Here is a 56,985-nt window from a genome sequence, read left to right on the forward strand (position 1 = left end):
ACGCCGGACGTCATCCTGATTGCCACCGGTTCGGAAGTGGGCATCACCGTGGACGCGGCAGACCAGCTGACCGCAGCCGGCCGTAAGGTGCGCGTGGTCTCCATGCCGTCCACCGACGCGTTCGACAAGCAGGACGCGGCGTACCGTGAATCCGTGCTGCCGGCCGCAGTGACTGCGCGCGTGGCGGTAGAAGCGGGTATTGCGGACTACTGGTACAAGTACGTGGGCCTGAACGGCGCTATCGTGGGCATGACCACCTTTGGTGAGTCGGCGCCGGCAGAACAGCTGTTCAAAGAGTTCGGTTTCACCGTGGAAAACGTGGTGGCCAAGGCGCAGGCACTGCTGAAATAAGCCCTGCCCTGTCGCGTTACCCTAAGCCCGGCACATTGCCGGGCTTTTTCTTGCCCAAAAATCGTCCAACCTCACAAAACACGAAGATAAAAAATCAACGGCGTTGCTTAAGAACACTTATTAACTATATGTTAATTTTTGGTTTATTAAATGTAACCAGGAGTTGATCATGTTAACAAGAATCAGCATGTCGGTCGTAGCGATGGCTGTGCTGGGCGCAGTGCCTGCTTACGCTGAGTTCCCGGCAGGCTATCCCGCTGACTATCAAAAAATCGTGGACGGTGCGAAGAAAGAGGGCAAGGTCGTGGTGTATTCCACCACAGATACCAAAGCTGCCGGGCCGCTGATCCAGGGATTCGAAGCGTTGTACCCGGGCGTTAAAGTCGAATACAACGATATGAACAGCACCGAATTGTACAACCGCTATATCAGCGAGCAGGCTGCAGGTGGCACCAGCGGCGACGTGGTATGGAGCTCGTCGATGGATACGGCGCTGAAACTGGCCACTGACTACGCGCAAGAATATGCCTCGCCAGAGCAGGGCCAACTGCCCAAGTGGGCGGTATGGAAAGAGAAAGCCTACGGCACAACCTATGAGCCGGTGGTCTTCATCTATAACAAACGACTCATCCCGCAGGGTGATGTGCCGGACTCACATGCTGCACTGGCAAAACTGATCGCCAGCCAAACCGACAAGTTCAAAAAGAAAGTCACGACCTATGACATTGAAAAGTCGGGGCTGGGGTTCATGCTGTCGGTACAGGACTTTAAGGCAGATCCCCATTATTTCGCCACGTTGGCAGACATTGCTAAAGGGGGGCTGGCGGTTCAGTCGTCTACCGGGACCATGATGGAAAGGGTGTCATCCGGTGAGAATCTGATTGGTTTCAATATCCTGGGTTCATACGCTGAAGCTCGCGCCAAAACCGACCCTTCACTCGGTATCTCTTATCCGAAGGACTATACCCTGGTGCTGTCGCGCGTGTCCTTTATCAGTAAAGAGGCGACCAACGCGAATGCAGCAAAACTGTGGCTTAACTTTGTGCTGTCGGAAAAGGGCCAGAGCATTCTCGCCAATCAGGCGGATATTCCCTCCATCCGTAATGACATTGAAGGCAAAAACGATATCGATGGCATGACCAAAATGCTCGGTAATGCGCTGAAGCCGATTCCGGTGGATGAAAGCCTGCTGGAGTATCTGCAACCGGCCAAACGTCTGGATTACATTAAACAGTGGCGTGCCGCCGCGGCCAAATAAGTTCAATATCCGGACGCGTGTCTGCCACCGTGGCGCGCGTCCTTTGGTGGTTTATGACCAGGGATAAATTATGAATGCATGGCGCAGAAAGTGGCAGAGCCTGCCGCGCAGCTTGGTGGTGGTGATAACCGCACTGGTTATTTATGTGCCACTGTCATTTATCGTGATTCAAAGTTTCCTCTCCGCTCCCTTTTTCTCTCCCTCCAAGGTTTTTAGCCTTGAGGCGTTCCAATTTATTTTCACCGATCCGGACTTTTACAAGGCGCTGAAAAGCGGGTTTATCCTGGCTTTCGGCCTGGTGGTGATCGCGATTCCGCTGGGGGGGATCCTGGCCTTTTTAATGGTCAGAACCGATTTGCCCGGCCGCCGATTTATTGAACCGCTGATCCTGGTGCCAATCTTTGTCTCGCCGATGGTCTTGGGCTTTGGCTATGTGGTGGCCGCCGGGCCGGTCGGCTTCTTTTCACTGTGGGCGGAATCGCTACTGGGGTTTGTGCCCTGGAATATCTATTCGATGGCCAGCATCGTGGTGATCGCCGGGTTGACGCACGTACCGCACGCCTATCTCTATATCTCCTCGGCGTTGCGCAGCGTGGGTTCTGACGTAGAAGAAGCCGCCCGAACGGCGGGTGCTTCACCTTTGCAGGTAATGACTGCCGTTAGCTTGCCGATGGTGCGGCCTTCGATTCTGTACGCCGGGGTTTTGCTGTTCTTCCTCGGGCTGGAAGTGTTCGGCCTGATGCTGGTACTGGGGGATCCAGAGGGCAATCTGGTACTGGCAACCTACCTGTATCAATTGACCAACAAGCTGGGGACACCGTCTTACCATTTGATGGCGGCGGTAGCGGTGGTGCTGATCTGTATCACCATTCCATTGGTCATGTTGCAGCGCCGCCTGATGCGTACCGCCAACCGTTTTGTCACGGTTAAGGGTAAGGCCTCGCAGGCGCGGGCGCTGCCGCTGGGAAAATGGCGCTGGGTGGCCGGTGCGGTGGTGGTGTTTTGGCTGACGGTGACTATCGGTGTGCCACTGGTGGGTGTGGTGCTGCGTGCCTTTATTTCTAATTGGGGGGTGGGCGTTTCAATCTGGGATGAGCTGTCGCTCAACACTTTCCGCACTATCTGGCAGCAGCCGAACTTGCTGCGAGCCATCGTCAACTCGATGGCGATTGGGGTACTCGGTGGCGCGCTGGCGGTGGTCTGTTACTTGTTCATCGGCATTGCCATGCATCGCAAACCTGACGGGGCTACCCGTTTTCTTGATTACAGCGTGCTGGTGCCGCGTGCGGTACCTGGCCTGTTGGCGGGGTTAGCCCTCTTGTGGGTCTTCCTGTTCTTGCCAATGTGGCTGGATAAGTCGCTGAAAGAGGGCTGGCTTTCGGTGCTACCGATGGCTGAATGGCTGCGGGAAAACCTGATCGTCTGGCTACGTTCCTTACGCAGCACCATCTTCAGTGTCTGGCTGGCGTACACCGTCGTTTGGATGGCGTACGGCCTACGGCTGATCTCGTCGACGTTGTTGCAAGTCGGCCCTGAGCTGGAAGAAGCGGCGCGCAGCGCTGGGGCATCCCGTGGCCAGATCACCCGCCACGTCACCATTCCGCTGTCGCGTTATGGCTTGATTGGCTCGTGGTTGCTGATGTTCCTGATTTTCGAGCGTGAGTATTCCACCGGGGTCTATCTGTTGTCTCCGGGCACTGAAACCATAGGTTCGATGCTGGTGTCTCTGTGGGCGGCGGGTGCCATTGATATTGTCGCTGCACTTTCCTTCATTAACATCCTGTTGGTGGTGTTAGGTTTGGGTATTGCCCTGCGCTTTGGAGTGAAATTACATGATTGAACTTTCGGTAGAGGATCTGCATTTAACTTATGGTGACAACCCGGTACTGAAGGGCGTCTCAATGCAGCTAAAGCGTGGCGAAGTGGTTTCGTTGCTGGGGCCGTCGGGCAGTGGTAAAACCACGTTGCTGCGTGCGGTCGCCGGGCTGGAAAAACCGACTCAGGGCCGCATTATCATTGGCAACAATACCGTTTACGACGGTACCTCGCGCAGCGAGATCCCGGCGGAAGAGCGCAACCTGGGGCTGGTATTCCAGTCCTACGCCCTGTGGCCACATAAAACGGTGTTTGAGAATGTTGCCTACCCGCTGAAATTACGTAAAGTGGCTTCGGCGGAAATGACCCAGCGGGTACAAGGTGTGCTTGATCAACTGGGGCTGGGGCATTTGGGTAAGCGCCATCCGCATCAGTTGTCCGGTGGCCAGCAGCAACGCGTGGCAATTGGCCGGGCGCTGGTGTACAACCCGCCGGTCATTCTGCTGGATGAGCCTTTGTCGAACCTTGACGCCAAGCTGCGCGAAGAGGCGCGGGTTTTCCTGCGTGAGCTGATCATCAAGCTGGGGCTTTCGGCGCTGATGGTGACGCACGATCAGAACGAGGCGATGGCGATTTCCGATCGCATTTTGCTGCTTAACAACGGAAAAATCGAGCAGCAGGGCACGCCGCAGGAGATGTACGGTTCGCCGTCGACCCTGTTTACCGCCGAGTTTATGGGCAGCAATAATCGCCTGAACGGCAAGGTCACCGAGGTGGTTGACGGCAAAGCGCGCATTGAAGGCAAAGACTGGGCGTTGTGGGGCATGGCGGGGGCAGGGGTAAAAGCCGGCGAAGAGGCCACGGCGGTGATCCGCGTGGAGCGCGTACGCCTGGGGGATGACCCGCAGGGTAACCAGCTTGAGTTGCCGCTGCTGACCAGCATGTATCTGGGCGATCGTTGGGAGTACCTGTTCCGCACCGTGGCTGAGGATTTTGTCGTGCGGGCCTATGGCACTGAAGTGCGCGGTCAGACGCTGTGCCGGCTTTCCCTGCCGGCCGAGCATCTGTGGATATTCCCGAAAGCCTAGCGGTTCACCCTCCATCGTTACCAAGATATCTGGCGTATCACAGCGGATTGAGATTGAAAAAGTGTGCGCTAGATCATCTTATTCTCGCAAAGTGCCGTTCGGTTGTCAGGCAGGCTGTCGCATCTGTTCCTTTTGGCAAAACTTTGGTTTATGCTCAGCTGAAGCGTTTCAGTTGAGGCTGTATTCAACAGAAACGTCAGAGTGAAGGTAATGAGTGAAGGCTGGACCGAAGGAATAATGCGACGCGACGATTCACAGCAGGTGGTGCGCTAAAGTACTCTATGCGGGTTATCTAGATGACCCAGTCAGCGCCCTCTCAATAACGGTGAACGCGCCCGGGGAGAGAAGGCCCTTTTTCAGGAGCAGCATGACAATCCGCATAGCGATAAACGGTTTTGGCCGCATAGGCCGCAGCGTTTTACGCGCACTGTACGAATCGGGACAACGAGCGGAAATTTCCGTGGTGGCAATTAACGAATTGGCAAACGCCGAGGGGATGGCCCATCTACTGAAATACGACTCCAGCCATGGCCGCTTTGCCTGGGATGTGCGTCAGGAATGCGACATGCTGACCGTCGGGGACGACCGCATTCGCTTGCTGCATCAGCCCGCGCTGGAACAGCTTCCCTGGGGTGAGCTTGGTGTAGATGTGGTGCTGGACTGTAGCGGTGTCTACGGCAGCCGAGCCGATGGCGAGGCCCATCTGGCTGCGGGGGCGAAGAAAGTGTTGTTCGCCCACCCTGGCGGTAACGATCTGGATGCCACCATCGTGTTTGGCGTCAATCATCAGACGCTGCTGCAGGAACACCGCATCGTTTCCAATGCGTCATGCACCACCAACTGCATTATTCCGGTCATTAAGCTGCTGGACGATGCCTTCAGCATCGAATCCGGCACGGTAACGACCATTCACTCTTCGATGAACGATCAGCCGGTGATAGATGCCTATCATCAGGATTTACGGCGTACTCGTGCGGCGAGCCAGTCGATTATTCCGGTCGACACCAAATTGGCTGCCGGAATTACCCGTATTTTCCCGCAGTTTTGCGATCGTTTCGAAGCGATTTCCGTACGCGTGCCGACCATCAACGTGACGGCGATAGATCTCAGCGTCAGCGTCAGTTCGGCGGTGAAAGTGGCAGAGGTCAACCAGTTGTTGCAAATGGCCGCACGGGGATCTTTTCGTGGTATAGTTGACTATACAGAACTACCATTAGTCTCGATCGATTTTAACCATGACCCGCATAGCGCTATCGTCGACGGTACGCAGACCCGGGTCAGCGGTCAGCACCTCATCAAGACCTTGGTCTGGTGTGATAATGAATGGGGCTTTGCCAATAGGATGTTGGATACAACACGGGCAATGGCCGCAAGCGGTTTCTAGTACGGCGGCATCGGCATTGGTCGATGCGCCGCTCAGGCAACTTTATAGTTTCTAGAGAATCAACCAAGAGGGTTCACCATGTCTGTAATTAACATGTCCGATCTGGATCTGGCAGGTAAACGCGTTCTGATCCGCTCCGATCTGAACGTTCCAGTGAAAGACGGTAAAGTGACTTCCGATGCACGTATCCGTGCCTCCCTGCCGACTATTGAAGCTGCGCTGAAACAAGGCGCCCGCGTGATGGTAACGTCCCACCTGGGCCGTCCTACCGAAGGCGAGTACAACGAAGAATTCTCCCTGCTGCCAGTTGTTAACTATCTGAAAGATCATCTGAAAACCCCGGTTCGTCTGGCGAAAGATTACCTGGATGGCGTTGACGTTGCAGAAGGTGAACTGGTTGTGCTGGAAAACGTCCGTTTCAACAAGGGCGAGAAAAAAGACGACGAAACCCTGTCCAAGAAATATGCGGCGCTGTGCGACGTGTATGTGATGGATGCTTTCGGTACTGCACACCGTGCGCAGGCGTCTACCCACGGTGTAGGTAAGTTTGCACCTGTAGCTTGTGCGGGTCCGCTGCTGTCCGCAGAACTGGAAGCACTGGGTAAAGCGTTGAAAACCCCAGCTCGTCCGATGGTTGCCGTGGTTGGCGGTTCTAAAGTTTCGACTAAATTCGATGTGCTGAACTCGCTGGTGAAAATCGCCGATACGGTGATTGTGGGCGGCGGTATCGCTAACACCTTCGTGGCTATCGATAATAACGTCGGCAAATCCCTGTACGAACCTGACTTCGTCGAGGCAGCGAGAAAACTGCGTGACGAGTTCAAAATCCCGGTTCCTACCGATTCTCGCGTAGGGACGGAGTTTTCTGAAACTGCACCTGCTACCTTGAAAAAAGTCAGTGAAGTCAACGATGATGAAGAGATCATGGACTTCGGTGACGAAACTGCGCTGGCTATGGCTAAGTTGTTGAAAGAAGCCAAAACCATTCTGTGGAATGGTCCGGTTGGCGTATTCGAGTTCCCTAACTTCCGTAAGGGCACCGAAATTGTCGCAAAAGCTATCGCAGACAGCGAAGCCTTCTCAATTGCCGGCGGCGGCGACACTCTGGCAGCCATCGATCTGTTCGGGATCGAGGATAAGATTTCCTACATCTCAACCGGCGGCGGCGCCTTCCTGGAATTCGTGGAAGGTAAAGCGTTGCCAGCGGTAGTGATGCTGGAAGAGCGCGCTAAGCAGTAATTCAGACAACGGGAGGCGAAAGCCGCCCGTTTGTTTTATACCGCGCGGCATACTGCGGCGCGGCATGAAAAAATCGATTTACATCCATCTACGGCCGACGAAACAGGACAAAGTAACATGTCTAAAATTTTTGATTTCGTAAAACCGGGTGTCATCACTGGTGATGACGTTCAGAAAGTATTCGCAGTAGCTAAAGAGAACAACTTTGCGCTGCCAGCAGTTAACTGTGTAGGTACCGACTCTATCAACGCCGTGCTGGAAACAGCAGCGAAGGTACGTGCTCCGGTTATCGTACAGTTCTCTAACGGCGGTGCTGCGTTCATCGCCGGTAAAGGCGTGAAGACTGACGTTCCTCAGGGTGCAGCAATTCTGGGCGCAATCTCTGGTGCACATCATGTTCACCAGTTGGCTGAGCATTACGGCGTGCCGGTTATTCTGCACACCGACCACTGTGCCAAGAAACTGCTGCCATGGCTGGACGGCCTGTTGGACGCTGGCGAAAAACACTTCGCAGCGACGGGCAAGCCACTGTTCTCTTCTCACATGATCGACCTGTCTGAAGAGTCCCTGGAAGAAAACATCGAAATTTGCAGCAAATACCTGACTCGCATGGCGAAGATCGGTATGACCCTGGAAATCGAACTGGGCTGCACCGGCGGTGAAGAAGATGGCGTGGACAACAGCCACATGGACGCATCTGCACTGTACACCCAACCAGAAGACGTTGCTTACGCGTACGAAAAACTGAACGCGATCAGCCCACGCTTCACCATCGCAGCGTCCTTCGGTAACGTGCACGGCGTTTATAAGCCAGGCAACGTTAAACTGACGCCGACCATTCTGCGTGATTCTCAGGACTACGTGTCCAAGAAATTCAATCTGCCACACAACAGCCTGAACTTCGTGTTCCACGGCGGTTCCGGTTCTACCGACGCAGAGATCAAAGAATCCGTAGGTTACGGCGTGATCAAAATGAACATCGATACCGATACCCAATGGGCAACCTGGGACGGTATCCTGCAGTACTACAAAGCGAACGAAGCTTACCTGCAGGGCCAGTTGGGCAACCCGAAAGGCGCCGACCAGCCGAACAAGAAATACTATGACCCACGCGTATGGCTGCGTTCAGCTCAGACTTCCATGATTACTCGTCTGGAACAGGCTTTCAAAGATTTGAACGCAGTTGACGTTCTGTAATCTTGCCTAGCTGTTAGCCATAAAGGCTCCCTTCGGGGAGCCTTTTTTGTTTCTAGCTCAGCAGGCTGGCGCCGACGTTGATCGACAGCCCCAGGATCACCAGGTTGAAGACAAAGGAAATGACCGACTGTAGCAGGGCGACTTTGCGTACTTCTGCTGCGCCAACCGCGACGTCGGCGGTTTGCGAAGCGACTGCAATGGTAAAAGAGAAATAGGCGAAGTCCCAATAGGTCGGCTCTTGAAGGTTACCGGGGAACAGCAGCGGTAGAGGATCCTGCGGTGCGCCCTGGCGGTAAAACTGGTGCGCATAGTGCATGGTAAATGCCGTCGGTAGCAGTAGCCATGACACCACAAGCGTGGTGCCGGTTAACACCAGGTGCAGTGTTTTCAGTGAGTCGCTGACCTGCTTGGCCGTACTCAGTTCAAACAGAATGGCCAAAATGCTCACCAGACAGCCGATGCTGACCAACGCCAAAACCATGCTGGCGCTTTCGTCCTGCGCGCGGGCACGTTGCCGAATGTGCTTGGGAGTGCTAACCAGCATCAGCCGCCAGAGAAACAACAGATAGAGCCAGGCCAGCACGTTCCAGCCGAGCATCAGCCGTTGCAGTTGAGACAGCTGGGCGGGGAGTAACAGATAGCACAGAATACCTGCGCCAACAGAAAGTAACAGCCGCGGACGGACCTGCCAGTAGTGCCTGAGCGGGGAAAGTATACGCATTGCGGGACAGGTTCCTTGTCTTAAAAAAGTGAGGGTGCTGTGTTCAGCATAGAAGAAGTCGAGCCACCGTTTTGGCTATTTTTAGCGCTTACGCTTGGCATGCTGCGTGAATGTTGGTTAACCTATGGCGGTGGTTTCCTACTGACATCTGATGTCGGTGTATTTTTGAGAGTTTACCCCTTTAGGGGCTGAGTTAGGACGACACGAATGAAAGATCTGAACGTAGTAGACGGCATTAATGGTGCCGGTAACTGGCTGGTGCAGAACCAGGATTTATTGATTCAGTATGCAGTGAACATCGTTGCGGCGATCGTTATCTTCATCATCGGTTCGATCATTGCTCGTGTGGTCAGCAATGCGGTAAATCGGGTAATGAAGCTGCGCGGTATCGACGCCACAGTCGCTGATTTCCTGTCGGCAATGGCGCGTTACGGTATTCTGGCCTTCACCTTTATCGCTGTGCTGGGGCGCGTTGGCGTACAGACCACCTCAGTGATTGCGGTGCTGGGTGCTGCGGGTTTGGCTGTGGGTCTGGCGTTGCAAGGTTCGCTGTCCAACTTCGCCGCAGGCGTGTTGCTGGTGGCCTTCCGCCCGTTGCGTGCCGGTGAGTATGTCGACTTGGGCGGTGTGGCCGGTACTGTCGACCAGGTGCAGATTTTCTCTACCACGCTGCGTACGGCAGACAACAAGACCATCGTGGTGCCGAACGGTAAAATTATCGCCGGTAACATCATCAACTATTCCCGCGAGCCAAATCGTCGCGTAGATATCGTGGTTGGCGTGGCGTATAACGCTGATATTGATGTAGTGAAAAAGGTACTTGGCGATGTGATCGCGGCCGACAAGCGCATCATGCACGCCAAAGGCGTGACTGTGCGCCTGACCGAGATGGCACCGTCCTCACTGAACTTTGTGACCCGTTCCTGGACCACCAATGCAGAATACTGGAACGTGTACTTTGATCTGATGGAAAACTTCAAGCGTGCGCTGGATGCCAACAACATCGGCATTCCGTTCCCGCAGATGGATGTTCATCTGTATCGCAACGATGCGACCACAGCGAAAGCAGAATAAGTGAGAAGGGGCCACGGCCCCTTTTTTACTGCCGGCCGAGGCGAGATCCCAGGGATGTCGCCTCGGCTTTTTTGTTGGATCAGTGTGGCAAAGCGGACGCTGACGTGGGTACGCGGCGGTGCGAGCTGAGCCGGTAGAGCAGGAATATGGCGGCAGAACCCACCAACACCGGCATCGCCAGCCAGATAAAGAACACCTCAGACGAACCCGCAGTGACAATCATCCAGGCACCGAGCATGGATCCCACGATTGAACCGAAGCGCCCGCTCGCCATCGCCCAGCTGACCCCCGTGACGCGGGCCGCGGTGGGATAGATCGTGGCGGACACCAGGTTCAGGCCGTTCTGTGCACCAGCCACGCCGAAACCGATCAGGAACACCGTAGTCGCCAGCGTGTAGACATCCCCCATCAGGTAACCGGTGGCGCCGACAACCAGCGCTGCACCCAGGTAGGACAGAGCAAGTACCCGGTATGGCCCGACGCGGTCCATCAGCAGCGCCATAAGGATAGCTCCGAGCGTCCCGCCCAGTGGCACCATTGCCCCAATGCGCGACGCGTGAACGATATCGTAACCGGCATCTTTGAGAATGCTCGGCAGCCAACTGGTGAGCTGGTAAAACACGAACAGCGAACAGAAGAACGCCACCCACAGCAACAGGGTGCGCACCGCACGGCCTTCGATAAACAGGTGCGATATCGGCGAGCTGGCCTGTACTGGACGTTCGTCATCGACAATCGTTACGCCTGCCCAGTTTTTGCCGGTGATGCGTTCGACCACGTGGCGCAGGCGATCGGCATGTTTTGAGCTGGCAGTCATAAAGCGTACTGATTCGGGCATTTGCCAGGCCAGCAGCGGCAGCAACAGCAGCGGGGCAATGCCGCCGAACATCAACAGGCCACGCCAACCGAACGCAGGGATAATTTGCCCGGCGAGCAGGCCACCCAGCGCCAAACCGGCGGTAAAGCCGCTCCAACTCAGTGTGACCATGATCATACGGCGACGCGCCGGCGAGTACTCCGAACTGAGGGTGATGCAGGTGGGCATCGCACCGCCTAAACCGATGCCGGTGATTAACCGCAGCAGAGTCAGCGACTCGATTGAATGGGTATAGGCAGAGGCCAGAGTGCCGCCGCCAAAGATCAGTATCGAAACGAGCAGTACGCGTTTGCGGCCGATGGCATCGGCGACCGGGCCGAAGACTAAACTGCCAATCAACAGGCCGAACAACCCGGCACCGAATGCGGGAGATAACTGCGCAGGCAGCAGGCCCCACTCTTCACGCAAGGCCGGGGCGATATAGCCGATGATGGCCGTGTCAAAACCGTCCAGCAAGACGATCAGAAAACACAGCGTGAGGATCAGAATCTGATAGGGCGAGATCTTGGCGCTGTCGATGATCTCGCTGATACGAGCGGTGTTTTGGCTCATGATAGTTCCACTTTATTCGTCTGGTGTGGAGCTGGCTGGAGGGCAGAGTAGGCGTCAGGCTCCTTCTGAAACGGGCCTGATCCAAAGCCGCTTTGGCTGGCGTGGTATAGAAATACGAGTATACCTCAGAGAGGAGACATTGAGAGAGGGGCGTGGGGGAGATGATGCGGGTGAGCTTGCAGTGACTGGCAATTACTCTGACACGTAACCAACCCGGCAGCCTCAAATCCTAGCGTCAGCTCAGTGCCAGAAACAGATGTTGCATGTCCCCTAGAACGCGATTAAACAGATTGCGGTGCGGCTTATTCCTGCCTCTCATGAAAAATGGCACTAACTGAAAGATGCCAGTCCATCGCCTCATGTATATCTACATCCACACATAGTCATTATGAAAGGATGGATGGAGATGCTGAGAGGTAAAAGAGCTGTGATTACCGGTGGCGGCGCGGGATTTGGGCAAGCGCTGTGCGTGTGGTTGGCGCGAGAAGGCGTCGAGGTGCATTTTTCCGCGAGGCGTGCTGATGATATTCAAAAAACTTGCAGCATTATCACGGCTGAAGGTGGGATTGCAAAAGGGTATATCTGTGATTTAACCCAGCCTGAATCCATTTCTCGGTTTTCTTCACAGCTGTTATTTTCCGACAAGCCCATAGACATTTTAATTCTCAATGCCGCTCAGTGGCTGTCAGGCACGTTAGACGATCAACCCGATACAGAAATCATCAATACCGTCAGTTCAGGCCTGACAGGTTCAATTCTACTGACTCAGGCTTTGCTATCTGGATTAAGACGTTCTGAAAGCGCGGATATCGTCTCAATTATATCTTCATGTGGGATCCCGAATTTTACAGATTCAATTGCGCACCCCGCTTTTTTTGCTAGCAAACACGGGCTTAGCGGCTTTACAACTAAACTTTCTAACCAGTTGTCTGAAGAGAATATACGTGTGACCGGGCTGTATCCCCCGGATTTTGAACTAACCGGATTAGATACATTTGTCGATAGCCAGCCCAGAATGGGGGAACGTCTAATGAATGGGCGCTCGATCTGGGAAACAATTCGTTTTGTGCTGGCTCAACCGCGTAGTTGCCATATCAGTAGCATCTACTTTGAAGGTCCAACTCGCGAAAAACTGAATGTTTGAGGCTGAGTTTGGCGATGTTGAACAGAGCACTCAACGTCCACTTCTCGCTATAGCTGACCGCCGGTATCATGCTTTTTTGGGTGTCATCAGGCTTTCATTGTGTGGCAGGCGGTCATTTCCAGTCATGGCCGCCAGTATGTAAGGTGTCGGCGATGAGGGTGGCAGGTCAATCTTTAAAAAGTTGCTGTTGTCCAAGATGTGGCTATCATCTTTTCTTTAAACTGCCCTGAAAGGATTGCCTGCCGCTATGCCCGTGAATTTTGATCTGAACGATCTCTATGCTTTCCGTGCGTTGGTTGAATACGGTAATTTTCGGCTTGCCGCAGAGTCCATCTGCCTTTCACAGTCAGCATTGAGCCGCAGGATAGAGAAGCTGGAATCTGCGCTGGGTATTAAGTTGTTCGACAGAACAACCAGGCGCGTTACGCTGACACTTTATGGGCAGACCTTCGCCGAGCGCTCAGATCAGCTACTGATGAATGTTGAGCTGGTTCTGGCTGATATCAATAAGGTCAGTCAGGATCGCGTTGGGCTGGTAACGGTCGCGACCGTGCCCTCGGCGGCCTACTATTTTATGCCTGACGTGATTCGCAGTTTCCAGGCCCGCTATCCTCGGGTACGGGTTAAGCTTATCGATAGCAGTGCAGGTAACGTCATTGAAGCCGTTGCCAGTGGGCAGGCTGATTTCGGTATCTGTTTTGCCAGAACCCTGCAATCCAATATCGAGTTTCTGCCGTTGGTCGCGGATGTTTATGTGGCTGCCTGCAGGCGCGATCACCCCATCGCCGGTAAAAAAAGTCTGACCTGGCGCGAGTTTTATCAGCAAGACTATGTAGGGCTGGATAAGACGTCAGGTAATCGCAATTTGCTCGATCAGATGCTGGAGCACATCATTCCTGAGCGCCCCAGCATCTGCGAAACCCGGCATGTCACGACCATGCTGGGTATGGTTGAAGCGGGGATAGGCATTGCTGCGGTACCCGCCATGTCGATACCTGCCTCAGAGCATTCGGTACTGACACACCTGCCACTGACAGATCCGGTAGTGAAGCGCACGGTTGGCCTGATCAGGCGCAGCGGGCGTATGCAATCCTATGTTGCCGCCGAGTTGGAAAAGCTAATCACTGAACAGTATCACTCTGCTTAACGGGTGGCGCAGTCTTCACCGTTCTCATCCCGGTGGCGCGAATAATGTCTTGCGCCTGGGCGGAAGACAGGAAGTCCAATAGCGCTTTGCCTTCCTGGCGATGTTCTGCCTTGAGGATGACCGCGCCGGCAAAGCGGGTGATGTACTGGACATTTTCAGGCAATTCACCAATAAAGGTGACGCCCGGAACAGGGAGCAACTCACTGACTTGCTGGAAGCCTATCGCATATTTCCCTTTTGCTACCTCGCTGGCCACCGGAATGCGTTCAACCTTATGTGCTTTTTCTTTCACCTTGTCTTCAATACCCAGCTTTTTGAATAGCTGGTTGCTGATATACAGGCCGCTGGCACTGTCAGAATAGGCAATGGACTTAGCCTGTAGCAGGGTTTTGCGCAGATCCGCATCTTGTTTGATATTGGGTTTAGGATCGCCTTGTTTAACCACCATACCAATCGGTGAATCGGCCAGTTCCACGCGCGAACCCGGTTGGATCCAGTTATCCTTTTCCAAATTCGTTAGTGCATCACCCACCATAATCACTACATCGGCTTTTTCTCCGCGAGCCAGGCGCGCGGGGATCGCCTGGGGCGTCTTGCCCATAGAGGGACCGGACACCAAGATGATTTTGTCGCCACTCTTTGCTTCAAATTGCGGAGTCAGTTTTTCCAGTGCGGCTTTAAAGCCGCCTGACATCATGACGGTCACCTCTTTGGCCATCGCACCCGTGCTGACAGAGAGGAGCACCAGGGTGGCGAAGAGTGGGCGATAAATTTTTTGCATGACGAAATCCCTGATTTAACGTGCGGTTTGTAGTGATAACGTGCGACGACGGTACAAATACAACGTCGCCAGTAAGGCACACAGAGCAGCAAAACTCATCCAGTAGCCGGGGGAGGCTTTATCGCCGGTGTACTCGATCAGTGCGGTAGAGATAACAGGCGTAAATCCGCCAAAGACAGCGGTTGCCAGACTGTAGGCCAGCGAGAAACCGGCAACCCGGACCTCTGTAGGCATGATCTCTGTTAACGCCGGGATCATGGCACCGTTGTAGAGCCCATAGATGAAGGACAGCCACAGCAATACGCTGAGCATCATGGAAAAACTGGGGGCTTCAGCAAGCAGGCTAAGGGCCGGATACGCAGTGAACAGCGCCAGCAACGCCATGGTAATCAACACCGACTTACGGCCAAAACGGTCTGACAGCGCACCCCCTACCGGCAGCCAGAAGAAGTTAGATACCGCGACCAGCAGGGTCACCAGCAGGCTGTCAGAGGCGCTGAGCATCAACACTTTTTTACCGAAGGTGGGTGCATACACGGTAATCAGATAAAACGCGGTGGTGGTCATGGCGACCATCAGCATGCCGGCAATAACCACCTGCCAGTTTGCCAAGAGGGTCTTAAACACATCGTGCATCGCCAGATGCTTGCGACGGGCGTTAAATTCTTGGGTCTCTTCCAGATTACGGCGTAGGAAAAAAATGAAAGGCACAATCAAGCAGCCGAACAGGAAAGGCAGACGCCAGCCCCATTCGCGAATGACGCTTTCTTCCATGGCTGCATTCAGTGCGAACCCCATAGCCGCGGCCACCATAATGGCCACTTGCTGACTACCTGACTGCCAGCTGGTGTAAAATCCTTTACGGCCTGGTGTGGCAATCTCAGCCAGGTAAACGGATACGCCGCCCAGCTCAGCCCCCGCTGAGAAGCCTTGCAATAAACGGCCGCCCAGTACCAGCAGTGGTGCCCACAGGCCGATGGTCTGATAGGACGGGATGAGGACAATCAGAAAGGTCCCAGCAGCCATGATCGACAGGGTTACAATCAGCCCTTTACGTCTGCCGACTTTATCAATGTACGCCCCCAGTACGATGGCACCGATAGGACGCATCAGAAAACCCGCGCCAAAGACCGCGAAGGTCATCATCAGCGAGGCAAACTCACTGCTGGCTGGAAAGAATGTATGAGCGATGTAGGTGGCATAAAATCCGAACAGAAAAAAATCAAATTGCTCCAGAAAGTTGCCAGAGGTAACGCGCAGTATCGCGCTGGTTCTTGCCCGAGTCGTCATTGGTGCGTTAGGGGGATGCATCTTTATCTCCAGTTTGTCATTGACGCTTTTACTGCGCCTGTTACTGCAGACTGGATCAGGAAAATGAAGTAAATAAGCGCATTAAACTCATAAACTGATGCGTGTAACGCATGAATTGATATTAACAATTGCGCGCGACAAGCTGTAACGTGCCATTAACACACGTACCTTGTTTTACTTTGCTGGTAGCACGCTAAAAACTGCGTGCGTGTTTTGTGATAAGGATCATACGAGGGGTTGAGGTTGAAAGATGCTAAGAGGGCGAGAAAGAGGAGGGCGTCCCCCCGGTTTTGAAGAACCGGCCGCAATTCTCGCGCTTTGATATGTCTGGCAGACGCCTGGCGGCGTCTGCCACGAAGGATATTTATGAAAAGGGTTGCCTGTGAGTGGGGCTAATCCGACTTACTGTCCGTAATAAGCATTTTTACCGTGCTTACGCAGGTAATGTTTATCCAGCAGCGCCGGTTGCATGCTGTGAATACCGGGCGTCAGCTGACGTGAAAAAATCCCCATATAGGCAATCTCTTCCAGCACCACGGCGTTATGCACCGCGCTGTGTGCGTCCTTGCTCCAGGCAAAGGGCCCGTGTGAATTGACCAATACCGCCGGAATGGCATTTGGATCGATACCGCGGCGGCGGAAGGTGTCGATAATCACCTTGCCGGTTTCCAGTTCGTATTCATGCTCTATTTCGTCTTCGGTCATTAGGCGGGTGCAGGGAATCGCGCCGTAGAAGTAGTCGGCATGAGTGGTGCCCCAGGCGGGGATGTCCAACCCGGCCTGGGCCCAGATGGTGGCGTGGCGTGAGTGGGTGTGAACGATGCCGCCAATGTCGGCAAACTCACGGTAAAGCGCCAGATGGGTGGCGGTGTCGGAAGAGGGCTTTTTGGTGCCTTCCCGGGTTTGGCCACTGGCGAGATCGACCACGACCATGTCCTCGGCGGTCATGTGTTCATACTCCACGCCGGAGGGTTTGATCACCACGAGCCCGCGCTCGCGATCGACGGCGCTGACGTTGCCCCAGGTGAAGGTCACCAGGTTGTGGCGCGGCAGGTCGAGGTTAGCTTCCAGCACCTGTTGTTTAAGCTGTGGCAGCGTTAGCATGTCATACCTCCTTGTTGCATTTTTTGTTCGATCCACCGGCGTGCCTGGACAATCTCGGCCACCGGTTCTTCGGCTTTTTCGGTCCACATTTCGATCAGGAAAGCGCCGCGATAGTTAAGCTGTTTCAAGGTGCTGAAGACGGCGACAAAGTCGACGCAGCCTTCACCAAAGGGCACGTCGCGGAACTGCCCCGGTGAGTTTTCAGTGACCGGATAGGTGTCTTTCAAATGGATGGCCGCGATGCGGTCAATGCCCAGCGCCAGCTCCTGCCCTACGTCATTGCCCCAGGCGCTGAGGTTGCCAACGTCCGGATAGACCGTGAACCACGGCGATGCCAGGCAGGCGTCCCAGGCCTTCCACTTGCTGATCGAGTTCATAAAGGCGGTGTCCATAATCTCCACCGCCAACATCACCTGGGCGGCGGCAGCGCGTTCGACGGCCCACTGCATGCCTTCGGTGAAGCGGGCGAGGGTGCTTTCGTCCTGCTGTTCGTAATAGACGTCATAACCGGCCAGCTGAATGGTGCGGATACCGACGTCCTTCGCCAGTTGGATCGCCTGTTCCATTACCTCGAAGGCGCGTTGGCGCAGTGCATCGTCATGGCTGCCGAACGGAAAGCGGCGGTGGCCGGACAGACACATCGACGGGATACTGATGCCGGTTTCCAGCATGGCGCTGACCAGCGACAGCCGCTGTTCTTTGCTCCAGCTCAGGCGTGCCAGCCGTTCATCGCTTTCATCCACCGACATTTCGACAAAATCAAAGCCGCAGGCTTTAGCCAATGCCAGCCGCTCGGGCCAGGTCAGGTGCTTCGGCAAGGCTTTTTCATAAATTCCCAATGGGTGCTGACGCATATCAACTTCTCCAGATGTCATCAATGGCGGCGCGGAACTGACCGGCGGCGGCCAGCGGATCGGCAGCCACCGCCAACGCTCTGCCGACGATAAAAGCGGTAACGGCGATGTCTTTAAACAGCGGTAAATCGCGCGGCGTGATCCCCCCGGTAACCGACAGTTCAATGCCCAGATCCGACAAGGCTTTCATCAGATCCAAATCTTGTTTGCCCCAGGTTTGTCCACTGGCCTGCGCGTCGCGGCCACGGTGATAAATCGCCTGACGGATGCCGAGCGCACGCCACTGTTTGGCATCCTCCAACGTCCAGCGGCCAAACAGCTCAATCTGGATATCCCCCTGGTGCTGTTGCGCCACGTCCAGTGCGCTGGCCATGGTGGCCAGCGGGGCGGCACAGATGACGGTCATCCAATTGGCTCCGTGACCGAAGGCCTGCTGTGCCAGCGTGCCACCGGCATCGGCGACTTTCAGATCGGCCACCAACGTATGTTGCGGGCAGCGTTCGCGCAGTGCGCTTACTGCCTGAATACCGGCGCTGATGCATAAAATGGTGCCGGCCTCGATGATGTCGACGTGCGGCTGCAGACGCTCTGCCGTCTGCAGGGCGGCGCCCAGCTGGGTGTGATCGAGCGCCAGTTGCAAGCGGGGTTTATTGCTCATAGGGCCTCCTTTTGGGGGGATTGCAGCGTGTGTAACGTCGCCACCAGTGCCTGATAACGGCGATATTTTTTACCGTAAGCCTCGGCGGCGGTGGCGTCAGGCAGCACCTGTTCGATGCGCGGTGCCAGCGCCCGCTGGGCGGCGGTGAAATCGCTGAATGCGCCGCTGCCGACCATCGCTGCCATGGCGGCGCCCAGACAGCCGGTTTCTTCCACCTGCGGCAGTTCCACCGGCAGGCCGCTAACGTCGGCGAACATCTGCATCCAGGGGGCAGACTTGGCCGGGCCACCGGTAACGCGCAGGGCGGTGGCCGCAGGGAAGCGTTGCCGCATGCGGTTGAGGTGGGTCATATGACAGAACACCACGCCTTCGTAGATTGCCTGCACCAGATGTTCACGCTGGTGGAAGGCCTGCATGCCATGGAAGCTGGCGCTCAATCCAAGCCCGGCGTTGGATCCGTACAGGAAGGGAACAAACAGTAGGCTGCTGTCGGCCTTCGGCAGCGTTGCCACCCAGTCGTTGAGCTGGGCGTAATCGTCTAGCCCCCATTGGCGGCAGAACCACTCCAGGTTGGCGGCAGAGGTGGGGCTCGCTTCGTGCACAATGTATTTGCCAGCCTCGGCGTGGCGACCATAAACAAAGGGGTGTTCGAACCCTTCGGTAATGCTGTCGGTGATGCCGCTGGTGACTGACCAGGTCCCCATCACGGCATTGAGCCGCGTCTCGTCGTGCAACCCGGCGCACAGCGCGGTGGACACTACGTCGAACAGCCCGCCGACCACTGGCGTACCCACCAACAGCCCGGTGGCTGCCGCGGCGGTAGCGTTGACCTGCCCGGCGATCTCGGCTGAGCCGACGATGGGCGGCAGTGCGGGCATGATGTCGCCGATGCCCAGCAACTGCGCCAGCGCCGTGTCATAGCGCCCGTCCGCCATGTGGTAAAGATTGGATTCGGAGATATTGGTTTCTTCACAGGCCAACTCGCCGGTCAGGCAATAGCGCAGATAATCGTGCGCCATCAATACGCTGCCAATTTGGCGGTAGCGTTCAGGCTGGTGTTGCCGTACCCAGCGCAACAGCGATACCGGGTGACCGGTCCACAGGGTTTGTCGGGTCTGCGGATAGAGCGTCTGCGGCATGCCCTGCTTCTGCCATTCTTGCACCAGCGTCAGTGCGCGCTGGTCAGAAGACAACATGGCATTGCCCAGCGGCTGCCCTTGCTTGTTCAGCAGAAAGGCACCTTTGCCCTGCGCCGAGATGCCGACGGCCTGAATATCACCGGCGGCGATGTTGTTACGGGTCAGCACGTCGCGGATCACCTCGGCAGCGGTGTGCCACAGTGCGGGCATATCCCGTTCCGCCCAGCCGGGCTGCGGTGCGATAATCTCCAGATTGCGGCGTGCAATGCCCAACTCTGTGCCCCGACGGTCATACAGCCCGGCTTTGATAAAGGTGCCGCCGCAGTCCAACCCCAGCCAATATTCCATTATTCGGCTCCCGCTTTTTGGTCGCATTTATTCGGCAGCGTCAGCGCCAGTACCGAAGCGATAGCCAGTGACACCGCCAGGCTGTAAACGCCGACGTCCTTGCTGAACAGACTGATGAGCACGCCGACCATATAAGGGCCGCAGAAGCCGCCGAGGTTGCCGAGCGCGTTGATGACGCCGCGTGCACCGCCGGCCACTTCGGCGTTAAACAGTTTGGGAGGAATGGTCCAGAACACCCCGGCGGCGGCCTGGATAAATACACCGCAGCCGACCAGCGCCGCATACGACCACCAGATGTGCTCCTTTAGCAGCACCGACAGCGCCATACAGATGGCGAAGCAGGCCAGCGGCAGCGCGACGAACACTTTGCGTTTGCCGGTGCGGTCGGAAAGGGTGGAGATAATCAGCATGCCGAAGATGGCACCGATATAGGGCAGGATAGCCAGCATGCCGACCTGCTCCATATTGCCGTTGGTCAGCCCTTTGAGAATGGTCGGCAGCCACAGGGTGTAGCCGTAGATCCCGGTCTGGTAGAAGAAGTTCACCATGATCAACTGCCACATGATCCTGTCGCCCAGCACCCGGCGCAGTGAGGCGTTACGCACCGTTTTGCCTTTGATCAGCAGTTGTTCGTCGTGCAGGGTTTTTATCAGATAGTCTTTTTCCGCCTGCGAAATCCATTTGGCTTCCTGCGGGCGGTTGCTGATGGTGAAATACCACAGCACCATCACGACCAGCGACAGCGCACCTTCCACCAGGAACAGCATGCGCCAGTCCCAGGCGGTGATGATCCAACCGGACAGCGGCGCGGTGAGGATGCCGGCGATCGGCACGAACATGATGACGATGGCGTTGGCGCGGCCACGTTCTTTGTCCGGGAACCAGTTGCTGATCATGGTCAGCACCACCGGCAACATGCCGCCTTCCGAAACACCCAGCGCGAAGCGCAGGAACAGCAGTTGATACTGGTTGCTGACCAACCCGGTCAGTACCGATATCACCGCCCAGGCCAACAGCGACCAGCCGATGAATTTTTTACCGTTACCGTACACCGCCAGCTTGCCGCCGGGCACTTGCAGGAACAGATAGCCAATAAAGAAGATGCCGCCGGCCAGACCGGCCATAGAGGCGGTGATACCGAGCTCGTCATCCATGCCACCGGGCATGGCGAAGGCGATATTTACCCGGTCCATATAGGAAATAATGCAGGTAATAAGAATAGGCGGCACTATTCTCAACCAGCGTAATTTGGGTATTGCCTGGCTTTGGCTAACGGAAACAGAGGCTGTATTCATATATACACCTTTCAATATTCTGTAGGGTCGGACTTTATTGTTTTGGTTTGTTTTGGGCACAAGGGCCCCGCACCGGCCCAGGGACCGGTGTTTTTTACAGGTTATGTTTTGCCGCTAATTAGACGCTAAACAACGCCAGCGGTATTTTCACCACCACTTTGCGAATAGCGCCGGGTTGCTGATTAATACAGGCCGGGCGATGAACATCCTGCGGGAAAAATACCGCAAAATTACCGGGCTGCATGGTTAACCAGGATTCATCCGCGACGTCCTGATAAAAAATAATGTCGCGTTCTGCCAATAAATCCTGGTGGATCGCGTTATCGCCCCGGTCTGCCGCCACGCCGATCAATTCGGTACCACTGACCAGAAACTGCACGTCGACATTTTGGCGGTGTACTTCAGGCCGGAGATCGCTCGGTTGATGGGTGTGCAGATCCAGCACCTGTACTACGTAGCCGTTGGCAGGATCCTGATAGCGTCCGGCGGGCAGGGCGCGGAAATCGGTGTTTTGCAGATAGGCGATGGCGTTGGCCACCGGTACCGGGTACTGCTCTGGTGAGGTATGGGCGATATGGCCGAAGATCATGGTTATTCTCCTGTTACAGCGCCTGAATACGCGCCCAGATACGATCATCCACAGGGATGCCGTCACGCATGTTTTCCGCGTGAATACGTGGGAATTTATGGCCCGGCAGGCGAATGGCTATCTCCGGGTTATCGCGTTCGGCGCTGGTGATGTAGTCCATGATGCGCTGCAGCTTGGCATCGCGGGTGGCGCCGTCGATCAAGCGTTCGATCTCAATGGCGATGAAGACTTGCGACACGCCATACTCTTCGCGGTTGTCTTCGGTCACTTCCGCCACTGACGATCCGCCGGAGAGCAGGGTGGCGATCATATCCAGCACGATCGACAGTGCCGATCCCTTCCAGTAGCCCATCGGCAAAATGCGTCGGTTTTCTTCAATGGTGGCCGGATCGCGTGTTAGCTGACCGTCATTATCGAAACCGCCGTCCACCGGCAGGGTCTTACCCGCCAGCCGGTTCAGCTCCAGCGCGCCATAGGAGAACATCGACATCGACATATCTACCATGGTGATCGGATTGCCCGGCACCGCGACGATTAACGGGTTGGTACCGATACGGCATTCTTTGGCACCCCAGGGCGGCATGACAGCAATAGAGTTGGTCCAGCAGATGCCGATATAGCCTTTCTCCGCCGCTTGCCAACCATAACCGCCGCCGCGCATCCAGTGGTTGGCATTACGCAGTGCCACCAGGCCGATACCGTGGTTGTCGGCTAATTGCATGGCGCGATCCATCATCTTGCGTGCGGTGAGGTTACCAATACCCTGATGTGCGTCCCACTGCTCAATAGCCCCCAGCGACAGCAGCTTACTGGGCTCGGCGTTCGGCACGATATCGCCTGCGTCCAACTGCTGAATAAAGCGTGGGAAACGGTTAACGCCGTGGGAATAAACGCCGCTGGCGGAGGTGTCGGCGAACATGCCGGCACAGTCGTCGGCAGTGGCTTCCGCCACGCCTCGCGCCAGTAACACGCGTTTGAATTGCTGTTTCAGATCGGTGTAACTCACTCTCATGCTGGTTCTCCGCTACGGCGCATTTGTTTGTTTTATGCTCTTTAGATTTCATTATGTGAAATCACATTTCAAATAAATGCTATACCTGCGATTAAACGAAGTCAAAGCGGTGAATGAGAAAATTATTTATATAAAACAATTGGTTAAATTAATCTGATGATTTTGTGATCGGCGGCACGTTTTCGGCCTTTGCCGTGCTTCAGGCGTGGCAAAGCAGAGCGGTTTGGGGCCGCTCTGCCTTCGCCTTTTTGACTCGCTAACCTCGGGTATTCAGCACCTTGCGGTATAGCGATGTGGTGGCGGTAATGTACAACTCATTGCCGTCAGGTCCACCGAACGTGCAATTGGAGACCCGTTCCGGCACCTCTATCTTACCGAGCTGCTTTCCCTGGCTGTCGAAGATCAGTACGCCGTCGGCACAGCTGCAAAACAGATTGCCGGCTTTATCGACACAGAAACCGTCCGGGAAGCCGGGGGCTACGGTGACGAAGCGTCGTCCGGCGTTCAGTTCACGTCCGTCGACCTCATACACACGTAGCTCTCTGCGGCCCAGGGTCGGGAAATCGACTATCGACATATCAGCCACGTACAGCAGCGACTCATCCGGTGAGAACGCCAGGCCGTTTGGCCGTTGCAGGTCACTGGCGGCAATGTTCAGCGAGCCGTCGCGCGGATCAAAGCAGTAGAGGTAGCAGCCGATCACCTGGCTTTCAGATTTGTAGCCTTCTTCGTCACCGGTAATGCCATAGGGCGGATCGGTAAACCAGATTGTGCCGTCGGAACGTACCGCCAGGTCGTTAGGCGAGTTGAAACGCTTGCCGTCAACCCGATCGACCAGCATTTGCACCTCACCGTCGTTTTCGGTTCGGCTGATGCCGCGTCGCCCGTGTTCGCAACTGATCACGCGTCCTTCGGCATCTCGTGCATTGCCGTTGGCATAGTGCGAAGGGGAACGCCATAGGCTCAGCTCCCCCTGTCGCGACCAGCGGAACATGCAGTTGCCCTTCACGTCGCTGAACACCACCGCATCCTGCTGCGGCAGCCACACGGGGCCTTCGGCCCATATCGCCGGTGCGCACAGGCGTTCAAGCTGAGGGTCTGCCATCAGTTCGTTCATGCTGACCTCCGTTTACTTCACGCCCCAGATGGCTTTGTAGTGGCCCTGATAATCATTCTGTGGGTCATACAGGTTGTTGGCACCGCCGTCGGCAGCGATATTGTCGCGAGTCACGAGGTGCGCCGGGGTCACGTAGCCGGAAGGTGGCTGCTTGGCGAAGGCGCGGTTGAACTCATCCAGCAGTTGCCAGCCGTGCAGTTTGAGTGGTTCCGGCACCGTGGCCGACTGGCTGCCGCCGGAGCGAATACGCTGGTAGGCAGAAATAGAGCCGTCACCGGCAGAAATGCTGTAGGGGGCGTGAGTGCCACCTTTACCGGCAGTTTTCAGGGCCGGAGCCATAAAATCAAAATACAGATCGTTAATGGCCAGTGCGTACTGGAACTGGTCACCGTATTTTTGCAGCAGGCTGAAGGTCATGGCCGGCATGCGGTTGGCGGTATCCGCCAGCGGCGTATCGATAAACTCCACCACTTTGCAGCCACTGCATTTGCCGATTTCCTCTTTCATCACGTTGGCCTTATCCAGCGCAATCTGGTACAGCGAATCGGTAAAGATCAGCACATTGGCCTTGCCGCCGGACTGCACTACCGCATATTGCGCGGCAATGCGTGCCACGTCGTTGGAGTCAGAGGTGACGTTATAAAACACGTCGTATTTGGCGATCGGCCCCGGCTCTGGCACCGCGTGCCAGGCGGTGAGCACAATGCCTTGCTGGATGGCCTTTTTCAGCGGGATTTTGGCCACGTTGGGGTTCCAACCGCCGATCACGATGCCATCCGGTTTCTGGGCAATTGCCTGATTCAGTGAGGCGAGCTGATCTTTCACCGAGCCGCCGCCATCGAGCGTTTCCAGCTTCCATCCGGCGGCTTTCGCCGCCTCGCTCAGCCCTTCCTGTACGCCTTGCACGCCGCCGTTTTTCATGTCCGACGCGATAAAGATGATTTTCTTGTTGGCCTGCAATTTGGGCCCGCTGGTGGGGCCGTCCCACTGGGTCACGCTGGCGGTGGCTTTGGCGACAGCCGCCGTAGCCTGATCGAGATAGGCATCGGCCCAGACCGGGGAGGCGGCGCTGGTCAACAGCAGGGCAGTGGGTAATATCCAAAGACGTTTCATTCTGTGAGCTCCTGGTTAAGGATTGATCGCTTTTTGGTTATTTTTATCAGCCGGGGTGGCTGCAGTGCGTTGTACCGCTTTTTGGTTGAGCAACCGGCGGCGCTGGGCATAGCCCGCCAGAGTGATGGACAGCAACAGCGTTGCGCCGTTGAACAGCGGTTCGACCCAGAATTCCCCGCCGAACTGCTGGATACCGGCAATGCCGATGGCAAGAATGGCGATACCGACCACGGTACCCCAGACGTTGACCCGACCGGGGCGAATGGTGGTACTGCCGAGGAAAGCGCCGACTAATGCAGGTAGCAGGTAGTCCATGCCGACGCTGGCCTGGCCAACGCCCTGCTCGGCGGCGATCAGTACACCGCTAAAACCGGTTAGGACGCTGGAGGCAATAAAGGCGCCGATAGTAAAGCGATTGACCGAAATACCGTTCAGGCGTGCGGCTGCCGGGTTGCCGCCGACGGCGTACATACAGCGGCCCAGCGGGGTGTGTTCGGTGATCAGCCACAGCACCACTGCGACGATCAACACGTAGAACGCGACGATCGGGATCCCGCCGATCTCGGTGTGGTGCAGGGCGATGAAGGCGTCTGGCAGATCGCCGACGATCTGCCGGCCGCCGGAGTGCCACAGGGCAATGGCATACAGCACGGTGCCGGAGCCGAGAGTCGCAACGAAGCTGTCAATGTCTGCCAGCGCCACCAGAATGCCGTTCAATAAGCCGTACAGGGCGGAGATCGCGAGAACGGTGAGCACCGCCATCTGCCAAGAAAAACCGTATTCAACCTGTAACGTGATGGCCAGGATATGCCACAGCACGATGCCAAAACCGACGTTAAGGTCGATTTTCCCGACGATCATCGGGATGGTGGCTGCCAGCGCCAACAGCGCGATCTTGGCTTTGCTGGAGAGGATCGCTTGCAGCGTTAGCATCGACGCGAACGAAGGGGTGATCAGTGAAAACAGGATCACCAACCCAATGCACAGCAGCAGTAGGCCGTAGCGTGTGAGCACCTGCATCAGCCACGGGCCGGCACCGTCTTGCGACAGGCTGACTCTTTGCTCCAGTGCCGTTGATTTAACAGATGTTTTAGACATGACCCACCTCAGATTCTAACGTTGTCACGGGCGTTTCCCCGGCGCTGGCAGAAGCCAGTTCCAATAAATTGGCGAATGACACCTGCTGATTTTTCAATTCGCCGACCACTTTCCCCCGGTTGAACACCAGCGCGCGATTGCAGATATGGGCGATCTCCTCAAAGTCGTTGGAGATCACCAACACCGCTACGCCTTCCGCCAGGGATTTATTTAAAAGATGATAGATTTCTGCCCGAGCACCGACGTCTACGCCTGCGGTAGGGTCTTCCAGGATCAGCAGCGGAGCGCCCAGATGCATCCAGCGCGCCATTACCACCTTTTGTTGGTTACCGCCGGACAGGGCACTGATATCGATATTGACGTCCTTGGGCCGTACGTCGAACAGCTGCACTTTCCACCAGCTGGCGCCGATCTCGGCCCGGCGGCTGTAGCGCGACAACAGTTTGTGGCCGCTGGCGCAGGGGTTGATAAACAGGTTTTCACGCACGCTCATCGACATCACCAGGCTCTCGCCGGTGCGGTCGCCCGCCACCAGCGAAACCCCGCAGGCCATAGCTTGCTGCGGGCTCGCGGCGGTATAGGCCTGGTCGCGAAAGCGGATTTCACCCTCGTCGGCGTGACGTAGGCCGAACAGTAAGCGGCCAATTTCTTCCTGTCCGGCACCGCGTAGGCCAGCCAGCGCCAACATTTCGCCGGGTTGCAGGCTGAAGCTGACCGGGCCGATATCACCCACGGTGACGTTATTGATCTGCAGGACCGGCGGGCGATTTTCCGGTAAGGGTTCGCGTTGATCGTCCGCCATGGCTTCGCCCACTATCATCTGCACCAGATCACGCAGTGAGTAATCAGCGGTATTGCCACCCGCGACGTAACGTCCGTCACGCATGACGCAAACGCGATCGGCGATCTCGATCACTTCATCCAACCTATGGGTGACATAAATCATGCCGACTTTTTTGTCGCGCAGCCGGTTGATCACAGCAAACAGGTGACGTACGTCGTTGGCAGGCAGCGAGGCTGTGGGTTCATCCAACACCAGCAGCTCTGCGTTAACCGCCACGGCCCGGGCGATTGCCAGCAAGGATTTTTCGGTACGCGACAGTTCGAAGACTCTGGCGTCGGGATCCAAGGCGATGCCGACATCCTGAAGTGCCTGAACGGCGCGGCGGCGAATGGCTCGCCAGTCGATCAGGCCGAAGCGGCGTGGAAAACCCATGACCAGTGCCATATTTTCCGCTACCGTCATCCATTCGATCAGCCCGAGATCCTGATGAATAAAGGCAATAGGCTGGCGGCTGTCACTTTTTATCGCGGCGGCGGAGGCTATGCTGTTCCCTTGAAACCGGATGTCGCCGCTATCACGTGGGTAAACCCCGGCCAGCACTTTGATCAGTGTCGATTTGCCGGCGCCATTTTCGCCCAGCAGGGCCAGGACTTCGCCTGGCATCACCTGCAGACTCACGTCATTCACCGCGACGTTGCCGCCAAAGCGCTTAACAATATGGCTGAGGGTAAGAATGGGTTGTTCCGCATTATCTGGTGTCATGTGATGCGCCCCTGGTACCTGCATACGCGATCGGCGTGTGCGAACTGGTGTTTATATCGTCATTAAATTTCAATATACGAAATTCAATTTCAAAAATAATATGCCGAACGCCGATCTAAAGCAAAGCCAGACGGTTTTTAATTGTTGTTTTAAAACAATTGGTTATTTGTCTCTTTGCGGAATTGTGACGTATAACTCACTTCGGCGGTTAGCGAAATGTTGCGCATTTTTAACCCACTACGGACAATGAAACGGCGTTCCGTCTTCACCTGATGCGGGCCTTGGGGTAACATTCCCGGCAAAGAGCCCGCTTACCACGCCGTGGCGTTGGCTGGCGGCTCGACACTGGAGAAATTGCGCTATGAGCCTGAAAGCTGTTGACGAGAAAGATGACAAGAAAGACAAGCCTATGGGCAGCCAAAGCCTGTTCCGTGGTTTGCAATTGATTGAGATCCTGAGCAACTTCCCGAATGGCTGCCCGTTGGCGCACCTGTCTGAGCTGGCCGGCATGAACAAAAGTACCGTTCATCGCTTGCTGCAAGGGCTGCATACCAGCGGCTATGTTACCCAGGCACCCTCGCCCGGCAGCTATCGGCTGACGACCAAGTTTATTTCTGTGGGGCAGAAGGCGCTGTCTTCACTGAATATCATCCATGTTGCTGCGCCGCATCTGGAACAGCTCAATCTGGAAGTGGGGGAGACGGTAAACTTCTCCAGCCGCGAAGACGACCACGTCATTTTGATCTACAAGCTTGAGCCGACGACCGGCATGATGCGCACCCGTGCCTATATTGGCCAGCATATGCCCCTGTATTGCTCGGCGATGGGCAAGATTTTTATGGCCTACGGCAACAGCGATTACCCGGATCACTACTGGCAAACTCATCAGCATGAGATCCAGACGCTGACGCGTAATACCATCACCGAATTGCCGAAGATGTATGAGGAACTGGCCGATATTCGCCTGCGCGGCATGGCAATGGACCGTGAAGAGAATGAGCTGGGAGTGTCCTGCGTGGCGGCCCCGGTGTTTGATATTCAGCAGCGGGTTCCCTATGCGGTGTCGGTCTCGTTACCCACCGCCAAACTGCAGCAGATTGGTGTTAAGGCCTTGATTAAACCGGTGTTGGCGACCGCGCAGCGTATTTCTCAAGAACTGGGGTTTGTCATTCCTGCCTGATTATTAGTATTTCTGATAGTTGATTAGAAGTATCAATTTCACCTAATAATTTTTTCCTCATATGATGCGCGTGTTGACCGACACGCGCCGCTGAACGGTGCTTTTTTCTGTGAGGAATTCCATGTTAGCTGTCTTTTTGCAGGGCTTTGCCCTGAGCGCGGCGATGATCCTGCCGTTGGGTCCGCAAAATGTTTTTGTGATGAATCAGGGGATACGCCGTCAGTATCATCTGATGATCGCGTCGCTGTGTGCATTGAGCGACATTGTGTTGATCTGCGCCGGCATTTTTGGTGGTAGCGCCTTACTGAGCCGTTCGCCGTTACTGCTGGCATTGGTTACCTGGGGCGGCGTGGCCTTCTTGTTATGGTATGGCTGGGGCGCATTTCGCACCGCATTCAGTCGCCATTTGACGCTGGCCACGGCGGAGGAAATGAAGCAGAGCCGTTGGCGGCTGGTGGTCACCATGTTGGCGGTAACCTGGCTGAACCCACATGTTTACCTTGATACTTTCGTTGTGCTGGGCAGCCTGGGAGGCCAACTGGCACCGGACGTGCGCTCCTGGTTTGCGCTGGGGGCGGTGAGTGCTTCCATCGTTTGGTTCTTCGCGTTGGCGTTGCTGGCCTCTTGGCTGGCGCCGTGGTTGAAAACTCAAATGGCGCAACGCGTCATCAATACGCTGGTCGGCGTAGTGATGTGGGGCATTGCCTTGCAATTGGCCTGGCAGGGGGCAAGTTTATAAGAATTTGTCACTAATCCGAATTCAAAAGCCCGTGCGATATGCTACGTTTGATGCCAAGGAACCGGCTGTTCTCGGTAGAGAAAAGTCGGTAATCAGTTACAGCCTGTCATCAAGGAGACACTGTGAAGCTTAAAGCATTGGCTATGGCCGCAATGATTGGATTAGGGACATTACCTCTGGCGCTGCAAGCGGCTGAAGTGCCAGAAGGGCCACACGTGGTAACCTCGGGTACATCCAGCGTTGATGCGACACCGGATATCGCCACTCTGGCGATCGAGGTGAGCGTATCGTCCAAAGACGCGGCACAGGCGAAAAAGCAGGTCGACGAACGTGTCGCGCAATACTTTGATTTCCTGCAAAAAAACAATATTGAGAAGAAAGACATCAGCGCTGCCAACCTGCGTACTCAGCCGGAATACGATTACCTGAAAACCGGTGAGTCAGTGCTGAAAGGCTACCGTGCCGTACGCCAGGTGCAGGTGACGTTACGCCAGTTGGATAAGCTGAATGAGCTGCTGGACGGCGCATTGAAATCCGGCCTCAATGAGATCCGCGCCGTGGAATTGGGCGTCGCGAAACCGGACGTCTATCGTGAACAGGCGCGCCAGAAAGCCATCGAGAATGCGACGCAGCAGGCGGCTTCATTAGCCAAAGGCTTTAACGCCAAGCTGGGGCCGGTTTACAGCATTCGTTATCATGTCGCTAACTACCAGCCGATGCCAGTAGCGCGTATGTACAAAGCGGTGGGCGCAGCGGCGGAGAGCGACGTGGCACAAACCTACGAACAGCAGAGCATTCACTTTGACGATCAGGTGGATGTGGTGTTTGAGTTGCAGCGCAACGCGGCGCAATAGTACGAAGTGTTGGCAAAACTACGCAGGGGCTAAACCGGTAGGGGTCGAACATGTTCGACCCGATGTACCCATTGATGATGCTAACGGGCGCAGCATGCGGCGCCCCTACGATGAAACAACAGAGCACTTTGTCAACGCCCTCAAAAGGTTCGCCACGGCGAACCTTTTGCATTTAATCCTGGCGCAGAACCTGGCGGCCATGTTCCAGCAGGGCATCGGTCACCTTACGCATCATGCGGCTTTCTGGCGCGAAGCGGTGCCAGAACAACATGCGGCGTTGGAACAAGCCCGGCGTCAGATCGATAAGCTCACCTGAATCCAACTCTTTCTCAATCTGCAGATGCGGGATCATGCAGCAGGTGGTGCCTTGGCGTGCCAACTGCACGAAGGCCTCCGATGAGTTCACGATATGGCAGGGGACGCTGCCCGGCGACAGATCAAAGTTCTGCTGCAGGAAAGCCTGATGCATATCGTCGAGATGATCGAACGCGACCGCGGGCGCTTTCAGCAGCGCGGAACGCGTAACGCCATTCGGGAAGTAACGCTCGGCAAAGCCTTTTGAGGCGACAAACAGATAGTCCAGTGCGCCCAGTTGATCCACCAGGCAGCTTGGCAGCGGTTGTGGCTGGATACTCACCGCACCGACCACTTCACCGCGCCGCAGGCGTTCCTGAGTACGTGTTTCGTCTTCCACCTGCAAATTCAGGCGGATAGGGGAATCGGTCAGTACCGGCTTTAATGCCGGCAGCAGCCAGGTCGCCAGGCTGTCGGCATTAACCGCCAGCGACAGCAGCAGCGGCGTATCAATGCCGGTGTCGTTACCCAGCCACTCTTCTTCCAGCAATTCAACCTGATGCAGCAACGCCAGCAGCTTCTGGCCCTGTTCGGTCGGCCGAGGCGGCACGGTGCGTACCAACAGCGGCTGGCCGAACAGGTTTTCCAACTGCTTGATGCGCTGGGATACTGCCGATTGGGTGATACAAAGTTTTTGCGCGGCGCGCTCAAAGCCACGCTCACGGATCACCGCGTCCAGCGCTTGTAGCGTTCGATAGTCTGGGCGTTTCATCGGAAAGATATCCCTTAAAGTAAATTGATACAGGCACTATGCCACATCTCTGGCGTTTTACAGGTGGAAAATCACCGGGACATATTGCCGCGATGCGCCTAAAAATGCGGCTTAGGGCAAAGAAGTGTGATCCTGCCTGAGTGAAAAATAGCGATTTACCCTATAATACGCACACGTTTTCGTACAGAGGCAAGGGACATATTATGACGCAGGATGAACTGAAAAAAGCGGTGGGCTGGGCAGCGCTGGATTACGTTACCCCAGGCACCATCGTCGGTGTTGGCACGGGCTCGACCGCCGCCCATTTTATTGATGCACTCGGCTCGATCAAGCACCAAATCGAAGGGGCGGTGTCCAGCTCTGACGCTTCCACGGCCAAGCTGAAAAGCCTCGGCATCCACGTGTTCGACAGCAATGAAGTGGATTCGCTGGATATCTATGTCGATGGGGCCGATGAAATCAACCGCCAGATGCAGATGATCAAAGGCGGCGGCGCTGCGCTGACGCGTGAAAAAATCATTGCCGCCATTGCGCGTAAGTTTATCTGTATCGTCGATTCGACCAAGCAGGTCGACGTACTGGGTAAATTCCCGTTGCCCGTGGAAGTGATCCCGATGGCGCGTTCCTACGTCGCACGTGAGCTGGTGAAACTGGGCGGTCTGCCAGAGTATCGCCAGAATGTACTGACCGATAACGGCAACGTGATCCTCGATGTACATAACCTGAACATCGTCGATGCCATTGCGTTGGAAAATAAAATTAACGGTATTGCCGGCGTTGTCACTGTCGGTCTGTTCGCCAACCGTGGTGCCGATGTGGCGCTGGTTGGGACACCTGAGGGTGTGAAAGTCATCAAATAAAGAATCTCTCCGCAGGGGCGCAGCAGGCAGTGCCCCTGTGGTATAGGATCTTGGATCCCACCAGACCGAATAATTCACTGGCTAAAATATCTTTTATTAAAAGCGCCAAATTTGGTGACATATGTCACATTATGAGCGTTAGCTCCACGAAGCTCCTGTCTAATTCTTTCCCTATGGCATTTTCTACCAGAAACCGCCGACAACCCTGAGCCTTGTACTGGCGGGCGGGCAATCGTTTGTATTGCCGCCTGCGTTATTTTTGTTATGTTGGATGGGTGCTGTTTGACAACAGCCGCTTCTGAAGTCTGAACATAGGGTCGGGTAAATGGCAAAAGTATCATTGGAGAAAGACAGGATTAAATTCCTGTTGGTGGAAGGGGTTCATCAGAGCACGGTAGATAATCTGCTGGCAGCCGGATATACCAACATTGAATATCACAAAGGTGCGTTAGACACCGAATCGCTTAAGGCATCCATTCGCGATGCTCACTTCGTCGGCATCCGATCGCGTACGCATCTGACCGAAGAGGTTTTCGCTGCCGCAGAAAAGCTGGTGGCGGTGGGGTGTTTCTGTATCGGTACTAACCAGGTTGATCTGAAAGCGGCGACCAAACGCGGCGTTCCGGTGTTTAACGCACCTTTCTCTAATACCCGATCCGTGGCCGAAATGGTGCTGGGCGAACTGCTGCTGATGCTGCGCGGTATTCCGTCCGCTAACGCCAAAGCGCACCGGGGTGAATGGCAAAAACTGGCCGTTGGCTCGTTTGAAGCGCGTGGCAAGAAGCTGGGAATTATTGGCTACGGTCATATCGGTACCCAGTTGGGCATCCTGGCCGAAGGCCTGGGCATGAAAGTGTTCTTTTACGATATTGAGAACAAGCTGCCATTAGGTAATGCACAGCAGGTTCGCCACCTGTCCGATTTGCTCAACATGAGCGACGTAGTGACGCTGCACGTGCCGGAAACTCCGTCGACCAAGAACATGATGGGTGCAGAAGAGCTGGCGCTGATGAAGCCAGGTTCTATTCTGATCAACGCCTCACGCGGCACTGTGGTTGATATCCCTGCGCTGTGTAACGTACTGGCCAGCAAACACTTAGCCGGCGCGGCGATTGACGTGTTCCCGGAAGAGCCAGCTACCAACAGCGAGCCGTTTAACTCACCGCTGTGCGAGTTCGATAATGTGATCCTGACCCCGCACATTGGCGGTTCGACTCAGGAAGCGCAGGAAAATATCGGTGACGAAGTCGCAGGCAAACTGGCGAAATACTCCGACAACGGCTCGACGCTGTCTGCGGTCAACTTCCCTGAAGTGTCGTTGCCTGCACACAGTGCTAACGTAAGCCGCCTGCTGCATATTCATGAAAACCGCCCTGGCATACTGACGCAAATTAACCAGATTTTCGCGGAAGAAGGGGTGAACATTGCTGCGCAGTACCTGCAAACTGGCCCGGAAATCGGCTACGTGGTCATCGACATTGACGCGGAAACCGAACGTGCCGACGCTGCACTGCAACGTATGAAGGCAATTGCCGGCACCATCCGTTCTCGCTTGCTGCTCTGATTGAAAACGTTGTAACCCAAAGGCCGGATTTATCCGGCCTTTTGCTATTGCGCTATCTGCCAAGCCCAATTCTGCGACGGGGTCACGATTTCCGGCAGCGGGATATCCCAATGTTCCACCGGTATCTGTTCCACTTGTTGGCAGTCATGGGCTAACCCGATGGGGTAAGGGCCAGTTTGCTGCCAGTTTTGCAAGGTGCGATCGTAGAAGCCGCCGCCCATCCCTAACCGCTGGCCTGTGCTGTCAAATGCCACCAATGGCGTTAGCACCACGTCTAACGAATTTAAAGGCAGCACGTGGCGCACGTCGAGTTGTGGCTCACGGATATTGAAGCGGTTGCTAGCCAGCGGCGTTTCCGGGGTATAGCGCAGGAACAGCAGATTGCCGGGGCTGAACGGATGCAGCACGGGCAGATAAACCCGCTTGCCTGACTGCCATAACCGTTCAATCAGCGGACGCGTGTCCAGCTCACCATCAAAGGATAAAAATACCGCGACGCTTTGCGCTGCCAGAATACGCGGATGTGCCGCAATGCGTTCGGCTGTTTGCTGGGCAAAGTTGTGTTGTTGTTCTGGTGTTAAAGCACGTCGACGTTGGCGGATTTGCTGTCGGATATTTTGCCGCTGTTGGGCATATTGGGCTTGAAAGGACATAGTCAGCACACTTACCGCTGAGGAAGGGGAATCTCCGAGATGCCGTCGCAGGCTGTAACCCTTGAACCCATGGTTCAAGGTGAACGTGCTGTCGCAATCTTAAGGCTTCTCGGCGGGCCGAGCATGCACACCGATCGCGGATCATCACATTCTGTTGGTACTAAATATCGGCTCAGGGGACTGGCCCGCTGGCGAACATCTCAGAGAAATTTTTTACTCGTTGCCGAAACCTTGGATCTCAGCAACTTAAGTTATTCGAATTGTGCATCCTGACGTTCAGAGATGCGACCTTGTTCAAGCAACGCTTGTTCAATGGTCTGTTGCAGCATACGAATGCGTTGTTCCATATTGGACGCATAATCACGGGTTTTCAACCGTTCTTGAGCAAGTTCGTGACAAACGTTCAATGCTGCGATGAAAACGAGCTGCTCAGTATTTGTGACTCTAGTGCGAACTTTAAGATCTTGCAACCGTTCGTTAAGATCGACCGCGGCCATGTTCAACGCATCTTGTTGTTCTGGCGGGCAATTGACTCTTAAAGAGCGACCAAAAATTTGAATATCTACTGGTTGTGCAGACATGCCACCTTCCTGCCTAAATTTCGCGCCAGCCCCAGCCTACCCTTACCGGGCCAACCAAAGCGGGCGCCACTATATATACCTCGGTACCAAGATACAACCCCTTTTTCAGTACCTGGTTGTAATCTACTGCGACAGACATTACCAGTCAAAAAAGGGTTTCAAAATGCGTATTTAGCATCATTTTGATCCTTGCCGGCAGTGTGTGAGATCTGACACATCACGATTATAACTAGCCACTGAGGTGTCGCGCTTATCTGGTACAGCGACGGACCTTGGTGGTAGCATAACACGAACTTATCCTGCCAACGATGACGAATGCGCATGTCTATACAGAATACATTTCCAAGTTACCAATCTTTGACCGTTGCTCTTAACCAGCAAGCGGTGGCATTAACCGCAGCAGAAATGCACGGCCTGCTCAGCGGCCTGTTGTGCGGTGGCAGCCAAGACGCTGGCTGGCAATCTCTGGTCTATGATCTGACGAATGAAGGCGTGGCCTTCCCGCAGGCACTGAGCTTGCCGTTGCAGCAACTTTATGAAATTACGCGTGAAACCTTAGAAGACGACGATTTCATGTTCCAACTGATGATGCCGGAAGGCGAAACGGTCAGCGTGTTCGACCGCGCGGATGCATTGGCCGGTTGGGTAAATCATTTCCTGCTTGGGCTCGGCATGATGCAGCCGAAATTGGCCCAGGTGAAAGACGAAGTGGGTGAGGCGATCGACGATCTGCGCAATATCGCCCAGCTCGGTTATGACGAAGACGAAGATCAGGAAGAGCTTGAGCACTCTCTGGAAGAAGTGGTGGAGTACGTTCGTGTCGCCGCCATTTTATGCCATACCGAATTTACCCGCCGCAAACCAACGGCACCGGAAAATGCCAAGCCGACCTTGCACTAAACATCCGAATTCACGTCCTTAAATGGCCGTGAGCACAGGCAGATTGATTTCAGGAGAAGGTGATGACTCAGCAGGAATTCAACAGCCGCCGTCAGGCGCTGTTGGCGAAAATGGCTCCGGCCAGCGCGGCAATTATTTTCTCTGCGCCGGAAGCAACGCGCAGTGCAGACACAGAATACCCTTACCGTCAGAACAGCGATTTCTGGTATCTGACTGGTTTCAACGAGCCGGAAGCGGTGTTGATTCTGGTGAAGAGCGACGAGACGCATAACCACAGCGTACTGTTTAACCGCGTGCGTGATCTGACGGCGGAAATCTGGTTTGGCCGCCGCCTGGGACAAGATGCTGCCCCGGCGAAGCTGGGCGTAGATCGTGCGCTGTCGTTCGATGAAATCAACGAGCAATTACCCCTGCTGCTCAATGGACTGGACGTGGTTTACCACGCGCAGGGTCAATATGCCTATGCCGATCAGATCCTGTTCATTGCGCTGGACACGCTGCGTAAGGGATTCCGCCAAAACCTGCAGGCACCGGCGACCCTGACTGACTGGCGTCCATGGGTGCATGAAATGCGCCTGTTCAAATCGTCTGAAGAGATGGCGATAATGCGCCGGGCTGGCGAAATCAGTGCATTGGCCCATACCCGCGCGATGCAGAAATGCCGCCCCGGGATGTTCGAGTATCAGCTTGAGGCGGAAATTCATCACGAATTTACCCGCTTCGGTGCCCGTTACCCGTCTTATAACACCATCGTCGGCGGGGGTGAAAACGCCTGCATCCTGCACTACACCGAGAACGAAAGTGAATTGCGTGATGGGGACCTGGTACTGGTCGATGCGGGTTGTGAATATAAAGGCTATGCGGGCGACATTACCCGTACCTTCCCGGTCAACGGCAAATTCAGCCGGCCACAACGTGCGGTGTATGACATTGTGCTGGCGTCGTTGACGCGAGCCCTGGCGTTGTTCAAACCGGGCACCAGCATCCGTGAGGTCAATGATGAGGTCGTGCGCATCATGATCACCGGGCTGGTTGAGCTGGGGATCTTGAAAGGTGACGTCGAGCAGCTGATCGCCGAACAGGCGCATCGTCAGTTCTACATGCATGGGCTTGGCCACTGGTTGGGGCTGGATGTGCACGACGTCGGGCATTACGGTACGCCAAACCGCGACCGTACGCTTGAACCAGGCATGGTGTTTACCGTCGAGCCTGGGCTGTATATCGCACCGGATGCTGACGTGCCGGAAGAATACCGTGGTCTGGGCATTCGCATCGAAGACGACATTTTGATCACCGCTAACGGCAATGAGAACTTGACCGCCAGCGTAGTGAAAGACGCCGACGCCATTGAAGCCCTGATGGCGGCGGCAAGGTAATCGCATGAGCGTAATTATCGTTGGTGGCGGCATGGCGGGCGCGACCCTGGCGCTGGCTATCTCGTCGCTTACTCAGGGACGATTGGCGGTTGATTTGGTCGAAGCGACCCGGCCGGACGATCGCAGCCACCCGGGGTTCGACGCCCGCGCTATTGCTTTGGCGCAGGGCACCTGCCAGCAGTTGACGCGCATTGGTGTTTGGCCGGCGCTGCGTGACTGTGCGACAGCCATCACCCAGGTGCACGTTAGCGATCGCGGCCACGCCGGGTTCGTTAATTTATATGCGCAAGATTACCAGGTTGATGCACTGGGGCAGGTGATCGAGCTGCACGACGCAGGCCAACGGCTATTTGCACTGCTGGCCAAGGCGCCGGGCGTCACGCTGCACTGCCCAGCCAAAGTGGTTGATGTGGTGCGCACGGCAGAGCAGGCAGAAGTGCTGCTGGATAACGGTCAGCGTATCAGCGGGAAACTGCTGGTAGCGGCGGACGGTTCGCGTTCGGCACTGGCGCAGGCCTGTAATCTGCAATGGCAGCAGCGTGAATACCCGCAGTTTGCCACCATTGCCAACGTCACGACCGCAGAAGATCCACAGGGGCGTGCCTTTGAACGTTTCACCCGCCATGGGCCATTGGCGCTGTTGCCCATGTCCCAGGGGCGCAGCTCACTGGTGTGGTGTCACGCGCGTGAGGATCGCCAACAGGTCGATGCCTGGGACGATGCGCGTTTTATCAGTGAATTACAGCAGGCGTTTGGCTGGCGGTTGGGGCGTATTCTTCGCGCCGGCAAACGTCACAGCTATCCGCTCAGCCTGCTGACGGCCAATCAGCATGTCAGCCATCGTCTGGCGCTGGTGGGTAATGCCGCACAGACGTTGCATCCGATCGCCGGTCAGGGGTTCAATCTTGGCCTGCGTGACGTGATGTCTCTGGCGGAAACGCTGGCAGAAGCGCAGCATGCAGGGGAAGATCCCGGCGGTTATGCGTTGTTGAGCCGTTATCAACAACGGCGACAGCAAGATCAGCAGGCGACCATTGGCGTGACCGACGGTTTGATCCGGTTGTTTGCCAATCGTTACGCTCCCTTGGTCGTGGGGCGCAATCTGGGCCTGATGGCAATGGCCCAGTTACCGGCTGTGCGAGATGCCTTTGCCAAGCGAACGTTGGGCTGGGTAGATCGTTAAGCGGTGTCTAAGTAAGGGCGTAGCGTGCTACGCCCACATCGCTGTGCAATGGCTGCATAGCGAGTCATTTAAGGAAATTAAGCAGCATGCAATCATTTGACGTGGTTATCGCCGGTGGCGGTATGGTGGGGTTGGCAATGGCCTGCGGTTTGCAGGGCAGTGGCCTGCGCGTTGCCGTGCTGGAGCACCAGCAGCCAGATATGACGCCGCTGCAGCCACAGCCAGCGCTGCGTGTATCCGCTATCAACGCTGCGAGCGAGCGTCTGCTGCAACACATTGGCGTGTGGGACGAGATCCTCAACCTGCGTGCCAGCGCCTATAACGCGATGGAAGTGTGGGATCGCGACAGTTTCGGCAAGATTGCCTTCCGTGGCGATGAGTGTGGCTTTAGCCATCTCGGTCATATCATTGAAAACACAGTGATTCAACAAGCCTTGTGGAAGCGGGCGGAAAGCTTGAGTGATGTTACGCTGATTACCCCAGCCAAGCTCAAGCAAGTCGCCTGGGGCGAAAACGACGCTTTTATCACGCTGGAGGATGGCCGCATGCTGACCGCCCGGCTGGTGATTGGCGCCGACGGAGCCCATTCCTGGCTGCGCCAGCATGCCGATATTCCTTTGACCTTCTGGGACTACCGTCATCATGCGCTGGTCGCCACCATCCGTACCGAGGAGCCACATTTGGCGACGGCGCGGCAGGTGTTTCATGGCGATGGCATCCTGGCGTTTCTGCCGTTCAACGATCCGCATTTAAGCTCGATCGTTTGGTCGGTGTCGCCGGAAGAGGCTGAACGCCTGAAAAAATTGGAACCAGAGCAGTTCGACCGTGAGCTGGCGATGGCGTTTGATTTGCGTCTCGGTACCTGTACCCTGGAAAGCGAACGTCAGACCTTCCCGTTGACCGGGCGTTACGCGCGCAGCTTTGCTGCACACCGTTTGGCGTTGGTGGGGGATGCGGCACACACTGTGCATCCGTTGGCGGGTCAAGGGGTCAACCTGGGCTTTATGGATGCAGCGGAGCTGATTGCCGAACTGCGCCGTTTGCAACGTCAGGGCAAAGACATTGGTCAGCATCTGTATCTGCGTCGCTATGAGCGCCGCCGTAAGCACGGCGCGGCGGTCATGCTGGCCAGCATGCAGGGGTTCCGCGAGCTGTTCGATGGCAACCACCCCGCGAAGAAACTGCTGCGTGATGTTGGGCTACGCCTCGCCGACAGCCTGCCAGGCGTGAAGCCTAAGCTGGTACGTCAGGCGATGGGCCTGAACGATCTGCCGGAGTGGTTGGCCTGACCGTATTCTGAGAGAGGTCATCAGGCCTCTCTGCCTCATTTCCCCGCATTAACGTCGATCTCGAAGGCATAACCCTGTGCCTTTTACCCATCGCTTTTTCTTATATCACTCTTCATTTGAAATAATCTAATTTCATGCCGATTTTAGCATTAGTTTTTCTAATTCAATGTTCGGTTATCAAAAGTCGAAATTCCGCATCCGACCGTGGGTTTGTTATATAACTTTGGATTTTTGGTGCTTTAATTGTTGGTTTTGTGCCTTAAAGCGCATTTTTCCAGTCAAAAACTCTGCACACTAGCCCGGTATTTTACTGCCCCTGAACGACGCCAAACCTATTTTATCTTATGGTTAATGGGGGCGTTCGGTGCTAACGTCAGGGCAAAGGTATCGTTTGCGTCACGGCGGTTAGCCGTCTTTGGGCGCTATCATCGTAATGTTAAATACCCTAAATAATTCGAGTTGTATCGCGGCGGCAACCGATCGAGCACGATGAGCTTGCATGAGTAGGTGATTCGGGTGAGAAGAGCAGCCAACAGCGCGGCGGTTTGAATTATTGCGGGGATTTGTGGAGTGAGGGAAAAGATGGCAAAGCAAACCCCATTGTACGACCAGCACGTGGCGTGCGGTGCGCGTATGGTAGATTTTCATGGCTGGATGATGCCACTGCATTACGGTTCCCAGATCGATGAGCACCACGCCGTGCGTCAGGATGCCGGTATGTTTGACGTCTCCCATATGACCATTGTAGATCTGCGCGGTGCCCGTACCCGCGAGTTCCTGCGTTACCTGTTGGCAAACGATGTTGCCAAGCTCACCCAACCGGGTAAAGCGCTGTACACCGGCATGTTGAATGCGTCCGGCGGCGTGATCGACGACCTGATCGTTTACTTCCTTACTGAAGATTATTTCCGCCTGGTGGTGAACTCCGCCACGCGCGACAAAGACCTGGCCTGGATCGAAGAGCATGCCGCTCCGTACGGCGTAGCCCTGACGGTGCGTGACGATTTGGCGCTGGTTGCGGTGCAAGGCCCACAGGCCAAAGAGCGTGCCGGCACCTTATTTACCCCAGAACAAAAAAACGCCGTTGAAGGCATGAAGCCGTTCTTCGGCGTACAGGCCGGGGATCTGTTTATCGCGACCACCGGTTATACCGGCGAAGCGGGTTATGAAATTGCGCTGCCAAAAGAGCAGGTTGTGGACTTCTGGCAGAAACTGCTGGCGGCTGGCGTTAAGCCGGCGGGCCTGGGCGCACGCGACACGCTGCGTCTGGAAGCCGGCATGAATCTGTACGGGCAAGAGATGGACGAAGGCATTTCGCCATTGGCCGCCAACATGGGCTGGACCATTGCCTGGCAGCCGGAAGATCGTCAGTTCATCGGCCGCGACGCGCTGGAAAAACAGCGTGAATTGGGCACCGAGCAACTGGTCGGCTTGATCATGACGGAAAAAGGCGTATTACGTAATGAGCTGCCGGTGCGTTTCACTGATGCGGCAGGCCAGACGCACGAAGGGGTGATCACCAGCGGCTCATTCTCGCCGACCCTGGGCTTCAGTATTGCCCTGGCCCGCGTCCCTGCAGGCATCGGCGAACAGGCCATCGTACAGATCCGCAACCGCGAAATGCCGGTTAAGGTCACCAAACCTGGGTTTGTGCGTGCCGGTAAGCCCCTGACTCATTAATTTTTTATTGGTTATTCCCCATGGATTTTGCGCTGCGGCCAACAACGCTGCGGTGTGAAAGACGCAGGGAAATTATTTCTTCGAAGGAGTAGCTGGCTATGAGCAATGTGCCAACAGAATTGAAATATGCGTCCTCACACGAATGGGTTCGTTCAGAAGGTAACGGCGTTTACACCGTAGGTATCACCGAACACGCGCAGGAACTGCTGGGCGACATGGTGTTTGTTGATTTGCCAGAAGTGGGCCGTGTTGTGGCCGCTGGCGAAGATTGCGCCGTGGCTGAATCTGTCAAAGCGGCCTCGGACATTTATTCGCCAATCAGCGGTGAAATCGTTGCGGTAAACGTTGAACTGGAAGGTTCCCCGGAGCTGGTGAACAGCGAGCCTTACGGTGAAGGTTTCCTGTTCCAGATTAAAGCGTCAGACGAAAGTGAACTGGCTAACCTGCTTGATGCCGGTGCTTACCAGGCCTCTATCGACGAGTAATCGGCATACTCTTCGTCTTTCAAGCTGCAGCGTTGTTATCTGCACATGCTTACCCCAGTAGCTGACTAAAGTAAGCCACTGGGGATAAGCAAACTGGTCGCCTCGCGGCAACTTGAAATCCATTGAGTATGTAACGCCTTGACCTAGGGTCTTAATAGGAAGGCGTTTTAGTTATAGAACAGGCTATATCCCGTACCACGCCAGAATTCAGGAATTTGTAGCAATGACTCAGACACTCAGCCAACTTGAACACAGCGAAGCGTTCATCGAACGCCATATCGGCTCTTCTGCAGAACAACAGCAGCAGTTGCTGGAAGCGGTGGGCGCACGCTCGCTCAACGCGCTGATCCAACAGATTGTGCCGGCAGACATTCAACTGCCTGCGCCGCCGCCGGTGGGTGATGCGGCTACTGAACATCAGGCGTTGGCAGAACTGAAGGCGATTGCCTCTCAGAATCAGCGCTACAAATCCTATATCGGTATGGGTTACAGCGCGGTGCTGACGCCACCGGTGATCCTGCGTAACATGCTGGAAAACCCAGGCTGGTACACCGCTTATACCCCTTATCAGCCGGAAGTGTCACAGGGCCGTCTTGAGGCGCTGCTGAACTTCCAAACCGTGACCCTTGATCTGACCGGTCTGGATCTGGCATCCGCTTCATTGCTGGACGAAGCCACCGCCGCTGCCGAAGCGATGGCGTTGGCCAAGCGCGCCAGCAAGCTGAAAGACGCTAACCGTTTCTTCGTCGCTGATGACGTACATCCTCAGACGCTGGACGTTGTACGCACCCGTGCTGAAACCTTTGGCTTTGAAGTTATCGTCGATAAAGCTGAAAAAGTACTGGAGTTGCAGGGTGTGTTTGGCGTACTGCTGCAACAGGTTGGCACCACCGGTGAACTGCACGATTACAGCGCACTGCTGGCCGAACTGAAAAACCGCAAGATTGTCACCAGCGTGGCCGCTGACATTATGGCGTTGGTGTTGCTGACTGCACCGGGCAAGCAGGGCGCAGACGTGGTATTCGGTTCCGCGCAGCGCTTTGGTGTCCCTATGGGCTACGGTGGGCCACATGCTGCTTTCTTCTCTTGTCGGGATGAGTTCAAACGCTCGATGCCGGGCCGTATCATTGGGGTTTCACGCGATGCTGCCGGTAACACAGCGCTGCGTATGGCGATGCAAACCCGTGAGCAACACATTCGTCGCGAGAAAGCCAACTCGAATATCTGTACATCGCAGGTTCTGCTGGCCAACATCGCCAGCCTGTATGCGGTGTACCACGGCCCACAGGGCCTGCAGCGTATCGCCGGGCGCATTCATCGCCTGACCGACATTTTGGCTGCTGGGCTGCAAAAGGCCGGCCTGCAACTGCGCCACAAAACCTGGTTCGACACCCTGACCGTGGAAGTGAAAGACAAGGCTGCGGTCCTGGAACGCGCGTTGAGCTTCGGTATCAACTTACGCACCGATATTCACGGCGCAGTAGGTATCACACTGGATGAAGCCACCTCACGTGAAGACGTGCAGACCCTGTTCGCCTTGCTGGCCGGCGACAACCACGGCCTGGACATTGACGCGCTGGATGCGGCAGTGAGCAAAAGCAGCCAGTCGATCCCGGCCGGTATGCTGCGTCAGGAGCCAATCCTGACCCACCCTGTCTTCAACCGCTACCACAGCGAAACCGAGATGATGCGTTATATGCATCGCCTGGAACGTAAAGACTTGGCGCTCAATCAGGCGATGATCCCACTGGGTTCATGCACCATGAAACTGAACGCCGCTGCGGAAATGATTCCGATTACCTGGCCTGAATTCTCCGAACTGCACCCGTTCTGCCCACCAGAGCAGGCGGCAGGTTATCAGCAGATGATCGGCCAACTGTCACAATGGTTGGTGCAATTAACCGGTTATGATGCGGTCTGCATGCAACCGAACTCAGGTGCACAGGGTGAATACGCCGGTCTGCTGGCAATCCGCCGTTACCATGAAAGCCGTAACGAAGCGGGCCGTCATATCTGCCTGATCCCAAGCTCTGCCCACGGTACCAACCCGGCTTCTGCTCAAATGGCAGGCATGAGTGTGGTCGTGGTGGCTTGCGACAAGAATGGCAACATTGATCTGCACGATCTGCGCATCAAGGCAGAACAAGCAGGTGAAGAGCTGTCTTGTATCATGGTGACGTACCCGTCGACCCACGGCGTGTATGAAGAAACCATCCGTGAGGTGTGCCAGATCGTCCATCAGTTCGGCGGCCAGGTTTACCTTGACGGTGCCAACATGAATGCCCAGGTGGGTATCACCACCCCAGGGTATATCGGTGCGGATGTTTCACACCTTAACCTGCATAAAACCTTCTGTATTCCGCACGGCGGCGGCGGCCCAGGCATGGGACCAATTGGCGTGAAAGCACACCTGGCACCTTTTGTACCGGGCCACAGCGTGGTGCAAATTGACGGTGTGACAACCCAACAGGGCGCAGTTTCTGCAGCACCGTTCGGCAGCGCCTCGATTCTGCCAATCAGCTGGATGTATATCCGTATGATGGGCGCGGAAGGGTTGAAGCAAGCGAGCCAGGTCGCGATTCTGAATGCCAACTATATAGCGACTCGCCTGAAAGAGGCTTATCCAGTGCTGTATACTGGCCGTGATCACCGCGTGGCACATGAATGTATTCTCGACATTCGCCCTCTGAAGGAAGAGACCGGCATCAGCGAAATGGATATTGCCAAACGTCTGATTGACTACGGTTTCCATGCACCGACCATGTCGTTCCCGGTGGCGGGTACGTTGATGGTTGAGCCAACCGAATCAGAAAGCAAAGTGGAGCTGGATCGCTTTATCGACGCGATGCTGGCTATCCGTAGCGAGATTGATCGGGTAGCCAAAGGTGAATGGCCACTGGAAGACAACCCGCTGGTGAACGCGCCACACATTCAGGCTGAGCTGGTCAGCGATTGGCAGCATGCCTACAGCCGTGAACTGGCCGTGTTCCCTATCGCGGGTGTGCGTGAGAACAAATACTGGCCGAGCGTGAAGCGTCTGGATGACGTCTACGGCGACCGTAACCTGTTCTGTTCTTGCGTACCAATGAGCGAATACGAATAACACGTTCGGCAAAGCGGACATTCAAGGGACACTGCATGATGCAGTGTCCTTTTTTTATTGTCGTCGCAGGGTAACTCGAACGGAATAAGGAGCAATGATGAAAGCAGCTATTGTAAACATCCTGGGCCAGGCACCGGTGGCCGGTAATGTGGATGAACCGACCGCACGCGAAGGCGAAACGCTGATCACGGTGAGTGTCGCCGGCATTAAACAGCTCGATCGTGCCATGGTGGCAGGTACTCATTATTCCAGCCCGAAGCGCCTGCCGATCGTGCCGGGTACCGATGGTGTGGGTTATACACCCGACGGCCAGCGGGTGTACTTTGCCTCTTTCCGCCAGCCGCATGGCGCGTTAGCCGAACGTACCGTGGCTTCCTGGACCGTACCTGTGCCAAAGGGCGTGGATGATGCTACCGCAGCCGCATTGATTAATCCGGCGTTCGCTGCCTGGCTGCCGCTGCACTGGCGCGCTGAGGTTCAGGCGGGCGAAACGGTGCTGATTATTGGCGCGACTGGCACTTCAGGCAAACTGGCGGTGGCGGCTGCACGTCAGGCTGGCGCGGGCCGTATTGTCGCCGCCGGCCGTCGCCAGAGCGTGCTGGATGCATTGGGTGTGGATGCCACGGTCGATCTTTCACTGGAAGGGGCGGAGTTGGTGCAGGCTTTTGCTGCCGCCGCGGGACCCAATGGCTATCAGGTTATTGTCGATTACATCTGGGGCCCCGCCACAGAAGCATTGCTTGCGACGCTCAATAACCACGATTTGTCTTCTTACGCGGGCGGACGCGGCATCCGTTTGGTCAACGTTGGTTCGATGGCGGGGCCGGACATTCGGTTGCCTGCGGCGGTACTGCGCAGTAATCAATTACAGATCATGGGCAGCGGTACCGGTAATTTCCCACCGGTGGCTGAAATGCAGAGATATGCCAGTGAGATCCTGGCGTTGGCATCTGCGGGGGAGATCTCGGTTGAGACTCAGGAACACGATTTATCCGAGATCGCCGACGTCTGGGATCTTAATAAGAAAAGCGACGTGCGTTCGGTGATCCGCATTGCCAGATAAACAGCCTGCTACGGGCTGCTATAGCAGGCCAGGTGAATATCTTCCGGTTCGCGGGCGAACAGTTCTGCATCGGGTTGAGTCATTAACTGGCAACCCTGCGACAGGTAAAAATCCACGGTGTTTTTACTTGGAATAGAAGAGACATACAGCCCGTGAGCGCCGTCTTGTTTGGCCTGGTGCAGGCAATGGCTGAACAGACGTTTGCCCAGTCCTTTACCCCGCAGGCTGGCGCTGACGTAGAAAAACAGCAGCTGGCGTAAGTCCTGCCGCGGACCGCGCGGCAGGGTATCCAGCACGGCCGCTGCAAGGATCTTCTCTTCTTCGAACAGGGCGAAAAAGTGCCCACCGTGCGCAAAGCAGTGTTCGTGGATCGGGTCATAGGTTTCCCGATCGTGCGGATCCCAACCTTGCAGATCATAATGGGCGGCATAAGGCTGTAACTTGCCATCCTGCAGGCGGTAGAGCGTATTGATCACTTCACTACGATCGATCTGCCAGAGCAAATCAAGTTGATGTTGTTGCAGCAAAATGGGGTGGGTCATCGTCCGTTAATTCTCTCGTGGTGCAAGGTAGTTTTCCGGCAGATCAATGATAAAACCGATGCCGCGCTCATCAAGCCCTTCGGTTATCCGCAATTGCGCGCCAATTTTATCAGCCAGGTTTTTCGCAATGGCGAGCCCGAGACCGCTGCCGTTCTGCTGCGTGCCGGGTACACGATAAAAGCGCTCGAACAGCCGTTTGTGGTACTCCTGACGGATACCTGGGCCATTATCACGCAATGTAATATAGCAGCCCAGCGGCGACAGCGATCGGATGCTAGCTTCGATTCGTGCACCGTTTGGCGCATATTTAATGGCGTTCTCCAGCAGATTGGTGAATATCGTAATCAGCGAATGGCGATCGGTCTCAATCATCACATTTTCACTGCCATCCAGAGAGAGTTCGACGTTCTTCTCCAGCGCATAAGGGACATGCTGGGCAATGCATTTGCTGATTTCTGCGTGGATGTTCACCGTTTCAATCTTCAGTGGGAAGTCTTCCGATTCCAGTTTGGCCAAGTCAATCAGTTGGCGTGACAGCGATGCGGCGCGATCCAGCCCGTGTTGCATATCTTCAATGATCTCCTGGCGTTCGGTTTTATCAGCTACCTGGGTCAGCAGGTGCAACTGGGCCAGCACGGCGGCGATGGGGGTACGTAGCTCGTGCGCCGCATCGGCCATAAAGCGTTTTTCACGCTGGTTGGCGGCGTCGATACGCCCCATCAACTTATTAATTTCTAAAACGATGGGGCGAATCTCCTGATATTGCGCGCGCACATTTATCGGCGACAAGTTACCCGGTTTACGGTCAGAGATCATTCTGGCGATTTGCCGCAGTGGTCGCAGGCTGAAATAGGCCGTAACCAAGAGGGCGACAATGATTGCAGCCAGCGTGACCAGCAGTGGGATGGCCGTGCTTTCTGCCGGATTGCCGAAAATGGTGGTGCGGTTGTCAAAGGATTCACCGACGATCACCCTAAATTGCTGCTTATCGCTCCAACTGCCGGCGATATGCCACTTCACGTTGCCATAGCTGATGGTGCCGGACAGCACCGAAGGTGGCAGAATCAACGGTTCCTTTTGAGGTGGGGAGGTGTAAATAATCTTATTATTGCGATCGTAAACCACAAGTAATGGGCGATAGTCTATTTCATCCTGCATACCGTTTTTAATGGAGTCGATATACATGACTTCGATATCTTTAATAATATTAATATAATTGAGGTCGGTAACGTCTGTTTTATCAAGAATATTGGCAATGCCACGTGCAACAAGGCGCTGCTGATTATCAAAATATTTTTCTGCGTCAGGGAAATAGAGATATTTTGCCCAGCCTATCAAAACACCCCAAAGTAATAATATCGCCAATACCTGAAAAATGATGGTGCGCATAAAAAAGGATTTAAAACTGATCATCCCTGGCCCTCTTTTTTTAATAAATAGCCAATGCCACGCACGGTAATAATTCTTTCCTTACCGATTTTGCGTCTCAAATTATGCATATGCACCTCGAGGGAGTTGCTTTCCACGTTGTCACCATTCCCAAATAAGCTCTGTTCTAATGCGGCCTTACGTACCACGGTGCCGGCACAACGCATAAGCTCATGCAGTAATCGGTATTCTTTTTTTGATAGCAACAGCAGTTCGTCATCCAGCGTGACCTGGTGGTTAATCGGATCCAGATACAGGTTGCCCAGGCTCCAGGTTTGGGAGGCGAACCCCGCCATGCGACGGTTCACCGCCTTCACGCGTGAAATTAATTCCGGTAGCGCAAAAGGCTTGGCCAGGAAGTCGTCTGCGCCAGAGTCCAGGCTATTGACCAGGCTTTCGATGCGATCTCGGGCCGTCAGAATAATGATCGGAATGTTCTGTCCGGCGGCGCGCCATTCGATCAGCTTTTTTAATCCGTCACCGTCGGGCAGGGTGAGATCCAACAGCATTAAATCGAAGCTGCCTTGGGTTAATTTATGTTGTGCATCATGGACCAATCGCACCCAGCACAGCTCAAATCCAGCCAGCTCCAATGCACGGCACAGGGCTTTGCCCAATTGCAGATCGTCTTCCACTAACAATATGTTCACGTGGTATCCGGTTTATATCACTACGCTGGCGGCTATATAACTACAACTGTCGGGGGAAGACAACGCCGCACGGCTTTTCGCCCATACCTTCTTAAGCAAACCTTAATCTGGCGTTAATTTCACGTTAAGGGAACGTCCTTGTGATTCGGGTAGGCTTCTCAGCACAATCATTACCGCAGAGTAAGCACCATGCATACCGGCAATGCGTCACATTTAGCTATCACCGGCGGATTTATTCGCTTGTGCGCGATCTTATTTGTCGTGCTGTTCACGGTGCATTTTCACGCTGACGCTCAGGGCGTAAATAGCCCAATGCCACATTCATCAACCTTGCGGCCCCAATTGCAGACGGTGGTTTCAGATGCCTGTAGTCGTTTTAAACCACGAATAAAAAAACAATTGCGCCGCCTGGTGGCGCTATAAACCTCATTAAATATAAGGCAAATACGGTGAAAAATACCCTGGGTTATTCTGCGGTGGCGTTGTTAATGGCATTTCCCTTACAAGGATCCGCACAGGAAGAAGCAAAGGCGTCGTTGACGCTGAGCGGGGGTATCGCGGTGGCGCCGTTGTATCAAGGGGCGTCTATTTATAGCGCGGTGCCGCTGTACGATGTTCAGGCCGGTTATGGCAATCCAACATGGGGAGATTTTAGCCTGGGGCTGGGCGGTGCCAGCTGGCAGTTGCCGTTGTCGGGGCCATTCGGCATTGCCTTATTGGCGGGTTATGACGGTGGGCGAGACGAAGACATTAAAACGTTGGGAGGGCGAAAAAATCGGCTCAAAGGCATGGGGGATTTGGGGGGCGCGTTTGAAGCAGGTATTGAGCTGAGCTATAAATTCGAACCCTTTCGTACGTATGTCAGAGGGATGCAGGCCACCAAGGCGCGTCGCTACGGCGGTGAAGACCTGGGGCATACTGCCTATGTTGATGTGGGTGTGGCAGCGCTTTACCCGTTAAGCGATGCGCTCAGTCTCTCTGCCGATTTGACCGCCACGTGGGCCAACAGTGGCTATCAGCGTGGTTATTTCGGTGTCACCCAGCAACAAGCGGAGCATAGCGCTTTTGATGCCTATCGCCCAGGCAGCGGCATGAAGCAGGTGATACTCAATACCGCGCTGAATTATCAATTGACGCGGGAAATTGCCTTCCAGGGCGGTGTCGGTATCTATACTCTGTTGGGTGATGCGGCGAACAGCCCGATCGTCGAGAAAAAGGCCGCAGGGGTGGGTTTCCTGAGCGCCAGCTACAGTTTCTGATTCCCCAACCAGAGAAGGAATAGCATGACGAAAGTTGCACTGGTCACCGGCGCTAGCCGGGGTATTGGCCGCGCCACCGCGCTGCTTTTGGCCCAGAAGGGCTATGCGGTGGGCGTTAACTATTTGAAAGATGAGGTCGCCGCACAACACGTTGTGACAGAGATTGAATCCCAGGGCGGCCAGGCGTTGGCGCTGCGGGCGGATATTGCCGAGGAAAGCCAGGTGGTGGCGATGTTTACCGAACTGGATGCGACCCTTGGCCCAATCGCTGCGCTGGTCAACAATGCCGGCATTTTGTTTCAACAGACAAGCATTGAACAACTCACGGCAGAGCGCATCAATAAGGTGCTGAGCACCAACGTCACCGGTTATTTCCTTTGCTGTCGTGAGGCGGTGAAACGCATGGCGCACCGTCATGGTGGGCAGGGCGGTGCCATCGTCAACGTCTCTTCTGCCGCAGCCCGTTTGGGGGCTCCCTGGGAGTATATCGATTATGCCGCATCCAAGGGGGCGGTAGACACACTGACCACCGGACTGGCGCTGGAGGTGGCGGGCCAGGGCATTCGTGTCAACGCTGTGCGGCCGGGGTGTATTTACACTGAAATGCACGCCAGCGGCGGTGAACCGGGGCGTGTTGATCGGGTTAAGGGCAACTTGCCGATGCAACGTGGCGGTACCCCGGAAGAGGTCGCGGAAGCCGTTATCTGGCTGCTATCCGATGCCGCTTCTTACGTCACCGGCAGCTTTATCGAGGCGTCCGGCGGCCGCTGAAGGTCCGTCGTATGATGCAGTGACGTTAATAAACCGCGACGAGTTGGCGTGCCGGGTGAGGGAACCACCCGGCTAACTACGGCAGCAACAGGGTTACTTCAGCCAGCCTTTGCGCTGGGCGTCCTGCAGATGTTGCAGCAGGTATTTCCACAACTCCGGTTGGACATCAGCGATGGTCGTGTTACGCGCCAATACTTGCTCCAGACTGATGCCGTTCTCGACCCAGCTTTGGCCGCCATTGTGCAGGTTCATCAGCATCGGCATGGTGCGATCCAGCACCAGCGCAAAGCGCGCGTCGGCAGTTTCGCCATCTTCATATTCCTGCCATAAAGCGGTGAAATACTCGCGCTGAGTGTCCGGCAGCATGCCGAAAAGCCTGCGCGCCGCGGCCACTTCTACATCATGGATTGCTGCACGTGCCGCCAGATCGTAGACCAGTACGTCACCGGCGTCGATCTCAACGATGTCATGCAGCAGCGCCATCTGAATCACCCGCTGGATATCTACGCCTTCGCCGGCATAAGGGGCCAGGCTCAGGGCAGCAATAGCAAAATGCCAGCTATGTTCGGCGGAGTTTTCCTGGCGTTGGGTGCCCAGCACTTTGGTGCGGCGTTGCACGCTTTTCAACTTATCGATTTCCATCAGGAACTGGATGACCTGGGTCATGGAGCCGAAATCTAACGCGGGTACAGCGGATGACATGGTGTAAACCTCAAGGTAGATGGGTTGAAGCCGAACGATTGTAGACCAGTGGGAGAGGGATTTCGATGGTTACACGCGTACACAGTTTTATTTTGGCGTACACGTGTACACTGAAATTATTCTCAGTTAAGCTGCCTTGCGGTAATTTCGAACAATGTTGGGTGTTTTGAGGGGTTGTGCTTTATGGGAAAAACGGGCGTAGTGAAAGCCGGTACCGAAGACGTTACCGTTGCGGCCTATCCGTGGGCGGAAGAGATCGCTAACAGTATCAGCCACGGCATCGGTTTGGTTTTCGGCATCGTCGGCTTGGTATTGCTGTTGGTTCAGGCGGTTGATAGCGGCGCTGGTGCGACGGCCATCGCCAGTTACAGTCTTTATGGCGGCAGCATGATTCTGCTGTTTCTTGCTTCCACGCTCTACCATGCTATTCCCCATCAAAAGGCCAAGCACTGGCTGAAGAAGTTTGACCACTGCGCCATTTACCTTTTGATTGCCGGTACCTACACGCCATTCCTGCTCGTGGGGCTAGACTCACCGCTTGCCAAGGGGCTGATGGCCGTAATTTGGGGATTGGCACTGTTGGGCGTGCTGTTCAAACTGGCGTTTGCCCACCGCTTTGAAGCCTTGTCGTTGGTGACTTATCTGACGATGGGCTGGCTGTCGCTGATCGTGATTTATCAGTTGGCGACCCGGCTGGCTATTGGCGGCGTGACGTTATTGGCGGTTGGCGGTGTAGTTTATACCCTGGGGGTGATTTTCTATGCCTCTAAGCGTTTCCGCTTTGGCCATGCTATCTGGCATGGTTTCGTACTCGGTGGCAGCCTGTGCCATTTTATGGCGATTTATCTGTACGTTTGATCGCTGTCCGGCCTGCGTTAATGCCATGTTGATCCCGCGTTTCTTTTAGGTTAGAAAAGAAACGCTTGTTTCTTTCGGGTATCCAACAAGCCCATGTTTTTTCATTCCTGAGCCCGCCATTACACCTTTGGTGTATTCGTTAACTTTTTCAGGACTCATCACGATGATCGTTCGCTTATCCAAAGCGCTGTTGGTGTGTGCGATTGCCCTGTTCGCCACGTTGGTGGCTTTTGGCAATATCACGGATTACGGTTCCAACTTCGCCTTTGTGCGTCATGTATTTATGATGGACACTATTTTCCCAGACGCCACCATCACCTACCGCGCCATTCAATCCCCTTGGCTGCATCACGCTGGCTATATTGGCATCATTACGCTAGAAAGCCTGACGGCATTATTGTGCTGGGTGGGTGGTTTGCGCTTGCTGTGCGGCCTGAAGCTGCCAGCTGTGGCCTTTAACAGAAAGAAAAAAATGGCGGTTGCTGGCCTGACGATCGGTTTTCTGACCTGGCAGGTCGGATTTATGTCGGTAGGCGGGGAATGGTTCGGTATGTGGATGTCGCAGCAATGGAATGGGGTGCCCAGCGCATTTCGTTTCTTTGTCACCATCATTCTGGTGCTGATCTATCTGGTGCAGCGGGACGGCGAACTGGACGAGTAAAGCATCAGGCAGCAGGCGTGAGCCTGCTGCCTGAGTATTATTTATCTTCCACCAGTGAGTACGGCAAGGGTTTGATGGCCAACTGGCTGGTTGCGTCATCGCGCACCCGTAAAGTGCTGTCGGCGTCCAGATCGTTGTTCAGGACAACCTGTACCCACAGCGTACCGTCGGCCAGCTTGGCTGCGCTCAGTACGGTGCCGGTACGGCGCCAGTTTTCACCCAGTTGCAATTCAACGTCCTCAGCGGCCTCCGGCACTCGCCCGGCTTTGCCTTCCAGCCAGTACAGTGCGCGCTTGTTGGCCCCGCGGAACTTGGCCCGTGCGACCATTTCCTGGCCGGTATAGCAGCCTTTGCTGAAGCTAATGCCTTCCAGGGCCTGTAGGTTGGTGGCCTGTGGGATGAGCTGCGCGCTGTTGGCGCTGTCAATGACCGGGTAACCGGCTTCAATATCCAGCGTTAGCCACTGTTGGCTGTCGTTCAGTTCTGCCTGCTCGTGCAGCTTGTCGACCAATTTCTCGGCAACGACGGTTGTGGTGACCAATAAAAAGCGTTCAGCCGGCAGCGCGAAATGCAGCAGGGTGGTTTCGCCGTCTTGCACGACCTGATGCTCAGCATCCGGCAGGGTGCTGAACACGTCAGCCAGCGCTGCGCGGGCCTGAAAACCGGCGACGCCGAGCAACACTGCGTCGTTATCAGCGGCGATGGTGAGTTTGGAAAATACCGCGTATTTTTTGATTTCAGCCAATTGGCTGTCCAGCACGCTGCGGCGTTCCAGATAGGCAAAGCCTTCACCGCGGTGGAACAGACGCAGGTTGCTCCACATTTTGCCTTTGGCATCACAGTGGCCGCATAACACGTGCCGATCGGCTGGCAGCGCGTCGATATCTGCAGTCACCTGGCCTTGAAGGTATTTCACTGTGTCCGGCCCGTTCAACGTCACCAATGCCCAATCTTCCAGCGAGATTAAGGTCAGGGGCAGATGGGAAGAAGCGGAAGGTTGACGGGGTGGAAATGGAATTTTATACGCCATAGTAAGACCCTGCTTAACGTTAACTTACCTGAAGGTGTGTTGGCCCCATGGTAAAAGAGGCGGCGGCCTTTGCAAACTGTTATTCACGCTTGCCTCCCCGGCAGCGCTTTTTTTGACATTTAGCGCTTTATTGCGTTTTACGCAGAGAACCTTCTTCCCGGCGAGTATGTCAAATTGTTACTCTATAGGCTTGCGGCCAAGGGTACCCCTTGCAGACAGATCTTTGGCTGATGGAATTATATCGCGCCGGTGTTGCCATACAGTGTGTCAGTTGAACCCTGCGATGGCGTTGCCACGCTGAAAAGAGGTTAGTCATAACAACATGGATATTAATAACAAAGCACGTATCCACTGGGCGTGTCGCCGTGGTATGCGCGAGCTGGACATCTCAATCATGCCGTTCTTCGAGTACGAATATGATCGGCTCAATGACACAGACAAAGCGCTGTTTGTCCGTCTGCTTGAATCTGATGATCCCGATCTCTTCAATTGGCTGATGAATCATGGCGCTCCGCAGGACAGTGAACTGCAGAGAATGGTGACACTGATCCAGACGCGAAATAAAGACCGTGGCCCAGTGGCGATGTGATGTCCGTATTTCCTGGCGCACCCAGTTACTTTCGCTGCTGACACACGGCGCACTGATCCTACTGATTCTGATTTCACCCTGGCCGGAGGGTTACGGCCCAATCTGGCTGGTCCTGCTGACGCTGGTGGTGTTTGAATGTATTCGTAGCCAGAAGCGCATTGCGTCGCGGCAGGGTGAACTACACCTGCTGGCGAATCAACGCGTGGGCTGGCACGGGCAGGAATGGCAACTGGTAAAACAGCCCTGGATGCCGCGTTACGGCATTTTGTTGACGTTGCAGCCGGCCCAAGGGAAAAAACGTCGTCGGTTGTGGCTGGCTTCCGATTCTATGGCTAAAGCCGATTGGCGGCATTTGCGTCAGGCGCTGCTGTATCCGCCCACCGGTGATGGCGAGGAACCCTGATGAAGCCGACGCTCTGGCTGGTGGAAGATGAGCCTAGCATTGCTGACACGCTGATTTATACCCTGGAAAGCGAAGGCTTTCAGGTGCGCTGGTTCGAGCGTGGCGAGCCGGCATTGCAGGCGTTGGCGCAGGGTGCGCCAGCGCTGGCTATCCTCGATGTCGGCCTGCCAGATATCAACGGTTTTGAACTGTGCCGCCGGCTGTTATCGCAGTCGGCGGATTTACCCATTTTGTTTCTCACAGCCCGCAGCGATGAAGTTGACCGCCTGATTGGGTTAGAGATTGGTGCCGACGATTACGTTGCCAAGCCTTTTTCCCCACGAGAAGTCAGTGCCCGTGTGCGCACCATTTTACGTCGCCTGCAAAAACAGCAACGTTTGCAACAGCCTGCGTTGTACAGCTTTGGTCCTTTTGGGATGGATGAGCAGGCCGCGGCCATCTATTACCATCAGCAGCCACTGCCATTGACCCGCTACGAATTTTTGTTGCTGAAAACCCTGTTGCTGGCGCCCGGACGGGTATTTTCACGTCAGCAGTTAATGGACAGTGTCTGGTCTCAGGCCGAGGAAAGCCTGGATCGTACCGTCGATACGCATATCAAAACGTTGCGTGCCAAGTTGCGCGCGATCGATCCCGGTGAACCGCCGATCCACACCCATCGAGGCCTGGGCTATAGCGTGAGCCGTCAGCCATGAGAATAGGTTTGCGCCTGCTGCTGGGATATTTCCTGATTGTGGCTGTCGCAGGTTATTTCGTGTTGAGCATTTTTGTGCAGGAAGTGAAACCCGGTGTGCGGCGGGCGACCGAAGGCACATTGGTGGATACAGCCAATCTGCTGGCGCAGATCGCCCGTCTCGATATGCAGCGTGACGACGTGGCACACGGGCAACTGGCGCAGGCGTTTGCCCAACTCAATCAACGGCCCATCGGCGCCAATATTGCCGGTATCCGCAAGGATCGCAGCGAATATCACGTCTACCTCACCGATCTTCAAGGCAACGTCATTTTTGATTCCAGCGGACAGGCGCTCGGGCAGGATTACTCACGCTGGAATGACGTCTATTTGACGTTACGTGGCCAATACGGTGCGCGCAGCACCCGCAGCAATCCACAGGATGAAAACAGTTCAGTCATGTACGTCGCCGCACCGGTGTTGGAGCAAGGAAAAATCATCGGTGTGCTCAGCGTCGGTAAACCCAACAGCACCATGGCACCGGTAATCAAACGCAGCGAGCGACGCATTCTATGGGCTGGTGCGCTGTTATTGGGGATTGCACTGCTGATCGGTTTGGGTTTTGTTTGGTGGATAAACCGCTCGATTGGTCGGTTGGTGCGCTACGCTGACGGCGTGGCGCAGGGCGAAAGCATACCGCTGCCGAAAATGGGCGGCCATGAGCTGAAGCAATTGGCACAATCGTTGGAAAGCATGCGCGTGAAGCTGGAAGGTAAGGCTTACATCGAACAGTACGTGCATACCCTGACCCATGAGCTGAAAAGCCCACTGGCGGCGATCCGCGGTGCAGCCGAGCTGCTTCAGGAACTGCCGCCGCCGGCCACGGCTCAGCGTTTTCTGACCAATATCGAACAGCAGAGTGCACGCATTCAACAATTGGTGGATAAACTGCTGGTGCAGGCGCGGCTGGAAAGCCGGCCCGGTCTGGAATTGGCACCTTTGGCGATGGCTGTGCTGGTACGTCAGGCCGT

Annotated in this window: 55 protein-coding genes and 1 other RNA gene (1 of these 56 only partly in view); 32 read left to right on the forward strand and 24 right to left on the reverse strand. The window is 55.4% G+C overall.

The features are described from left to right. The 7 genes from AC2FC2_RS14090 to fbaA form a co-directional block, all read left to right on the forward strand. Positions 1-351, forward strand: a 351-nt coding sequence (locus AC2FC2_RS14090) for a transketolase-like TK C-terminal-containing protein (protein ID WP_490659421.1), incomplete at its 5' end; no start/stop codon positions are given. Positions 352-538: 187 nt separating this feature from the next. Beyond that, the gene (locus AC2FC2_RS14095) at positions 539-1,609 is read left to right on the forward strand and encodes an ABC transporter substrate-binding protein (protein ID WP_404760918.1); all 1,071 of its coding nucleotides are present in this window, start codon (positions 539-541) and stop codon (positions 1,607-1,609) included. A gap of 70 nt (positions 1,610-1,679) precedes the next feature. Next, positions 1,680-3,449, forward strand: a complete 1,770-nt coding sequence (locus tag AC2FC2_RS14100; protein ID WP_490659422.1) for an ABC transporter permease — start codon at positions 1,680-1,682, stop codon at positions 3,447-3,449. Next, positions 3,442-4,512 (forward strand): ABC transporter ATP-binding protein, encoded by a 1,071-nt coding sequence (locus AC2FC2_RS14105; RefSeq protein WP_404760913.1) that lies wholly within the window; start codon positions 3,442-3,444, stop codon positions 4,510-4,512. The genes AC2FC2_RS14100 and AC2FC2_RS14105 overlap by 8 nt, the downstream gene beginning before the upstream one ends. Positions 4,513-4,879: 367 nt before the next feature. Then, positions 4,880-5,896, forward strand: a complete 1,017-nt coding sequence (epd, locus tag AC2FC2_RS14110; RefSeq protein WP_490659423.1) for an erythrose-4-phosphate dehydrogenase — start codon at positions 4,880-4,882, stop codon at positions 5,894-5,896. Positions 5,897-5,974: 78 nt separating this feature from the next. Continuing rightward, positions 5,975-7,135: a phosphoglycerate kinase gene (gene pgk / locus AC2FC2_RS14115; protein WP_209639499.1), complete on the forward strand. Its 1,161-nt coding sequence runs from the start codon at positions 5,975-5,977 to the stop codon at positions 7,133-7,135. A 117-nt stretch (positions 7,136-7,252) separates the two neighbouring features. Continuing rightward, a complete protein-coding gene (gene fbaA, locus AC2FC2_RS14120) occupies positions 7,253-8,332 on the forward strand; it encodes a class II fructose-bisphosphate aldolase (RefSeq protein ID WP_037426794.1) in 1,080 nt (359 codons plus the stop codon). Between the two features lie 52 nt (positions 8,333-8,384). On the opposite strand, the gene AC2FC2_RS14125 is transcribed toward fbaA, so the two are convergent. Continuing rightward, on the reverse strand, positions 8,385-9,053 hold the full coding sequence (locus tag AC2FC2_RS14125) for a DUF1345 domain-containing protein (protein WP_209639502.1): 669 nt from the start codon (positions 9,051-9,053) through the stop codon (positions 8,385-8,387). A gap of 207 nt (positions 9,054-9,260) precedes the next feature. Between AC2FC2_RS14125 and mscS the strand changes: the two genes are divergently transcribed. Continuing rightward, complete coding sequence (gene mscS, locus AC2FC2_RS14130) at positions 9,261-10,127, forward strand: small-conductance mechanosensitive channel MscS (protein WP_209639504.1); 867 nt, start codon at positions 9,261-9,263, stop codon at positions 10,125-10,127. Positions 10,128-10,206: 79 nt separating this feature from the next. Here the strand turns inward: mscS and AC2FC2_RS14135 are convergent, their stop codons facing one another. Further along, positions 10,207-11,556 carry an MFS transporter gene (locus AC2FC2_RS14135; RefSeq protein WP_490659424.1) on the reverse strand — a complete coding sequence of 450 codons (1,350 nt, stop codon included), beginning with the start codon at positions 11,554-11,556 and terminating at the stop codon, positions 10,207-10,209. Positions 11,557-11,962: 406 nt separating this feature from the next. On the opposite strand from AC2FC2_RS14135, the gene AC2FC2_RS14140 reads away from it, so the two are divergent. Both AC2FC2_RS14140 and psrA read left to right on the forward strand, forming a co-directional pair. Further along, positions 11,963-12,700, forward strand: a complete 738-nt coding sequence (locus AC2FC2_RS14140) for an SDR family oxidoreductase (RefSeq protein WP_490659425.1) — start codon at positions 11,963-11,965, stop codon at positions 12,698-12,700. Between the two features lie 247 nt (positions 12,701-12,947). Then, the gene (psrA, locus tag AC2FC2_RS14145; RefSeq protein WP_490659426.1) at positions 12,948-13,847 is read left to right on the forward strand and encodes an L-proline-binding transcription factor PsrA; all 900 of its coding nucleotides are present in this window, start codon (positions 12,948-12,950) and stop codon (positions 13,845-13,847) included. On the opposite strand, the gene AC2FC2_RS14150 is transcribed toward psrA, so the two are convergent. The 13 genes from AC2FC2_RS14150 to AC2FC2_RS14210 form a co-directional block, all read right to left on the reverse strand. After that, positions 13,822-14,628, reverse strand: a complete 807-nt coding sequence (locus AC2FC2_RS14150; RefSeq protein WP_490659427.1) for a substrate-binding domain-containing protein — start codon at positions 14,626-14,628, stop codon at positions 13,822-13,824. The two genes, psrA and AC2FC2_RS14150, sit on opposite strands and share 26 nt — an antisense overlap. Positions 14,629-14,643: 15 nt before the next feature. Next, positions 14,644-15,939 carry an MFS transporter gene (locus AC2FC2_RS14155; RefSeq protein WP_265557040.1) on the reverse strand — a complete coding sequence of 432 codons (1,296 nt, stop codon included), beginning with the start codon at positions 15,937-15,939 and terminating at the stop codon, positions 14,644-14,646. Between the two features lie 402 nt (positions 15,940-16,341). Beyond that, positions 16,342-17,043 (reverse strand): L-ribulose-5-phosphate 4-epimerase, encoded by a 702-nt coding sequence (gene araD / locus AC2FC2_RS14160; RefSeq protein ID WP_490659428.1) that lies wholly within the window; start codon positions 17,041-17,043, stop codon positions 16,342-16,344. Further along, positions 17,037-17,897, reverse strand: a complete 861-nt coding sequence (locus tag AC2FC2_RS14165) for an L-ribulose-5-phosphate 3-epimerase (protein WP_265557039.1) — start codon at positions 17,895-17,897, stop codon at positions 17,037-17,039. Before AC2FC2_RS14165 ends, araD begins: the two co-directional genes overlap by 7 nt. A 1-nt stretch (position 17,898) precedes the next feature. Further along, a complete protein-coding gene (gene ulaD / locus AC2FC2_RS14170; RefSeq protein WP_490659429.1) occupies positions 17,899-18,555 on the reverse strand; it encodes a 3-keto-L-gulonate-6-phosphate decarboxylase UlaD in 657 nt (218 codons plus the stop codon). After that, positions 18,552-20,042: an FGGY-family carbohydrate kinase gene (locus AC2FC2_RS14175; RefSeq protein ID WP_404760907.1), complete on the reverse strand. Its 1,491-nt coding sequence runs from the start codon at positions 20,040-20,042 to the stop codon at positions 18,552-18,554. The genes ulaD and AC2FC2_RS14175 overlap by 4 nt, the downstream gene beginning before the upstream one ends. Then, the gene (locus AC2FC2_RS14180) at positions 20,042-21,337 is read right to left on the reverse strand and encodes an MFS transporter (RefSeq protein ID WP_209639526.1); all 1,296 of its coding nucleotides are present in this window, start codon (positions 21,335-21,337) and stop codon (positions 20,042-20,044) included. Before AC2FC2_RS14180 ends, AC2FC2_RS14175 begins: the two co-directional genes overlap by 1 nt. 118 nt (positions 21,338-21,455) lie before the next feature. Continuing rightward, on the reverse strand, positions 21,456-21,926 hold the full coding sequence (locus tag AC2FC2_RS14185) for a NanQ anomerase/TabA/YiaL family protein (RefSeq protein ID WP_265557037.1): 471 nt from the start codon (positions 21,924-21,926) through the stop codon (positions 21,456-21,458). Between the two features lie 13 nt (positions 21,927-21,939). Beyond that, the gene (gene yiaK / locus AC2FC2_RS14190) at positions 21,940-22,938 is read right to left on the reverse strand and encodes a 3-dehydro-L-gulonate 2-dehydrogenase (RefSeq protein WP_209639534.1); all 999 of its coding nucleotides are present in this window, start codon (positions 22,936-22,938) and stop codon (positions 21,940-21,942) included. Positions 22,939-23,194: 256 nt separating this feature from the next. Next, positions 23,195-24,055 carry an SMP-30/gluconolactonase/LRE family protein gene (locus tag AC2FC2_RS14195; protein WP_490659430.1) on the reverse strand — a complete coding sequence of 287 codons (861 nt, stop codon included), beginning with the start codon at positions 24,053-24,055 and terminating at the stop codon, positions 23,195-23,197. A 12-nt stretch (positions 24,056-24,067) separates the two neighbouring features. After that, entirely contained in the window at positions 24,068-25,168 is a 1,101-nt protein-coding gene (locus tag AC2FC2_RS14200) for an ABC transporter substrate-binding protein (protein WP_265557035.1), read from the reverse strand. Positions 25,169-25,183: 15 nt separating this feature from the next. Then, on the reverse strand, positions 25,184-26,266 hold the full coding sequence (locus AC2FC2_RS14205; RefSeq protein WP_209639544.1) for an ABC transporter permease: 1,083 nt from the start codon (positions 26,264-26,266) through the stop codon (positions 25,184-25,186). Beyond that, positions 26,259-27,812: a sugar ABC transporter ATP-binding protein gene (locus tag AC2FC2_RS14210; protein ID WP_490308793.1), complete on the reverse strand. Its 1,554-nt coding sequence runs from the start codon at positions 27,810-27,812 to the stop codon at positions 26,259-26,261. Before AC2FC2_RS14210 ends, AC2FC2_RS14205 begins: the two co-directional genes overlap by 8 nt. 361 nt (positions 27,813-28,173) lie before the next feature. Here AC2FC2_RS14210 and AC2FC2_RS14215 point away from each other — a divergent pair, with 361 nt between their 5' ends. From AC2FC2_RS14215 to AC2FC2_RS14225, 3 genes are all read left to right on the forward strand, one after another. Next, positions 28,174-28,992, forward strand: coding sequence for an IclR family transcriptional regulator (locus AC2FC2_RS14215; protein WP_209639550.1), 819 nt, complete (start codon positions 28,174-28,176; stop codon positions 28,990-28,992). A gap of 121 nt (positions 28,993-29,113) precedes the next feature. Then, positions 29,114-29,731 carry an arginine exporter ArgO gene (argO, locus tag AC2FC2_RS14220; RefSeq protein ID WP_209639553.1) on the forward strand — a complete coding sequence of 206 codons (618 nt, stop codon included), beginning with the start codon at positions 29,114-29,116 and terminating at the stop codon, positions 29,729-29,731. Positions 29,732-29,853: 122 nt separating this feature from the next. After that, positions 29,854-30,585, forward strand: coding sequence for an oxidative stress defense protein (locus tag AC2FC2_RS14225; RefSeq protein ID WP_490308792.1), 732 nt, complete (start codon positions 29,854-29,856; stop codon positions 30,583-30,585). A gap of 172 nt (positions 30,586-30,757) precedes the next feature. On the opposite strand, the gene AC2FC2_RS14230 is transcribed toward AC2FC2_RS14225, so the two are convergent. Then, on the reverse strand, positions 30,758-31,651 hold the full coding sequence (locus AC2FC2_RS14230) for a LysR family transcriptional regulator ArgP (RefSeq protein ID WP_037418226.1): 894 nt from the start codon (positions 31,649-31,651) through the stop codon (positions 30,758-30,760). 203 nt (positions 31,652-31,854) lie between these two features. Between AC2FC2_RS14230 and rpiA the strand changes: the two genes are divergently transcribed. Next, a complete protein-coding gene (gene rpiA / locus AC2FC2_RS14235) occupies positions 31,855-32,511 on the forward strand; it encodes a ribose-5-phosphate isomerase RpiA (RefSeq protein ID WP_209639560.1) in 657 nt (218 codons plus the stop codon). Positions 32,512-32,836: 325 nt separating this feature from the next. Beyond that, on the forward strand, positions 32,837-34,075 hold the full coding sequence (gene serA / locus AC2FC2_RS14240; protein ID WP_209639563.1) for a phosphoglycerate dehydrogenase: 1,239 nt from the start codon (positions 32,837-32,839) through the stop codon (positions 34,073-34,075). A 44-nt stretch (positions 34,076-34,119) separates the two neighbouring features. Here the strand turns inward: serA and AC2FC2_RS14245 are convergent, their stop codons facing one another. From AC2FC2_RS14245 to zapA, 3 genes are all read right to left on the reverse strand, one after another. Further along, complete coding sequence (locus tag AC2FC2_RS14245; RefSeq protein ID WP_209639568.1) at positions 34,120-34,728, reverse strand: 5-formyltetrahydrofolate cyclo-ligase; 609 nt, start codon at positions 34,726-34,728, stop codon at positions 34,120-34,122. A gap of 27 nt (positions 34,729-34,755) precedes the next feature. After that, positions 34,756-34,938: non-coding RNA, 6S RNA (gene ssrS, locus AC2FC2_RS14250), on the reverse strand. A gap of 41 nt (positions 34,939-34,979) precedes the next feature. After that, complete coding sequence (gene zapA / locus AC2FC2_RS14255) at positions 34,980-35,309, reverse strand: cell division protein ZapA (protein ID WP_012146623.1); 330 nt, start codon at positions 35,307-35,309, stop codon at positions 34,980-34,982. 321 nt (positions 35,310-35,630) lie between these two features. On the opposite strand from zapA, the gene AC2FC2_RS14260 reads away from it, so the two are divergent. From AC2FC2_RS14260 to AC2FC2_RS14295, 8 genes are all read left to right on the forward strand, one after another. Beyond that, positions 35,631-36,209, forward strand: coding sequence for a YecA/YgfB family protein (locus AC2FC2_RS14260; protein WP_209639571.1), 579 nt, complete (start codon positions 35,631-35,633; stop codon positions 36,207-36,209). 62 nt (positions 36,210-36,271) lie between these two features. Then, positions 36,272-37,585 (forward strand): Xaa-Pro aminopeptidase, encoded by a 1,314-nt coding sequence (pepP, locus tag AC2FC2_RS14265; protein ID WP_490659431.1) that lies wholly within the window; start codon positions 36,272-36,274, stop codon positions 37,583-37,585. Positions 37,586-37,589: 4 nt separating this feature from the next. Then, complete coding sequence (gene ubiH, locus AC2FC2_RS14270) at positions 37,590-38,768, forward strand: 2-octaprenyl-6-methoxyphenyl hydroxylase (protein ID WP_404760901.1); 1,179 nt, start codon at positions 37,590-37,592, stop codon at positions 38,766-38,768. 86 nt (positions 38,769-38,854) lie between these two features. After that, a complete protein-coding gene (gene ubiI, locus AC2FC2_RS14275; RefSeq protein ID WP_265557032.1) occupies positions 38,855-40,057 on the forward strand; it encodes an FAD-dependent 2-octaprenylphenol hydroxylase in 1,203 nt (400 codons plus the stop codon). Between the two features lie 582 nt (positions 40,058-40,639). Next, positions 40,640-41,737 (forward strand): glycine cleavage system aminomethyltransferase GcvT, encoded by a 1,098-nt coding sequence (gene gcvT, locus AC2FC2_RS14280; protein WP_209639582.1) that lies wholly within the window; start codon positions 40,640-40,642, stop codon positions 41,735-41,737. Between the two features lie 98 nt (positions 41,738-41,835). Next, positions 41,836-42,222: a glycine cleavage system protein GcvH gene (gcvH, locus tag AC2FC2_RS14285; RefSeq protein WP_209639586.1), complete on the forward strand. Its 387-nt coding sequence runs from the start codon at positions 41,836-41,838 to the stop codon at positions 42,220-42,222. Between the two features lie 223 nt (positions 42,223-42,445). After that, positions 42,446-45,325 carry an aminomethyl-transferring glycine dehydrogenase gene (gcvP, locus tag AC2FC2_RS14290; RefSeq protein ID WP_209639589.1) on the forward strand — a complete coding sequence of 960 codons (2,880 nt, stop codon included), beginning with the start codon at positions 42,446-42,448 and terminating at the stop codon, positions 45,323-45,325. 97 nt (positions 45,326-45,422) lie between these two features. Next, positions 45,423-46,388: a quinone oxidoreductase family protein gene (locus tag AC2FC2_RS14295; RefSeq protein WP_490659432.1), complete on the forward strand. Its 966-nt coding sequence runs from the start codon at positions 45,423-45,425 to the stop codon at positions 46,386-46,388. Between the two features lie 8 nt (positions 46,389-46,396). On the opposite strand, the gene AC2FC2_RS14300 is transcribed toward AC2FC2_RS14295, so the two are convergent. From AC2FC2_RS14300 to AC2FC2_RS14310, 3 genes are read right to left on the reverse strand one after another with little or no spacing between them, the layout of a single operon-like run. After that, entirely contained in the window at positions 46,397-46,930 is a 534-nt protein-coding gene (locus tag AC2FC2_RS14300; RefSeq protein WP_209639595.1) for a GNAT family N-acetyltransferase, read from the reverse strand. Between the two features lie 6 nt (positions 46,931-46,936). Then, on the reverse strand, positions 46,937-48,343 hold the full coding sequence (locus tag AC2FC2_RS14305; protein WP_404760896.1) for an ATP-binding protein: 1,407 nt from the start codon (positions 48,341-48,343) through the stop codon (positions 46,937-46,939). Then, positions 48,340-49,008: a response regulator gene (locus AC2FC2_RS14310; protein ID WP_265557030.1), complete on the reverse strand. Its 669-nt coding sequence runs from the start codon at positions 49,006-49,008 to the stop codon at positions 48,340-48,342. Before AC2FC2_RS14310 ends, AC2FC2_RS14305 begins: the two co-directional genes overlap by 4 nt. Positions 49,009-49,197: 189 nt before the next feature. On the opposite strand from AC2FC2_RS14310, the gene AC2FC2_RS14315 reads away from it, so the two are divergent. The 3 genes from AC2FC2_RS14315 to AC2FC2_RS14325 are packed head-to-tail and all read left to right on the forward strand — an operon-like array spanning position 49,198 to position 51,038. After that, entirely contained in the window at positions 49,198-49,431 is a 234-nt protein-coding gene (locus tag AC2FC2_RS14315; protein ID WP_265557029.1) for a hypothetical protein, read from the forward strand. A gap of 26 nt (positions 49,432-49,457) precedes the next feature. Then, positions 49,458-50,267, forward strand: a complete 810-nt coding sequence (locus AC2FC2_RS14320) for a MipA/OmpV family protein (protein WP_490659433.1) — start codon at positions 49,458-49,460, stop codon at positions 50,265-50,267. A 24-nt stretch (positions 50,268-50,291) separates the two neighbouring features. Continuing rightward, on the forward strand, positions 50,292-51,038 hold the full coding sequence (locus tag AC2FC2_RS14325) for an SDR family oxidoreductase (RefSeq protein ID WP_209639607.1): 747 nt from the start codon (positions 50,292-50,294) through the stop codon (positions 51,036-51,038). A 93-nt stretch (positions 51,039-51,131) separates the two neighbouring features. Here AC2FC2_RS14325 and AC2FC2_RS14330 read toward each other — a convergent pair whose 3' ends face one another. Beyond that, entirely contained in the window at positions 51,132-51,740 is a 609-nt protein-coding gene (locus AC2FC2_RS14330; protein WP_209639610.1) for an HD domain-containing protein, read from the reverse strand. A gap of 183 nt (positions 51,741-51,923) precedes the next feature. On the opposite strand from AC2FC2_RS14330, the gene trhA reads away from it, so the two are divergent. Together trhA and AC2FC2_RS14340 are read left to right on the forward strand one after the other, a co-directional pair. Next, complete coding sequence (gene trhA / locus AC2FC2_RS14335) at positions 51,924-52,598, forward strand: PAQR family membrane homeostasis protein TrhA (RefSeq protein WP_265557026.1); 675 nt, start codon at positions 51,924-51,926, stop codon at positions 52,596-52,598. A 163-nt stretch (positions 52,599-52,761) separates the two neighbouring features. Then, the gene (locus tag AC2FC2_RS14340; RefSeq protein ID WP_209639616.1) at positions 52,762-53,259 is read left to right on the forward strand and encodes a DUF2165 family protein; all 498 of its coding nucleotides are present in this window, start codon (positions 52,762-52,764) and stop codon (positions 53,257-53,259) included. Between the two features lie 37 nt (positions 53,260-53,296). Here the strand turns inward: AC2FC2_RS14340 and ygfZ are convergent, their stop codons facing one another. After that, entirely contained in the window at positions 53,297-54,289 is a 993-nt protein-coding gene (gene ygfZ, locus AC2FC2_RS14345) for a tRNA-modifying protein YgfZ (RefSeq protein WP_265557025.1), read from the reverse strand. A 322-nt stretch (positions 54,290-54,611) separates the two neighbouring features. On the opposite strand from ygfZ, the gene sdhE reads away from it, so the two are divergent. The 4 genes in view from sdhE to creC are tightly spaced (each overlapping or abutting the next) and all read left to right on the forward strand, a layout consistent with a single transcriptional unit that may run on beyond the window. Next, positions 54,612-54,878 carry an FAD assembly factor SdhE gene (sdhE, locus tag AC2FC2_RS14350; protein ID WP_209639622.1) on the forward strand — a complete coding sequence of 89 codons (267 nt, stop codon included), beginning with the start codon at positions 54,612-54,614 and terminating at the stop codon, positions 54,876-54,878. Then, complete coding sequence (locus AC2FC2_RS14355; protein ID WP_265557024.1) at positions 54,859-55,281, forward strand: protein YgfX; 423 nt, start codon at positions 54,859-54,861, stop codon at positions 55,279-55,281. The genes sdhE and AC2FC2_RS14355 overlap by 20 nt, the downstream gene beginning before the upstream one ends. Further along, on the forward strand, positions 55,281-55,976 hold the full coding sequence (creB, locus tag AC2FC2_RS14360; RefSeq protein ID WP_265557023.1) for a two-component system response regulator CreB: 696 nt from the start codon (positions 55,281-55,283) through the stop codon (positions 55,974-55,976). The genes AC2FC2_RS14355 and creB overlap by 1 nt, the downstream gene beginning before the upstream one ends. Further along, positions 55,973-56,985, forward strand: partial view of a two-component system sensor histidine kinase CreC gene (gene creC / locus AC2FC2_RS14365; RefSeq protein ID WP_490659434.1) — the 5' portion only. 406 nt of this gene lie beyond the right edge of the window; only the first 1,013 of its 1,419 coding nucleotides appear in the window; the start codon lies at positions 55,973-55,975; the stop codon falls past the right edge of the window. The genes creB and creC overlap by 4 nt, the downstream gene beginning before the upstream one ends.

Source organism: Serratia sp. CoH_122_TC_1 (assembly GCF_058191755.1).

Excerpts from the sequence above, each read along its gene's own strand:
- AC2FC2_RS14330 (WP_209639610.1), bottom strand. The coding sequence starts at position 51,740 with ATGTCATCCGCTGTACCCGCGTTAGATTTCGGCTCCATGACCCAGGTC.
- mscS (WP_209639504.1), top strand. The coding sequence starts at position 9,261 with ATGAAAGATCTGAACGTAGTAGACGGCATTAATGGTGCCGGTAACTGG.
- fbaA (WP_037426794.1), top strand. The coding sequence starts at position 7,253 with ATGTCTAAAATTTTTGATTTCGTAAAACCGGGTGTCATCACTGGTGAT.
- pgk (WP_209639499.1), top strand. The coding sequence starts at position 5,975 with ATGTCTGTAATTAACATGTCCGATCTGGATCTGGCAGGTAAACGCGTT.
- AC2FC2_RS14325 (WP_209639607.1), top strand. The coding sequence starts at position 50,292 with ATGACGAAAGTTGCACTGGTCACCGGCGCTAGCCGGGGTATTGGCCGC.
- zapA (WP_012146623.1), bottom strand. The coding sequence starts at position 35,309 with ATGTCTGCACAACCAGTAGATATTCAAATTTTTGGTCGCTCTTTAAGA.
- serA (WP_209639563.1), top strand. The coding sequence starts at position 32,837 with ATGGCAAAAGTATCATTGGAGAAAGACAGGATTAAATTCCTGTTGGTG.
- argO (WP_209639553.1), top strand. The coding sequence starts at position 29,114 with ATGTTAGCTGTCTTTTTGCAGGGCTTTGCCCTGAGCGCGGCGATGATC.
- AC2FC2_RS14215 (WP_209639550.1), top strand. The coding sequence starts at position 28,174 with ATGAGCCTGAAAGCTGTTGACGAGAAAGATGACAAGAAAGACAAGCCT.
- gcvH (WP_209639586.1), top strand. The coding sequence starts at position 41,836 with ATGAGCAATGTGCCAACAGAATTGAAATATGCGTCCTCACACGAATGG.
- rpiA (WP_209639560.1), top strand. The coding sequence starts at position 31,855 with ATGACGCAGGATGAACTGAAAAAAGCGGTGGGCTGGGCAGCGCTGGAT.
- AC2FC2_RS14205 (WP_209639544.1), bottom strand. The coding sequence starts at position 26,266 with ATGTCTAAAACATCTGTTAAATCAACGGCACTGGAGCAAAGAGTCAGC.
- AC2FC2_RS14155 (WP_265557040.1), bottom strand. The coding sequence starts at position 15,939 with ATGCATCCCCCTAACGCACCAATGACGACTCGGGCAAGAACCAGCGCG.
- yiaK (WP_209639534.1), bottom strand. The coding sequence starts at position 22,938 with ATGAGAGTGAGTTACACCGATCTGAAACAGCAATTCAAACGCGTGTTA.
- AC2FC2_RS14150 (WP_490659427.1), bottom strand. The coding sequence starts at position 14,628 with ATGCAAAAAATTTATCGCCCACTCTTCGCCACCCTGGTGCTCCTCTCT.
- AC2FC2_RS14210 (WP_490308793.1), bottom strand. The coding sequence starts at position 27,812 with ATGACACCAGATAATGCGGAACAACCCATTCTTACCCTCAGCCATATT.
- AC2FC2_RS14100 (WP_490659422.1), top strand. The coding sequence starts at position 1,680 with ATGAATGCATGGCGCAGAAAGTGGCAGAGCCTGCCGCGCAGCTTGGTG.
- psrA (WP_490659426.1), top strand. The coding sequence starts at position 12,948 with ATGCCCGTGAATTTTGATCTGAACGATCTCTATGCTTTCCGTGCGTTG.
- AC2FC2_RS14140 (WP_490659425.1), top strand. The coding sequence starts at position 11,963 with ATGCTGAGAGGTAAAAGAGCTGTGATTACCGGTGGCGGCGCGGGATTT.
- AC2FC2_RS14180 (WP_209639526.1), bottom strand. The coding sequence starts at position 21,337 with ATGAATACAGCCTCTGTTTCCGTTAGCCAAAGCCAGGCAATACCCAAA.
- ubiH (WP_404760901.1), top strand. The coding sequence starts at position 37,590 with ATGAGCGTAATTATCGTTGGTGGCGGCATGGCGGGCGCGACCCTGGCG.
- AC2FC2_RS14260 (WP_209639571.1), top strand. The coding sequence starts at position 35,631 with ATGTCTATACAGAATACATTTCCAAGTTACCAATCTTTGACCGTTGCT.
- AC2FC2_RS14295 (WP_490659432.1), top strand. The coding sequence starts at position 45,423 with ATGAAAGCAGCTATTGTAAACATCCTGGGCCAGGCACCGGTGGCCGGT.
- ulaD (WP_490659429.1), bottom strand. The coding sequence starts at position 18,555 with ATGAGCAATAAACCCCGCTTGCAACTGGCGCTCGATCACACCCAGCTG.
- AC2FC2_RS14200 (WP_265557035.1), bottom strand. The coding sequence starts at position 25,168 with ATGAAACGTCTTTGGATATTACCCACTGCCCTGCTGTTGACCAGCGCC.
- gcvT (WP_209639582.1), top strand. The coding sequence starts at position 40,640 with ATGGCAAAGCAAACCCCATTGTACGACCAGCACGTGGCGTGCGGTGCG.
- AC2FC2_RS14165 (WP_265557039.1), bottom strand. The coding sequence starts at position 17,897 with ATGCGTCAGCACCCATTGGGAATTTATGAAAAAGCCTTGCCGAAGCAC.
- trhA (WP_265557026.1), top strand. The coding sequence starts at position 51,924 with ATGGGAAAAACGGGCGTAGTGAAAGCCGGTACCGAAGACGTTACCGTT.
- pepP (WP_490659431.1), top strand. The coding sequence starts at position 36,272 with ATGACTCAGCAGGAATTCAACAGCCGCCGTCAGGCGCTGTTGGCGAAA.
- AC2FC2_RS14175 (WP_404760907.1), bottom strand. The coding sequence starts at position 20,042 with ATGGAATATTGGCTGGGGTTGGACTGCGGCGGCACCTTTATCAAAGCC.
- AC2FC2_RS14315 (WP_265557029.1), top strand. The coding sequence starts at position 49,198 with ATGCATACCGGCAATGCGTCACATTTAGCTATCACCGGCGGATTTATT.
- AC2FC2_RS14105 (WP_404760913.1), top strand. The coding sequence starts at position 3,442 with ATGATTGAACTTTCGGTAGAGGATCTGCATTTAACTTATGGTGACAAC.
- AC2FC2_RS14340 (WP_209639616.1), top strand. The coding sequence starts at position 52,762 with ATGATCGTTCGCTTATCCAAAGCGCTGTTGGTGTGTGCGATTGCCCTG.
- AC2FC2_RS14305 (WP_404760896.1), bottom strand. The coding sequence starts at position 48,343 with ATGATCAGTTTTAAATCCTTTTTTATGCGCACCATCATTTTTCAGGTA.
- AC2FC2_RS14135 (WP_490659424.1), bottom strand. The coding sequence starts at position 11,556 with ATGAGCCAAAACACCGCTCGTATCAGCGAGATCATCGACAGCGCCAAG.
- AC2FC2_RS14095 (WP_404760918.1), top strand. The coding sequence starts at position 539 with ATGTCGGTCGTAGCGATGGCTGTGCTGGGCGCAGTGCCTGCTTACGCT.
- creB (WP_265557023.1), top strand. The coding sequence starts at position 55,281 with ATGAAGCCGACGCTCTGGCTGGTGGAAGATGAGCCTAGCATTGCTGAC.
- ubiI (WP_265557032.1), top strand. The coding sequence starts at position 38,855 with ATGCAATCATTTGACGTGGTTATCGCCGGTGGCGGTATGGTGGGGTTG.
- araD (WP_490659428.1), bottom strand. The coding sequence starts at position 17,043 with ATGCTAACGCTGCCACAGCTTAAACAACAGGTGCTGGAAGCTAACCTC.
- AC2FC2_RS14245 (WP_209639568.1), bottom strand. The coding sequence starts at position 34,728 with ATGTCCTTTCAAGCCCAATATGCCCAACAGCGGCAAAATATCCGACAG.
- epd (WP_490659423.1), top strand. The coding sequence starts at position 4,880 with ATGACAATCCGCATAGCGATAAACGGTTTTGGCCGCATAGGCCGCAGC.
- AC2FC2_RS14185 (WP_265557037.1), bottom strand. The coding sequence starts at position 21,926 with ATGATCTTCGGCCATATCGCCCATACCTCACCAGAGCAGTACCCGGTA.
- AC2FC2_RS14300 (WP_209639595.1), bottom strand. The coding sequence starts at position 46,930 with ATGACCCACCCCATTTTGCTGCAACAACATCAACTTGATTTGCTCTGG.
- AC2FC2_RS14230 (WP_037418226.1), bottom strand. The coding sequence starts at position 31,651 with ATGAAACGCCCAGACTATCGAACGCTACAAGCGCTGGACGCGGTGATC.
- gcvP (WP_209639589.1), top strand. The coding sequence starts at position 42,446 with ATGACTCAGACACTCAGCCAACTTGAACACAGCGAAGCGTTCATCGAA.
- sdhE (WP_209639622.1), top strand. The coding sequence starts at position 54,612 with ATGGATATTAATAACAAAGCACGTATCCACTGGGCGTGTCGCCGTGGT.
- AC2FC2_RS14125 (WP_209639502.1), bottom strand. The coding sequence starts at position 9,053 with ATGCGTATACTTTCCCCGCTCAGGCACTACTGGCAGGTCCGTCCGCGG.
- AC2FC2_RS14195 (WP_490659430.1), bottom strand. The coding sequence starts at position 24,055 with ATGAACGAACTGATGGCAGACCCTCAGCTTGAACGCCTGTGCGCACCG.
- ygfZ (WP_265557025.1), bottom strand. The coding sequence starts at position 54,289 with ATGGCGTATAAAATTCCATTTCCACCCCGTCAACCTTCCGCTTCTTCC.